The 55,909-nt window shown below is 73.4% G+C and carries 55 protein-coding genes and 1 tRNA gene (1 of these 56 cut by a window edge); 29 read left to right on the top strand and 27 right to left on the bottom strand.

What is annotated here, in order from left to right; translation table 11 throughout:
- Positions 1-583 carry the 3' portion of an SGNH family lipase gene (locus K7854_RS29775; RefSeq protein ID WP_226029655.1) on the top strand. The gene continues 224 nt to the left of window position 1, outside the view, so the window shows 583 of its 807 coding nt (coding positions 225-807); its start codon lies off the left edge, out of view; it ends in the stop codon at positions 581-583.
- On the opposite strand, the gene K7854_RS29770 is transcribed toward K7854_RS29775, so the two are convergent.
- Positions 553-2,244: a serine/threonine-protein kinase gene (locus K7854_RS29770; RefSeq protein ID WP_226029654.1), complete on the bottom strand. Its 1,692-nt coding sequence runs from the start codon at positions 2,242-2,244 to the stop codon at positions 553-555. The genes K7854_RS29775 and K7854_RS29770 overlap by 31 nt on opposite strands.
- A gap of 196 nt (positions 2,245-2,440) precedes the next feature.
- On the opposite strand from K7854_RS29770, the gene K7854_RS29765 reads away from it, so the two are divergent.
- The 3 genes from K7854_RS29765 to K7854_RS29755 all read left to right on the top strand — a co-directional run bounded on the left by K7854_RS29765 (position 2,441) and on the right by K7854_RS29755 (position 4,138).
- The gene (locus K7854_RS29765) at positions 2,441-2,983 is read left to right on the top strand and encodes a sigma-70 family RNA polymerase sigma factor (RefSeq protein WP_226029661.1); all 543 of its coding nucleotides are present in this window, start codon (positions 2,441-2,443) and stop codon (positions 2,981-2,983) included.
- Complete coding sequence (locus tag K7854_RS29760) at positions 2,980-3,753, top strand: anti-sigma factor (RefSeq protein ID WP_226029653.1); 774 nt, start codon at positions 2,980-2,982, stop codon at positions 3,751-3,753. Before K7854_RS29765 ends, K7854_RS29760 begins: the two co-directional genes overlap by 4 nt.
- A gap of 115 nt (positions 3,754-3,868) precedes the next feature.
- On the top strand, positions 3,869-4,138 hold the full coding sequence (locus tag K7854_RS29755; protein WP_003977105.1) for a hypothetical protein: 270 nt from the start codon (positions 3,869-3,871) through the stop codon (positions 4,136-4,138).
- A gap of 212 nt (positions 4,139-4,350) precedes the next feature.
- Here K7854_RS29755 and K7854_RS29750 read toward each other — a convergent pair whose 3' ends face one another.
- Positions 4,351-5,166, bottom strand: a complete 816-nt coding sequence (locus tag K7854_RS29750; protein ID WP_226029652.1) for an ABC transporter permease — start codon at positions 5,164-5,166, stop codon at positions 4,351-4,353.
- The gene (locus tag K7854_RS29745; protein WP_226029651.1) at positions 5,163-6,167 is read right to left on the bottom strand and encodes an ATP-binding cassette domain-containing protein; all 1,005 of its coding nucleotides are present in this window, start codon (positions 6,165-6,167) and stop codon (positions 5,163-5,165) included. The genes K7854_RS29750 and K7854_RS29745 overlap by 4 nt, the downstream gene beginning before the upstream one ends.
- Positions 6,168-6,230: 63 nt before the next feature.
- Here K7854_RS29745 and K7854_RS29740 point away from each other — a divergent pair, with 63 nt between their 5' ends.
- The gene (locus tag K7854_RS29740) at positions 6,231-6,935 is read left to right on the top strand and encodes a TetR/AcrR family transcriptional regulator (protein ID WP_226029650.1); all 705 of its coding nucleotides are present in this window, start codon (positions 6,231-6,233) and stop codon (positions 6,933-6,935) included.
- Positions 6,936-6,960: 25 nt separating this feature from the next.
- Here the strand turns inward: K7854_RS29740 and K7854_RS29735 are convergent, their stop codons facing one another.
- Genes K7854_RS29735 through hmgA form a run of 3 tightly spaced genes read right to left on the bottom strand, consistent with a single transcriptional unit; the run spans position 6,961 to position 10,236 of the window.
- Positions 6,961-8,121, bottom strand: coding sequence for a type ISP restriction/modification enzyme (locus K7854_RS29735; protein ID WP_226029649.1), 1,161 nt, complete (start codon positions 8,119-8,121; stop codon positions 6,961-6,963).
- Positions 8,122-8,143: 22 nt separating this feature from the next.
- Positions 8,144-8,893 (bottom strand): GntR family transcriptional regulator, encoded by a 750-nt coding sequence (locus K7854_RS29730; RefSeq protein WP_226029648.1) that lies wholly within the window; start codon positions 8,891-8,893, stop codon positions 8,144-8,146.
- A gap of 26 nt (positions 8,894-8,919) precedes the next feature.
- On the bottom strand, positions 8,920-10,236 hold the full coding sequence (hmgA, locus tag K7854_RS29725) for a homogentisate 1,2-dioxygenase (RefSeq protein WP_226029647.1): 1,317 nt from the start codon (positions 10,234-10,236) through the stop codon (positions 8,920-8,922).
- Between the two features lie 211 nt (positions 10,237-10,447).
- Between hmgA and K7854_RS29720 the strand changes: the two genes are divergently transcribed.
- The 9 genes from K7854_RS29720 (at position 10,448) to K7854_RS29680 (ending at position 21,545) form a co-directional block, all read left to right on the top strand.
- Positions 10,448-11,017, top strand: coding sequence for a hypothetical protein (locus tag K7854_RS29720; RefSeq protein ID WP_226029646.1), 570 nt, complete (start codon positions 10,448-10,450; stop codon positions 11,015-11,017).
- Positions 11,018-11,153: 136 nt separating this feature from the next.
- Positions 11,154-11,783 (top strand): TetR/AcrR family transcriptional regulator, encoded by a 630-nt coding sequence (locus tag K7854_RS29715; protein ID WP_226029645.1) that lies wholly within the window; start codon positions 11,154-11,156, stop codon positions 11,781-11,783.
- A gap of 163 nt (positions 11,784-11,946) precedes the next feature.
- Complete coding sequence (locus K7854_RS29710) at positions 11,947-14,190, top strand: molybdopterin oxidoreductase family protein (RefSeq protein ID WP_226029644.1); 2,244 nt, start codon at positions 11,947-11,949, stop codon at positions 14,188-14,190.
- 123 nt (positions 14,191-14,313) lie between these two features.
- On the top strand, positions 14,314-15,765 hold the full coding sequence (locus tag K7854_RS29705) for a CitMHS family transporter (protein WP_226029643.1): 1,452 nt from the start codon (positions 14,314-14,316) through the stop codon (positions 15,763-15,765).
- A gap of 21 nt (positions 15,766-15,786) precedes the next feature.
- Positions 15,787-17,052, top strand: coding sequence for an MFS transporter (locus tag K7854_RS29700; protein ID WP_226029642.1), 1,266 nt, complete (start codon positions 15,787-15,789; stop codon positions 17,050-17,052).
- On the top strand, positions 17,031-17,246 hold the full coding sequence (locus K7854_RS29695; RefSeq protein WP_372481088.1) for a hypothetical protein: 216 nt from the start codon (positions 17,031-17,033) through the stop codon (positions 17,244-17,246). Before K7854_RS29700 ends, K7854_RS29695 begins: the two co-directional genes overlap by 22 nt.
- 319 nt (positions 17,247-17,565) lie before the next feature.
- Positions 17,566-18,903 (top strand): ABC transporter ATP-binding protein, encoded by a 1,338-nt coding sequence (locus tag K7854_RS29690; RefSeq protein WP_226029641.1) that lies wholly within the window; start codon positions 17,566-17,568, stop codon positions 18,901-18,903.
- A gap of 121 nt (positions 18,904-19,024) precedes the next feature.
- Positions 19,025-20,413 (top strand): aldehyde dehydrogenase family protein, encoded by a 1,389-nt coding sequence (locus tag K7854_RS29685; protein ID WP_226029640.1) that lies wholly within the window; start codon positions 19,025-19,027, stop codon positions 20,411-20,413.
- A 34-nt stretch (positions 20,414-20,447) separates the two neighbouring features.
- Complete coding sequence (locus tag K7854_RS29680; protein WP_226029639.1) at positions 20,448-21,545, top strand: zinc-binding dehydrogenase; 1,098 nt, start codon at positions 20,448-20,450, stop codon at positions 21,543-21,545.
- A 129-nt stretch (positions 21,546-21,674) separates the two neighbouring features.
- On the opposite strand, the gene K7854_RS29675 is transcribed toward K7854_RS29680, so the two are convergent.
- The 3 genes from K7854_RS29675 to K7854_RS29665 all read right to left on the bottom strand — a co-directional run bounded on the left by K7854_RS29675 (position 21,675) and on the right by K7854_RS29665 (position 24,110).
- Positions 21,675-22,628: a DMT family transporter gene (locus tag K7854_RS29675; RefSeq protein WP_226029659.1), complete on the bottom strand. Its 954-nt coding sequence runs from the start codon at positions 22,626-22,628 to the stop codon at positions 21,675-21,677.
- 70 nt (positions 22,629-22,698) lie between these two features.
- Positions 22,699-23,412: an ArsR/SmtB family transcription factor gene (locus K7854_RS29670; RefSeq protein WP_226029638.1), complete on the bottom strand. Its 714-nt coding sequence runs from the start codon at positions 23,410-23,412 to the stop codon at positions 22,699-22,701.
- Between the two features lie 56 nt (positions 23,413-23,468).
- Positions 23,469-24,110, bottom strand: a complete 642-nt coding sequence (locus K7854_RS29665) for a TetR/AcrR family transcriptional regulator (RefSeq protein ID WP_226029637.1) — start codon at positions 24,108-24,110, stop codon at positions 23,469-23,471.
- A gap of 102 nt (positions 24,111-24,212) precedes the next feature.
- Between K7854_RS29665 and K7854_RS29660 the strand changes: the two genes are divergently transcribed.
- From K7854_RS29660 to K7854_RS29650, 3 genes are all read left to right on the top strand, one after another.
- Complete coding sequence (locus K7854_RS29660; protein WP_226029636.1) at positions 24,213-25,364, top strand: acyl-CoA dehydrogenase family protein; 1,152 nt, start codon at positions 24,213-24,215, stop codon at positions 25,362-25,364.
- Between the two features lie 76 nt (positions 25,365-25,440).
- Positions 25,441-25,755 carry a YiaA/YiaB family inner membrane protein gene (locus tag K7854_RS29655; protein WP_226029635.1) on the top strand — a complete coding sequence of 105 codons (315 nt, stop codon included), beginning with the start codon at positions 25,441-25,443 and terminating at the stop codon, positions 25,753-25,755.
- Positions 25,756-25,815: 60 nt separating this feature from the next.
- Positions 25,816-26,457 (top strand): TetR/AcrR family transcriptional regulator, encoded by a 642-nt coding sequence (locus K7854_RS29650; RefSeq protein WP_127894733.1) that lies wholly within the window; start codon positions 25,816-25,818, stop codon positions 26,455-26,457.
- A gap of 12 nt (positions 26,458-26,469) precedes the next feature.
- Here the strand turns inward: K7854_RS29650 and K7854_RS29645 are convergent, their stop codons facing one another.
- A complete protein-coding gene (locus tag K7854_RS29645) occupies positions 26,470-26,931 on the bottom strand; it encodes a MaoC family dehydratase (protein WP_226029634.1) in 462 nt (153 codons plus the stop codon).
- Positions 26,932-27,061: 130 nt separating this feature from the next.
- Between K7854_RS29645 and soxR the strand changes: the two genes are divergently transcribed.
- Entirely contained in the window at positions 27,062-27,598 is a 537-nt protein-coding gene (soxR, locus tag K7854_RS29640) for a redox-sensitive transcriptional activator SoxR (protein WP_226029633.1), read from the top strand.
- A 29-nt stretch (positions 27,599-27,627) separates the two neighbouring features.
- Here the strand turns inward: soxR and K7854_RS29635 are convergent, their stop codons facing one another.
- On the bottom strand, positions 27,628-28,365 hold the full coding sequence (locus K7854_RS29635) for a 3-keto-5-aminohexanoate cleavage protein (protein ID WP_226029632.1): 738 nt from the start codon (positions 28,363-28,365) through the stop codon (positions 27,628-27,630).
- Between the two features lie 557 nt (positions 28,366-28,922).
- Positions 28,923-29,525, bottom strand: coding sequence for a hypothetical protein (locus K7854_RS29630; protein WP_226029631.1), 603 nt, complete (start codon positions 29,523-29,525; stop codon positions 28,923-28,925).
- Between the two features lie 223 nt (positions 29,526-29,748).
- Between K7854_RS29630 and K7854_RS29625 the strand changes: the two genes are divergently transcribed.
- Entirely contained in the window at positions 29,749-32,559 is a 2,811-nt protein-coding gene (locus K7854_RS29625) for a penicillin acylase family protein (RefSeq protein ID WP_226029630.1), read from the top strand.
- 16 nt (positions 32,560-32,575) lie between these two features.
- On the opposite strand, the gene K7854_RS29620 is transcribed toward K7854_RS29625, so the two are convergent.
- Complete coding sequence (locus K7854_RS29620; protein WP_226029629.1) at positions 32,576-33,838, bottom strand: exo-beta-N-acetylmuramidase NamZ family protein; 1,263 nt, start codon at positions 33,836-33,838, stop codon at positions 32,576-32,578.
- 183 nt (positions 33,839-34,021) lie between these two features.
- Here K7854_RS29620 and K7854_RS29615 point away from each other — a divergent pair, with 183 nt between their 5' ends.
- Genes K7854_RS29615 through K7854_RS29605 form a run of 3 tightly spaced genes read left to right on the top strand, consistent with a single transcriptional unit; the run spans position 34,022 to position 37,086 of the window.
- A complete protein-coding gene (locus tag K7854_RS29615) occupies positions 34,022-34,792 on the top strand; it encodes an SDR family oxidoreductase (RefSeq protein ID WP_226029628.1) in 771 nt (256 codons plus the stop codon).
- Entirely contained in the window at positions 34,789-36,459 is a 1,671-nt protein-coding gene (locus K7854_RS29610; protein ID WP_226029627.1) for a class I adenylate-forming enzyme family protein, read from the top strand. The genes K7854_RS29615 and K7854_RS29610 overlap by 4 nt, the downstream gene beginning before the upstream one ends.
- A 33-nt stretch (positions 36,460-36,492) precedes the next feature.
- On the top strand, positions 36,493-37,086 hold the full coding sequence (locus K7854_RS29605) for a TetR/AcrR family transcriptional regulator (protein ID WP_087810197.1): 594 nt from the start codon (positions 36,493-36,495) through the stop codon (positions 37,084-37,086).
- A 66-nt stretch (positions 37,087-37,152) separates the two neighbouring features.
- Here the strand turns inward: K7854_RS29605 and K7854_RS29600 are convergent, their stop codons facing one another.
- From K7854_RS29600 to K7854_RS29575, 6 genes are all read right to left on the bottom strand, one after another.
- Positions 37,153-38,367 carry an acyl-CoA dehydrogenase gene (locus K7854_RS29600; RefSeq protein WP_226029626.1) on the bottom strand — a complete coding sequence of 405 codons (1,215 nt, stop codon included), beginning with the start codon at positions 38,365-38,367 and terminating at the stop codon, positions 37,153-37,155.
- Positions 38,368-38,372: 5 nt separating this feature from the next.
- The gene (locus K7854_RS29595; protein ID WP_226029625.1) at positions 38,373-39,398 is read right to left on the bottom strand and encodes a phosphotransferase family protein; all 1,026 of its coding nucleotides are present in this window, start codon (positions 39,396-39,398) and stop codon (positions 38,373-38,375) included.
- A gap of 92 nt (positions 39,399-39,490) precedes the next feature.
- The gene (locus tag K7854_RS29590) at positions 39,491-39,820 is read right to left on the bottom strand and encodes a DUF202 domain-containing protein (protein WP_226029624.1); all 330 of its coding nucleotides are present in this window, start codon (positions 39,818-39,820) and stop codon (positions 39,491-39,493) included.
- 2 nt (positions 39,821-39,822) lie between these two features.
- A complete protein-coding gene (locus K7854_RS29585) occupies positions 39,823-40,215 on the bottom strand; it encodes a YidH family protein (protein WP_226029623.1) in 393 nt (130 codons plus the stop codon).
- Positions 40,216-40,682: 467 nt separating this feature from the next.
- Entirely contained in the window at positions 40,683-41,198 is a 516-nt protein-coding gene (locus K7854_RS29580; protein WP_226029622.1) for an NUDIX hydrolase, read from the bottom strand.
- A gap of 25 nt (positions 41,199-41,223) precedes the next feature.
- The gene (locus K7854_RS29575; RefSeq protein ID WP_226029621.1) at positions 41,224-42,117 is read right to left on the bottom strand and encodes a DMT family transporter; all 894 of its coding nucleotides are present in this window, start codon (positions 42,115-42,117) and stop codon (positions 41,224-41,226) included.
- A 293-nt stretch (positions 42,118-42,410) separates the two neighbouring features.
- Between K7854_RS29575 and K7854_RS29570 the strand changes: the two genes are divergently transcribed.
- Both K7854_RS29570 and K7854_RS29565 read left to right on the top strand, forming a co-directional pair.
- On the top strand, positions 42,411-43,361 hold the full coding sequence (locus K7854_RS29570; RefSeq protein ID WP_226029620.1) for a tetratricopeptide repeat protein: 951 nt from the start codon (positions 42,411-42,413) through the stop codon (positions 43,359-43,361).
- A 51-nt stretch (positions 43,362-43,412) separates the two neighbouring features.
- Positions 43,413-44,951 carry an APC family permease gene (locus K7854_RS29565; protein ID WP_226029619.1) on the top strand — a complete coding sequence of 513 codons (1,539 nt, stop codon included), beginning with the start codon at positions 43,413-43,415 and terminating at the stop codon, positions 44,949-44,951.
- A gap of 67 nt (positions 44,952-45,018) precedes the next feature.
- Here K7854_RS29565 and K7854_RS29560 read toward each other — a convergent pair whose 3' ends face one another.
- The 4 genes from K7854_RS29560 to K7854_RS29545 form a co-directional block, all read right to left on the bottom strand.
- Positions 45,019-46,059 carry an L-idonate 5-dehydrogenase gene (locus K7854_RS29560; protein WP_226029658.1) on the bottom strand — a complete coding sequence of 347 codons (1,041 nt, stop codon included), beginning with the start codon at positions 46,057-46,059 and terminating at the stop codon, positions 45,019-45,021.
- 17 nt (positions 46,060-46,076) lie between these two features.
- A complete protein-coding gene (locus K7854_RS29555) occupies positions 46,077-46,838 on the bottom strand; it encodes an SDR family oxidoreductase (protein ID WP_226029618.1) in 762 nt (253 codons plus the stop codon).
- Positions 46,839-46,884: 46 nt separating this feature from the next.
- A complete protein-coding gene (locus K7854_RS29550) occupies positions 46,885-48,282 on the bottom strand; it encodes a GntP family permease (RefSeq protein WP_226029617.1) in 1,398 nt (465 codons plus the stop codon).
- 91 nt (positions 48,283-48,373) lie between these two features.
- Positions 48,374-48,901 carry a gluconokinase gene (locus K7854_RS29545; protein WP_226029616.1) on the bottom strand — a complete coding sequence of 176 codons (528 nt, stop codon included), beginning with the start codon at positions 48,899-48,901 and terminating at the stop codon, positions 48,374-48,376.
- 137 nt (positions 48,902-49,038) lie between these two features.
- On the opposite strand from K7854_RS29545, the gene K7854_RS29540 reads away from it, so the two are divergent.
- Entirely contained in the window at positions 49,039-49,740 is a 702-nt protein-coding gene (locus K7854_RS29540; RefSeq protein ID WP_109033633.1) for a FadR/GntR family transcriptional regulator, read from the top strand.
- A gap of 36 nt (positions 49,741-49,776) precedes the next feature.
- On the opposite strand, the gene K7854_RS29535 is transcribed toward K7854_RS29540, so the two are convergent.
- Together K7854_RS29535 and K7854_RS29530 are read right to left on the bottom strand one after the other, a co-directional pair.
- Positions 49,777-50,151 carry a YchJ family protein gene (locus K7854_RS29535; protein ID WP_226029615.1) on the bottom strand — a complete coding sequence of 125 codons (375 nt, stop codon included), beginning with the start codon at positions 50,149-50,151 and terminating at the stop codon, positions 49,777-49,779.
- Positions 50,152-50,223: 72 nt separating this feature from the next.
- Positions 50,224-50,311, bottom strand: a tRNA-Leu gene (locus tag K7854_RS29530).
- 147 nt (positions 50,312-50,458) lie between these two features.
- Here K7854_RS29530 and K7854_RS29525 point away from each other — a divergent pair.
- The 3 genes from K7854_RS29525 (at position 50,459) to chpC (ending at position 53,089) form a co-directional block, all read left to right on the top strand.
- Positions 50,459-51,784 carry a M20/M25/M40 family metallo-hydrolase gene (locus K7854_RS29525; protein ID WP_226029614.1) on the top strand — a complete coding sequence of 442 codons (1,326 nt, stop codon included), beginning with the start codon at positions 50,459-50,461 and terminating at the stop codon, positions 51,782-51,784.
- Positions 51,785-51,915: 131 nt separating this feature from the next.
- Positions 51,916-52,149 carry a chaplin ChpH gene (gene chpH / locus K7854_RS29520; RefSeq protein WP_003977150.1) on the top strand — a complete coding sequence of 78 codons (234 nt, stop codon included), beginning with the start codon at positions 51,916-51,918 and terminating at the stop codon, positions 52,147-52,149.
- Between the two features lie 178 nt (positions 52,150-52,327).
- A complete protein-coding gene (chpC, locus tag K7854_RS29515; RefSeq protein WP_226029613.1) occupies positions 52,328-53,089 on the top strand; it encodes an LAXTG-anchored chaplin ChpC in 762 nt (253 codons plus the stop codon).
- Positions 53,090-53,153: 64 nt separating this feature from the next.
- Here the strand turns inward: chpC and K7854_RS29510 are convergent, their stop codons facing one another.
- Positions 53,154-53,342: a DUF5703 family protein gene (locus tag K7854_RS29510; RefSeq protein ID WP_007388288.1), complete on the bottom strand. Its 189-nt coding sequence runs from the start codon at positions 53,340-53,342 to the stop codon at positions 53,154-53,156.
- Between the two features lie 47 nt (positions 53,343-53,389).
- Between K7854_RS29510 and K7854_RS29505 the strand changes: the two genes are divergently transcribed.
- On the top strand, positions 53,390-54,151 hold the full coding sequence (locus tag K7854_RS29505) for a hypothetical protein (protein ID WP_226029612.1): 762 nt from the start codon (positions 53,390-53,392) through the stop codon (positions 54,149-54,151).
- A gap of 578 nt (positions 54,152-54,729) precedes the next feature.
- On the opposite strand, the gene K7854_RS29500 is transcribed toward K7854_RS29505, so the two are convergent.
- The coding region (locus K7854_RS29500; RefSeq protein ID WP_226029611.1) for an ATP-dependent DNA helicase at positions 54,730-55,909 on the bottom strand (1,180 nt) is incomplete at its 5' end.

Genomic DNA, 55,909 nt, shown 5'->3' with positions numbered 1-55,909 from the left:
CCACTCGCCCTCCACGTTCGACTTCACCGCCTGTTCCGGCGCCCGTACGGGTGATGTTCTCTCCGGACAGCTCGGCCCGCTCAGCACCGGCACCGGCCTCGTCTCGATCAGCATCGGCGGCAACGACGCCGGGTTCGGCGACACCATGACGACCTGTGTGCTCCAGTCCGACAGCTCCTGCCTGTCGCGGATCGCCACCGCGGAGGCGTACGTCGACTCGACGCTGCCCGGCAAGCTCGACGGCGTCTACTCGGCGATCAGCGACAAGGCGCCGAACGCCCACGTCGTCGTCATCGGCTACCCGCGCTTCTACAAGCTCGGCACCACCTGCATCGGCCTGTCCGAGACCAAGCGGACGGCGATCAACAAGGCCTCCGACCACCTCAACACCGTCATCGCCCAGCGCGCCGCCGCCCACGGCTTCACCTTCGGCGACGTCCGCACCACCTTCACCGGCCACGAGCTGTGCTCCGGCAGCCCCTGGCTGCACAGCGTCAACTGGCTGAACATCGGCGAGTCGTACCACCCCACCGCGGCCGGCCAGTCCGGCGGCTACCTGCCGGTCCTCAACGGCGCCGCCTGACCCGAGGCGGAGGCAGAAGGAGGAGCGGAAGGAGAAGAGGAGGAGGCCCCGCCCGTCGGGGTCTCCGTCCCCGTCCCCGTCCCCGTCCCGGTCCCGGTCCCGGTCCCGGTCCCGCAGGTCACCGAGAACGCCACCGCGTTCGACGTGGCCCGCACCGGTGTCCGCACCTCCACGCGCACGGCGCTCTCGAACGCGCCGTCGTCGTCGTGCGTCGTCACCACCACGGTGTCCTGGCGCGAGCGGTCGCCGCCCGACGGGAAGGACAGCGTCCGCCAGCCCGGGTCGGAGACCGTCCCGTCCGCGGTCACCCAGCGGTAGCCGACCTCCGCGGGCAGCCGCCCCACCGTGAACGTCGCGGTGAAGACGGGCGCCCGGTCGTGCGGCGGCGGACAGACTCCCGCGTAGTGGGTGCGCGAGCCCGTCACGGACACCTTCACCGACTGCGGCGGGGGAGTGCTCCGACCGCTGCCGCTCGCGGACGACGCCGACGGGCTCGGCTCCCTTCCGTCCGTAGCCGTGGACGCGCCCCCCGGGTCCCGGCTCCCGCCCGAACCCTCCGTCCCGCCACCGCCGTCCGAGCGGTCCAGGAGCGAGTACGTCAGTCCGGCCAGCGCCAGGACCAGCACGGCCGCCCCCGCCACCAGCACGGCCCGCGCCCGCCGGTCCCGGCCCCCGGACGCGCCCGGCGCCGACGTGCTCCCGGTCGCGGGCACGGGCATCGGCGGCGTCGGCGCGGTGGGCGTCCCCGGCATCCCTGGCATGCCCGGTGGCCCCGGCGTCCCCGGCGCCACCGGGTGGGCCGCGACCGTCGGCGCGTACGAGCCGGACGGTGTCCCGCCCGCGCCCACCAGCCGCAACGCCCGCTCGGCCGCGTCCGCCGGGAGCCGCTCGGCCGGATCCTTGCGCAGCAGGCCCTCCACCACCGGCCCGAGCGCACCCGCCCGCCGCGGCGGCGGCAACTCCTCGTCCACGATCGCCCGCAGGGTGCTCAGGGGGGTGTCCTGGCGGAACGGCGAAACGCCCTCCACCGCCGCGTACAGCAGCACGCCCAGCGACCACAGGTCGGACGCGGGTCCCGGCGTGCGGCCCAGCGCCCGTTCCGGGGCGAGGAACTCGGGCGAGCCGACGACCTCGCCGGTCATGGTCAGCGCCTCGCTGCCCTCGACCCTGGCGATCCCGAAGTCGGTGAGCACCACCCGGCCGTCGTTCGCCAGCAGCACGTTGGCGGGCTTCACGTCCCGGTGCAGCACCCCAGCGGCGTGCGCGGCCCGCAGCGCGGCCAGCACCTCGGCGCCGGTCAGCGCGGCCCGGCGGGGCTCCAACGGGCCCTCGGCCTCCAGCAGATCGGCCAGGGACAGCCCGCGCACCAGCTCCATCACGATCCACGGCCGACCCCCGTCGGTGGCCACGTCGTACACCGTGACCACGTTGGGGTGGGAGATCCGGGCGGCGGCCCACGCCTCGCGCTCCAGCCGGGCGTACATCCGCCCGACCTCGGCCTGCGGCAGTCCCGCGGGGGCGCGCACCTCCTTGACGGCCACCTCGCGCCGCAGCACCTCGTCGCGGGCGCGCCACACGGTGCCCATGCCGCCCTCGCCGAGCGGGGACAGGAGACGGTAGCGGCCGGCGATCACACGCTCACCGTCGGGTTCTCCGGACACGGTCGCCCCCTATGACGTCGCGCGCGGACCCTTCACAAAGTAGCCCAACCCGGTTCGGATGCCGCCCTCCTGACGCCGATCCGGCTCGCGGACTGGCGTTTTCGGGCGGCCCGTCCGTAACCCATGCGACGGGCGGGCCACCGCGCGCCCGGTGGGGACGTCGACGGGCCGGACGGCCCGCGGAGAGGGGGCCCGGGTGGAGGCGGACGAGCTGCTGGTGCTGGTCGCGGGCGGCGACCAGAAGGCCTTCGAGGAGCTGTACGGACTGGTGTCGGGGCCGGTGTTCGGACTCGTGCGGCGCGTGGTGCGCGACCCCGCCCAGTCGGAGGAGGTGGCGCAGGAGGTACTGCTCGAACTCTGGCGGTCCGCGGCGCGGTTCGACCCCCGCCGGGGCAGCGCCCTGTCGTGGATCCTCACCGTCGCCCACCGCCGCGCCGTCGACCGGGTGCGCAGCGCCCGCGCGGCCGGCGAACGCGAACGGCGCGCGGCCCGCCGCGCCCACCAGCCCGCCTTCGACCAGGTCGCGGAGGAGGTCGAGGCGGGGCTCGAACGCGAATGGGTGCGGCGCTGTCTCGACCGGTTGACCGCGCTGCAGCGCCAGTCGGTCACCCTCGCCTACTACGACGGCTACACCTACCGGGAGGTGGCCGAGCGCCTCCGCCTTCCGCTGGGCACGGTGAAGACCCGGATGCGGGACGGGCTGGGCCGCCTGCGCGACTGCCTGGGAGGCGTCGCATGAGCCCCTTCGGCCGGCTGCCGGGCCGCCGCCCCCGCGCCCTGCACTCACTCGCCGCCCCCTACGCCCTGGACGCCCTGGCGGGCACCGAACGGGTCCGCTTCGAACGGCACCTGGAGGGCTGCGGCCGCTGCGCCGCCGAGGTGCGGGCGCTGTCCGAGGACGCCGTCCGGCTGGCCTGGTCCACGGCCGCCCCGGCGCCGCACGCGCTGCGCGAGCGGGTCCTGGCCGCCGTACGCACCACCGCGCAGGAGCCCGCGCCCTCCGGCGGGCCCGCGCCCGCGCGCTCCCGGCCGCACCGCCCGCTGTTCGTGCCGTTCGCCACCGTGACGGCCGCCGCGGCGCTCGTGGTCGCCGCGCTCTTCGCCGTACGGGCCCACCACGTCCAGGCCGAGCTGGACACCGCACGGGACCGGACACGTGAGATCGCCCACGTTCTCGCCGCTCCGGACGCCCGCGCGGCGCGCGGCGGCGACGCACACGGCCGCGGAGTCGCGGTGGTCGCCTCCGTGTCCAGGGGGCGCGCGGTGGTGACCCTGAGCGGGTACGGCGAGCCGCCGGGCGACCGCGTGCACCAACTGTGGCTGATGCGCCCCGGCGCCGAGCCGCGCTCCCTCGGGCTCTTCGACGGCGACACGCCCCTGGTCGCCGCCGGCCTCGGCCGCTCCGCGACGTCACTCGCGGTGACGGTCGAACCAGACGGGGGGTCGGATCTGCCGACCAGTGAGCCGGTCGTCCAACTCGGCCTGGAATCTGTTGGATTCGGAGAGTAATCGTCAACCCCCTTACGGGGAAGGTGAATCCTGTGACCGCGATACACGCATGCCGTACCGGGGCGATAGGGTTACCCTGCCCGGGCCGGGTGGACTCGTACGGGTGGGGAGTGACATGGAACAGATAACAGTGCGCAGCAGGGCAAGGGTCCCTGCCATCACCTGCGGAAGCAGCGCGACCAGCTCGCGCCTCGACCGTCATCTCGCGGTGCTCGGCGGGCCTGCCCTGCCGCCGCGGGAGACCGTGGAGGCGACGTCGCTGATGCGTGAGCTGACCGCGCGTGAGCCCGCGCACAAGCGCAGCAACCGGGGCGCCAGGGTGCGCCGGGTCTCGCTGTTCGCGCCACTGCGCCGACTGCGCCGCTCGCTGTTCGGCGGCAACTGAGGCCCGCGCTCCGGGGGTCACACCTCCCGGCGCGGCGCCGCGGCACCCGTCCGTCATCCCCACGGCACGCAGCGGCGCCCCGGTGTGCTCCCGGGCACGGGTCGTCCCCGGTGGACCCGGCTCCGTACGTCCGTCCCGTACCCGTCCGCACGTTCCCGCACCGCGGCCCTCTCCCGCCGTCTCCCCACCGGCGGTGACGCGCCCCGGCTCGTTCAGCGGCCCCCGTGCGCGTACCGGCGCACCGCGAGCGGGACGAAGACCGCCAGCAGCACCGCGCACCAGGCCAGCGACCTGGCGACGGGATGCGTCACCGGCCAGGCCGCGTCCTGCGGCACCGGCGCGTTGCCGAAGAGGTCCCGCAGCGCCGTGGTCACCGCGCTGATCGGGTTCCACTCCGCGACCGTGCGCAGCCAGCCCGGCAGTCCGTCGGTCGGGATGTACGCGTTGGACAGCAGCGGCAGGACGAAGGTCGCGCCGCCCAGCTGACCGGCGGCCTCCTCGTTGCGGGTGAGCAGCCCCAGGAAGATCCCGATCCACGTCGTCGCGAACCGGAACAGCAGCAACAGTCCCACCGCGCCCGCCGCGCCGAGCGCACCGCCCTCCACCCGCCAGCCCACCGCGAGCCCGACGAGCAGCACGGGCACCGTCCCGGCGGCCGTCACGAGCACGTCGGCGACGGACTGTCCCAGCGGTACGGCGGCCCGGCTCACCGGCAGCGTGCGCAGGCGGTCCGTCACCCCCCGGTGGGTGTCCTGGGCGGCCTGGAACATGCCGGTCATGATGCCGTTGGCCGCCGTGGCGACCAGCAGTCCGGGCACCAGGAACGCCCGGTACTCCTCGCCGGGCATCGCCAGCGCGCTGCCGAAGACGTAGCCGAAGAACAGCAGCATCGTGATCGGCATCGTCTGGGTGAGGATCAGCAGACCCGGATTGTTCCGGACCCGCCGCAACTGGCGGCCCAGCATGGCCGCCCCGTCGTACGCCAGGCCGTGCGCCGAGCCGTACGGCCCCGTCGTCGCCGTGCTCATGCCGCCAGCTCCCTGCCGTCGTTGCTGCCGTTGCCGTTGCCGTTGCCGTTGCCGTTGCCGTCGTCGCTCCCGTTGCCGTCGGTCAGGCGGAGGAAGACGTCGTCGAGGGTCGGCGGCCGCAGGCTCGCGTCCACCAGAGGGACCCCCGCCGCGTCCAGTTCGCGCACCAGGCGGGGCAGGGTCAGCGTCGGATCGGTGCTGACGGCGCCGACGGTGCGCCGCTCGTGGTCGAGGGCCGGCGCGGCCCCGGTCACCCGGTCCAGGACCGCCGCCGCCCGCGCCAGGGCGTCCCGGTCCGCGACGACGGCCTCCGCGTACGCGCCCACCAGTGCCTTGAGTTCGGCCGGTGACCCGGTGTGCGCCACCCGGCCGCGGTCCACCAGGGCGATGTCGTCGGCCAGGCGGTCGGCCTCCTCCAGGTACTGCGTGGTGAGCAGCACGGTGGTGCCGTCCGCCTTCAGGGCGCGCACGGCGTCCCAGATCCGGTTGCGGCTGGCCGGGTCGAGCCCGGTGGTCGGTTCGTCCAGGAAGAGCACGTCGGGGCGGCGGACCAGGCTCGCGGCCAGGTCGAGACGGCGCCGCATGCCGCCGGACAGGGTGGCGGCGGGCCGGTCGGCGGCGTCGGTCAAGCCGAAGCGGTCCAGCAGCGCGTCGGTCCGCGCCGCCGCGTCCCGCACCCGGTGCAGCCGGGCGAAGAGCCGCAGGTTCTGCCGTCCGGTGAGGTCCCCGTCCACCGACGCGTACTGCCCGGTCACCCCGATCCGGCGCCGGACCGCGGCCGCCTCGCGCACCAGGTCGTGCCCGGCGACCCGCGCGGACCCCGCGTCCGGGCGCAGCAGCGTCGTCAGCAGCCGGACGGCCGTGGTCTTGCCGGCCCCGTTCGGCCCGAGCAGCCCGCAGACCGTGCCCTCGGCCACCGCGAGATCCAGGCCGCGCAGCGCGTGCACGGTGCCGAAGCGCTTCTCCAGACCCTCACTAAGTACAGCGTACGTAGTAGTCATGGGTCGACCATAGCGCACTACGTACGTTGTACGTAACTAGGATGGTGGCCGAGGTGATGCACGATGGCGGGCCGAGCGGCCGTACCCGAAGTGATCTGGTCGCGCCCCGAGCGCACCGGCCGGGGGCCGAGACCGGCCTACACCCGCGCCGACATCGCCGCGGCCGCGGTGCGGATCGCCGACGCCGAGGGGCTGGACGCGGTCACGATGCGCCGTGTCGCCGGTGAGCTGGGCTGCGGCACCATGTCGCTGTACAACTACGTCCCCCGCAAGGAGGACCTGTACGAGCTGATGATGGACGCGGTCAGCGGCGAGCACGAGCTGTGGGAGCCCAGCGGCGACTGGCGGGCGGACATGATCCGGGTGGCCCACCAGACCCGCGCCCTGATGCACCGCCACACCTGGCTGCCCCGCCTGATGTCCCCCGTCTACGGCTTCAGCCCCAACGCGCTGCGCTACCTGGAGCACTGCCTGTCCTGCCTCGACCCCTTCCAGGCGCCCTACGGCACCAAGATGGAGCTGGTCGCGATGGTCAACGGCGTGGTGACGACGTACGTCGGCAACGAGATCGCCACCGCCGAGCGCACCCGCTCGCTGCCCTGGTCCGCCGACGAGGAGAACGCGGCGCGCATCGCCTACCTCGGCCGGCAGGTCGCGAGCGGCGCCTACCCGCGGCTGGCGGCGTCCTTCGCCGAGGACGCGGGCCCGATCGACCTGGAGGGAGTCTTCGAGCGGGCGCTGACGCGGGTGCTGGACGGGTTCGGCTGAGCCGGGGCCGCGGTTCCGCAGGGGGTCACAGCAGCGCCAGCTGCCCCTCCGGCCCCTCCTCCCGCTCGTCCAGGACGGAGGCCGGCCGGCGGGCCGACGCAGGCGCCGGCAGGACGCCCGCCTCGCGCAGCTCGCCCGCGGTGATCCCGTCCGTCACCGCCAACTCCCGGCACGCTCCGAGTACTTCGGCCAGCAGCGCGAGGACCGTGATCAGCTCCAGCAGCTCGGACGTCCAGGCCTGCGGCCAGCCGGCCGGGCGGATCGCCGCCAGGGTGCCCGGCTCGCCCCCGGCCGTGCGGGCCGCGAACCACTGCTCCAGCACCCGCACCCCGCCCACCTCGAAGTCCCAGGCACCGGGCGGTACGGGGGAGACGCGGCCCTCGTCCAGCAAGAGGGCCTCCTCCTCCCGGTCGTAGCGCAGGGTCAGCGGGCGCGGGGGCAGCGGGGCACGGACGTACGGGCGGCGGCCGCCGGGCAGCTTGGGGCGCTCTCCGTCCCGGCGCATCAGCCACAGGGCGCGCCGGCCCAGTTCGACCCCGCGCTCCCACAGCGCGGCGTCCGCGGTGAGCGGGACCAGCGAACCGGGCCGCACCGCCGCCACCGACCAGGCCAGCACGTCCAGCGGGCCGGGGCGCAGGCCGAGGCGGGCGGTCAGGTGGTCCAGGAGGCCCGGCGCGAGGTTGGGCTCCGTGCCGCCGGGGCGGCGGTACAGCGGCCGGATCCGGGCCGGGCCGGACAGCGGCAGCAACGAGGTCGCCAGGAGCAGCGGCGGACCGGCGGCGTCGGGCACCTCCACGGCGAACACCTGCCGCTCGTCCGCCACCCGCCACAGCTCCGGACGGGCCGCGTCGATCAGCCGGTGGTCGGGGATCAGCCACTGCTCGTCGAACGGCGCCCGCAGCACCCGGACCGGCTCGGGACAGGGGCCCGCGGCGCGCGCCAGCCGCTCGGTGCCCCCGGCGCCGCCCGGCAGCCGTCCGACCGCCGAGTGCGGTGTGCGCGAGCGGCTCGGCTCGAACAGGGCCGCCCGGTCGGGGCCCTCGGCCTTCAGCAGGGCGTCCCAGCGGGCCTTGAGGGACGCCGCGTCGGGAGCCGTCGGCCACCCCCGGCCGAGCCGCGGCGGTGCGACGGACCACGGCATGAGGTCCGCCAGCGGCGGGGCGTCGTCGTGCGTCACGCCGGGCATCGTACGACGGGGCGCCGCGGCCTCACGTGGCATCCAGGGTGACCGTGAAGGAGAACCGGTCGCCCCGGTAGTGGATGACGGCCACGTCGAGCACCCGGCCCGCGGTGTCGTAGGTGATGCCCGTGTAGTGCAGGATCGGGCTGAGCAGCGGGACTTCGAGCAGCCGCGCCGTCTCCGGGTCCGCGAGCCGGGCCTCGACGGTGTCCGTGATCCGGCTGATGTCCACGCCCACCACGTCCCGCAGCACCTTCGTCATCGGCCAGCGGGCGAGGTCGTCCGGGTCGATGCACCCGGCCAGTTCGGGCCGGACGTAGTTGCGGGCGTGGTTGGTCGGCTCACCCGTCTTCTCGTCGCAGCGCAGCCGGTGGTACGTCGCCACCTCGGGCAGCCGCGGGAAGAACTCGGCGAGTTCGGAGGGCACGGGAGCGGTGCCGTGGCCCAGCAGCTCGGCCTTCATGCCGGACTGCTGCGCCACGATCGCGTCCACCGAGCCGAGCAGCCGCACCGGGGCGCCCCGCCGGGCGTGCGGCTCGATGAACGTGCCCCGCCGGCGGTGGCGGGTGATCAGGCCCTCGTCCTCCAGCTCCTTCAGCGCCTGCCGCATGGTCAGCACACTCACCCCGTAGTGCAGGGCCAACTGCTCCTCGGTGGGCAGCCGCAGCGGGTCCCGCGGCGAGCGGCCGAGTATCGAGGCGCGCAGCGACTGCGACACCTGGTACCAGAGCGGCAGCTTGCGGTTCAGGACGATGGAGTCCGGGGCGAAGGAGGTCACGGGCCATCCGTACCGGTAGGGAATGCTCAGTGCAAGGGGCGGAAGTGCCGCTCCAGGCCCTGCCAGACGTCGTCGTAGCGGGGCTGCAGGTGCTCGGCGCGGGCGGCGTGGGGGGTGAGGGTCACCGGCCACCGGGTCTCGAACATGAACGCCAGCCCGTCGTCGATCCGCTGCGGCTTCAGCTCGGCCGCGCTCGCCCGGTCGAAGGTCTCCCGGTCCGGGCCATGCGCCGACATCATGTTGTGCAGCGAGCCGCCGCCCGGCACGAAGCCCTCCGCCTTGGCGTCGTAGGCGCCCTCGATCAGGCCCATGTACTCGCTCATCACGTTCCGGTGGAAGTAGGGCGGCCGGAAGGTGTCCTCGCCCACCAGCCAGCGCGGCGCGAACACCACGAAGTCCACGCCCGCCAGACCCGGCGTGTCCGAGGGGGAGGTGAGCACCGTGAAGATCGACGGATCGGGGTGGTCGTACGAGATGGTGCCGATGACGTTGAAACGGCGCAGGTCGTAGACGTACGGCACGTGGTTGCCGTGCCAGGCGACGACGTCGAGCGGGGAGTGGTCGTACTCGGCGGTCCAGAGGTTGCCGCAGAACTTGTTGACCACCTCCACCGGGCCGTCGTGCTCCTCGTACGCCGCGACCGGCGCCCGGAAGTCCCGGGCGTTGGCCAGGCCGTTGGCGCCGATCGGGCCGAGGTCGGGGAGTTGGAACGGGGTGCCGTAGTTCTCGCCTACGTACCCGCGGGCGTCCCCGTCCAGCAGCTCCACGCGGAAGCGGACCCCGCGCGGGATCAGCGCCACGTGGCCCGGCTCGGCGTGCAGCAGCCCGAACTCGGTGCGCAGCAGCAGCCCGCCGCGCTCCGGGACGATCAGCAGCTCCCCGTCCGCGTCGCTGAAGACCCGCTCCATGGACGCCGTCGCGTGGTAGAGGTGCACGGCCATGCCGGTGCGCTGGGTCGCGTCGCCGTTGCCGCCGAGCGTCCACAGGCTCGCGACGAAGTCCGTGGCGGGCCCGGGCGCCGGCAGCGGGTTCCACCGCAGGCGGTTGGGGTCCGGCACGGCCTGGTTGAACGGCGCCGTGCGGATCGTTCCGTTGCCCGAACGGGTGAACGCCGGGTGCGCGGCCGACGGACGGATCCGGTACAGCCACGAGCGCCGGTTGTGCGCCCTCGGCTCGGTGAACGCCGTGCCGCTCAGCTGCTCCGCGTACAGGCCCAGCGGTGCCCGCTGCGGAGAGTTCCGGCCCTCGGGCAGCGCGCCCGCCACGGCCTCCGAGCTGTGCTCGTTCCCGAAACCGGACAGATAGGCCAGTCCCTCCGCGGTCTTCCGCGCGTCCCCGCTCATTGATCGCTCCCTCGCAACCCGACGACTGATTCCGGTCCGATTCCTATGGCACACCGTAGGATTGCGGTTTCCCGTGCGCAAGAGGGCGTGATCGGACGTGGCGCAAGAGGACTTCCCCGCACCGCCCCTTCCTGGTCGTCCGTCGTGAGGATGACCGGAACCAGACCCCCGGGGGATCCGGAGCGTCGGACCCGTGTTCTAGTCTCGCGTCATGTCGTGGACGCGGGGAGTGCTCGCCGTGCTCGCGGTCTGTGTCCTGCTGTTGACCGGATCGGCGGGCTGCGGCTCGGATGACGTGGGTGAACCGGAGGCCGGGGATTCGGTCACACCGGTGGGCAAGCTGCTCGACGCCACCGACGAGGAGGGCCGGCGCTACCGCGAGGTGGACGCCGAACACGCCCCCGACGTCGGGATCGAGGTGCAGCCCGAGGCCGACGACAGCTGGGACGTCCGCCTGACCGTCCGCGACTTCCGGTTCTCGCCGGCCGGCACGCAGGCCAAGGCGGTGGCCGGCCGCGGTGTCGCCCACCTCTTCCTCGACGGCGACCTCCTCACCCGCCTGCGCGGCCCCCGCTACCGCCTCCCCGCCGACCTGGTCCCGCGCGGCACGCACCAGGTCACGGTCCGCCTGTACGCCGACGACGACACCGTCTGGGCCGTCGACGGCGAGCCCGTCGAGAGCACGGCGGACATCACGGCGTCGGACACCGGGCCGACCGGGGCGACGCGGCCGGAGGAGATCGAGGACCGGACGGCCACCGCACCGGCGGCGGACCGGTGAGTGCGGCCGCCGTGCTCTCCGGCTGCCGCCGAGGGACGGGGCCGGGGCCCGCCGGGCGCCGCCGAGGGCCTGGTCCTGGCGGGGCGAGCGGCCGTACCGGAGGTCACGGTTCACCCGGCCGGCCCCGCAGGGCATCATGAGGACCGTGTCCCACGCGACCCCGCTCCGCCGCGCCCCCGTGCAGCGACGCAGCGCCGAACGGCTGACCCGGATCCTCGACGCCTGCGCCGACCTCCTCGACGAGGTGGGCTACGACGCCCTGAGCACCCGGGCCGTGGCGCAGCGCGCGGACGTCCCCATCGGGTCCGTGTACCGCTTCTTCGGCAACAAGCGGCAGATGGCCGACGCCCTGGCCCAGCGCAACCTGGAGCGCTACGCCGAGCGCGTGACCGAGCGGCTGACGGAGACGGACTCGGGGCCGGACGGCGGCGGCTGGCGCGGTGCGCTGGACGCCGTGCTCGACGAGTACCTGGCGATGAAGCGGACCGCGCCCGGCTTCTCCCTGATCGACTTCGGCAACCAGATCCCGGTCGGCGACCGCCACGCCGTCCCCAACCACCGCGTCGCCGAGCGGCTCACCGAACTGCTCTCCGGCTATCTGGGCCGCCGCCCCGACGACGACCTGCGCCGCGTCTTCCTCGTCGCCGTGGAGACCGCCGACACCCTCGTGCAACTCGCCTTCCGGGTCGCACCGGACGGGGACGAGAAGATCATCGAGGAGGCCCGGGAGCTGCTGCGGGCGTATCTGGGGCGGGTGCTGGACTGACGGTCCGGCGGGGCCCTGGACCGACGGACCGGCGTCCACCGCTCCACAGCCGTTCACGCGGCGGTCGGTTCAAGGCCTCCCCAACATGCCTACCGGTCGGTATGCTCGCCGGGCAGAGAGCGCCCCGCCGCCCCGAGCGGACCGCCGCCTTCCGGGAGGACCCGTGTCCCGCACCGCCCTGCGTATCTGCCCCCTGTGCGAGGCCACCTGCGGCCTGGCCCTCACCGTCGACGGCAGCACGGTCACCGCGGCCCGCGGCGACCGCGACGACGTGTTCAGCCGCGGCTTCATCTGCCCCAAGGGCGCCTCCTTCGGGGCCGTCGACGCCGACCCCGACCGGCTGCGCACGCCCCTGGTGCGCAGGGACGGCGTCCTGCGCGAGGCCACCTGGGCGGAGGCCTTCGACGCGGTCGCCGCCGGGGTACGGCCCCTGGTCGAGCGGTACGGACCGCACTGCGTCGGCGTGGTCCTCGGCAACCCCAACGTCCACACCGTCGCCGGGGCCCTCTACCCGAACGTCCTGCTCGGCGCCCTCGGCAGCCGCAGCGTCTTCACCGCATCCACCCTCGACCAGATGCCCAAGCACGTCTCCAGCGGGCTGCTCTTCGGCGACGCGAACGCCATCCCGGTGCCCGACCTCGACCGCACCGACCACCTGCTCCTCATCGGCGCCAACCCGCTGGAGTCCAACGGCAGTCTGTGCACCGCGCCCGACTTCCCCGGCCGGCTCAAGGCGCTCAGGGCCCGCGGCGGCACCCTCACCGTCGTCGACCCGCGCCGCACCCGCACCGCGAAGCTCGCCGACCGGCACGTGGCGATCCGCCCCGGCACCGACGCGCTGCTGCTGGCCGCAATGGCCCACGTGCTCTACGAGGAGGACCTGGCCGACCTCGGCGCACTCGCCCCGCACGTCCAGGGGGTCGACGAAGTGCGGGACGCCGTACGCGACTTCACCCCCGAGTCCGTCGCCGCCGCGTGCGACGTGGACCCCGGCGTGACACGCGCCCTCGCCCGCGAACTCGCCGCCGCACCCACCGCCGCCGTCTACGGCCGCATCGGCAGCTGCACCGTCCCGCACGGCACCCTCGCCAGCTGGCTCGTGGACGTCCTCAACATCCTCACCGGCAACCTCGACCGGCCCGGCGGCGCGCTCTTCCCGCAGGCCGCCACCGACCGGACCCCGCGCCCCGCCGGACCCGGCCGCGGGTTCGCGCTCGGCCGCTGGCGCTCCCGGGTGAGCGGACACCCCGAGGCGAAGGGCGAACTGCCCCTGTCCGCCCTGGCCGAGGAGATCGACACCGCGACCGGCACGGGCGAGCCGGTCCGCGCCCTGCTCACCATCGCCGCCAACCCGGTGCTGTCCGCGCCCGACGGCGCCCGGCTCGACAAGGCGCTGGCCTCCCTGGACTTCATGGTGAGCGTCGACCCCTACCTCAACGAGACCTCGCGCCACGCCCACGTCGTCCTGCCGCCGCCCCCGCCGGCCCAGAGCCCGCACCACGACTTCGCCTTCAACACCCTCGCCGTGCGCAACCAGGTCCGCTACACCCGCCCCGCCGTCCCGCTGGAGCCCGGCAGGATGGCCGAGACGGAGATCGTCGCCCGGCTCACCCTGGCCGTCACCGGCGGACACGGCACCGACCCCGCCGCGGTCGACACGCTGGTGATCGAGCAGACCCTCGCCAAGTCCGTACGGGAGCCGCACTCACCCGTGCACGGCCGCGACCCCGGCGCACTCGCCGCACGACTGACCGGCGAGACGGGCCCCGAGCGGCGCCTCGACCTCATGCTGCGCCTCGGCCCCTACGGCGACGGCTTCGGCGCCCGGCCGGACGGGCTGACCCTCGACCGGCTCCTCGCCCACCCGCACGGCATCGACCTCGGCCCGCTGCGCCCGCGCCTGCCGCAGCCGCTGAAGACCCGCAGCGGCAAGGTGGAGCTGCTGCCCGGGCCGATCGCCGCCGACCTGCCGCGCCTCGCGCGGGCCCGCGCCGAACGGCCCGCCGGGCTCGTCCTGGTCGGCCGCCGCCACCTGCGCTCCAACAACAGCTGGATGCACAACGTCCCCGCCCTGACCGGCGGCTCCAACCGCTGCACCCTCCACCTGCACCCCGAGGACGCCGCACGGCTGGGGGTGGCCGCCGGGCAGCCCGTGCGGGTCAAGGGGGCCGGCGGCGAGGTCACCGCCCCCGCCGAGATCACCGACACCGTCCGGCCCGGCGTGGTCAGCCTCCCGCACGGCTGGGGCCACGACCGGCCCGGCACCCGCCTCACCCACGCCGCCACCGACCCCGGCGTCAACGTCAACCAGCTCCTCGACGGCAGCATGCTCGACCCGCTCTCGGGCAACGCGGTCCTCAACGGCGTGCCCGTAACGCTCACACCGCTGACCGGCGCAAAGCTGTGACCTGGAGTTTTGCGCTTATTGCTCGCATGTCAACGTCTTGTTAACGCTCCTGGGCGCCACCTAACGTCGCTCGCACCGCCTGCCCCGGTGGGATGTTCAAGGGCGAACGTTAGGTACTCACTCATGCTGACCATCCTCGGCTTCGCCATGATCGCGACCTTCCTGGTCCTGATCATGATGAAGAAGATGTCGCCGATCGCGGCGCTCGTGCTGATCCCCGCGCTGTTCTGCGTGTTCGTCGGCAAGGGCGCCCACCTCGGCGACTACGTCATCGACGGCGTGTCCAGCCTCGCCCCCACCGCGGCGATGCTCATGTTCGCGATCGTCTACTTCGGGGTGATGATCGACGTCGGGCTCTTCGACCCGATCGTCCGGGCCATCCTGAAGTTCTGCAAGGCCGACCCGATGCGGATCGTCGTCGGTACCGCCCTGCTCGCGGCGATCGTCTCGCTGGACGGCGACGGCTCCACCACCTTCATGATCACCGTCTCGGCGATGTACCCGCTGTACAAGCGCCTGAAGATGAGCCTGGTCGTGATGACCGGTGTCGCCGCGATGGCCAACGGCGTGATGAACACGCTGCCCTGGGGCGGCCCCACCGCCCGGGCCGCGACCGCGCTGAAGGTCGACGCCACCGACATCTTCGTCCCGATGATCCCCGCGCTGGCCGTCGGTCTGCTGGCCGTCCTCGTCCTGGCGTACGTGCTCGGTCTGCGCGAGCGCCGGCGGGTGGGCACGCTGACGCTGGACGAGGCGCTGGCGCGGGAACCGGAGAGCGAGACGGTGCTGGTCGGTGCGGGTGCGGGTGCCGGTTCGGCGTCGGGTACGGGGCCGGCCTCCGGTGCCGGTGCGGGCAAGGCGTCCGGCGGCGCCGCGGGCACCGGCGGGTCCGGTGACCTCACCGCCGCCCGGGACGGCGAGTCCGACGACGACTTCCAGGGCCTGGACCCGAACCGGCCCACCCTGCGGCCCAAGCTGTATTGGTTCAACGCGCTGCTCACGGTCACGCTGCTCACCGCCATGATCATGGAGTGGCTGCCGATCCCGGTGCTCTTCCTGCTCGGCGCCGCGCTCGCGCTCACCGTCAACTTCCCGCACATCCCCGACCAGAAGGCCCGGATCGCGGCCCACGCCGACAACGTCCTCAACGTCTCCGGGATGGTCTTCGCCGCCGCCGTCTTCACCGGCGTCCTCACCGGCACCGGCATGGTCGACCACATGGCCAACTGGCTCGTGGACACCATCCCGGACGGCATGGGCCCGCACATGGGCCTGGTCACCGGCCTGCTGAGCCTGCCGCTCACCTACTTCATGTCCAACGACGGCTTCTACTTCGGCGTGCTGCCCGTCCTCGCCGAGGCCGGCCAGGCGCACGGCGTGTCCACGCTGGAGATCGCCCGCGCCTCCATCGTCGGCCAGCCGCTGCACATGTCGAGCCCGCTGGTGCCGGCCGTGTACGTCCTGGTCGGCATGGCCAAGGTCGAGTTCGGCGACCACACGCGGTTCGTGGTGAAGTGGGCCGCCCTGACCTGCCTGATCGTCCTCGGGGCGGGCATCCTGTTCGGCATCATCTGATCGACCCAGGAGGACACGATCATGGCGCCCGGTGGGAACCGCGGCTGGCTGCTCCGCCTCGTCATCGCCTTCGGCTTCGCGCAGGCCGCGGTGTCGATGGCCCGGCCCGCCGTCTCCTACCGGGCCCTCGCGCTGGGCGCGGACGAACGGGCCGTCGGTGTCATCGCCGGTGTGTACGCGCTGCTGCCGCTGTTCGCCGCCGTACCGCTGGGCCGCCGCACCGACCACGGCCGCTGCGCGCCGCTGCTGCCCGCCGGGGTCGTGCTCATCGCCGGGGGCTGCGCGCTGAGCGGCGTCGCCGGGTCCCTGTGGACGATGGCGCTGTGGAGCGGCGTCATGGGCCTCGGGCACCTGTGCTTCGTCATCGGCGCCCAGTCCCTGGTCGCCCGCCAGTCCGCGCCGCACGAACAGGACCGCAACTTCGGTCACTTCACCATCGGCGCCTCGCTCGGCCAGCTGATCGGTCCCATCGCCGCGGGTGCGCTGATCGGGGGCCCGGACATGGCGGGCAGCAGCGCGCTGGCCCTGGTGGTGGCGGGCGCGGGCGCGGCGGTCGCCTTCGCCTCCCTGTGGCGCATAGAGCACCCCGGGGCCGCCGAGTCCGGTACGCAGCGGGGCGCGCGCGTCCCCGTGGGGAGCATCCTGCGCTCCCGGGGCGTGCCCGCGGGCATCCTGATCAGCCTCTCGGTGCTCTCCGCGACCGACATCCTCACCGCCTACCTGCCGGTGGTCGGCGAGCACCGTGGGATCTCCCCGGCCGTGATCGGCGTACTGCTCAGCCTGCGGGCCGCCGCCACGATCGCCTGCCGGCTCGTGCTGACGCCGCTGCTGCGGCTGCTCGGCCGCACGGCGCTGCTCACGACGACCTGTCTGCTGGCCGCCCTGCTGTGCGCCGGGGTGGCGCTGCCGGTGCCGGTGTGGGCGCTCGCGCTGATGCTGGTCGTCCTCGGCTTCTGCCTGGGCGTCGGCCAGCCGCTGTCCATGACCACGGTCGTGCAGGCGGCCCCCGACGAGGCCCGCTCCACCGCTCTCGCCCTGCGCCTGACCGGCAACCGCCTCGGCCAGGTCGCCGCACCCGCCGCCGCGGGCCTGATCGCGGGCGTGGCGGGCGTGGCCGCGCCGTTCGTGATGCTCGGCGCGCTGCTCCTGCTCTCCTCCGGCGTCGCCCTGCGGGCCCCGTCCACGGCCCCGGCCACGGGCCCGGCCGACCGGCGGCGTCCGGCCGTGGGGCAGGATGTCCCGGACCGGGCCGGCGGGAGCCGGCCGTGCCGGGAAGCGAAGGGCTGAGCATGATCCTGCTCCTGTTGTCCGTGGTCCTCCTCCTTGTCGTCGGCGGCTGCGCCTGCGTGGTGTGGGCGGGCCGCGGCGGCCCGCCCTGGACGCGCGCGGTGGCGAGGGCGACCCTCGCGGCGGGCGAACTGGTGCGCGCCTCGGGCCGCTCGGGTGACAACCGCCGCCGGGGCGGCGACGCGGACGACTGACCCGACGGCTGACGCGACGGCTGACCCGACGACTGCCCGGGCGGCTGACGCGACGACTGACCCGGCGGCTGACGTGGCGGTTGTCCCTGCGACTGCCCCGAAGGCTGCCCCGACTCGATCACCCCCTGAGACGCCCCGCGCTCTGAATCCGGGCGTCCGCTTTCTCACCAGTTGGACGTTCACGCCGAGTTGTGGTCCGGCGTCTTCCCCCGGCCGGGCACGGTCCGTTAACTTCCGTGACTCACACGCCCCGTACGACCCGCACGAGGGCGTCCGACCGCGGAGCACCAGAGCCCAGTGAGTCCCCGGGGGCACCTCCATGACACGCGCCATCTCCCTGCACGACGTGAGCAAGACCTACGCGCGAGGCGTCCGCGTGGTGGACCGGCTGTCGCTGGACATCGCGCCGGGCGAGTTCCTCGTCCTGCTCGGACCCTCCGGCTGCGGCAAGTCGACCGTGCTGCGCATGATCGCCGGACTGGAGGAGATCACCGAGGGGGAGCTGAGGCTGGACGGCGCGTACGCCAACGACCTGATCCCCGCCGAACGGCGCATGGCGATGGTCTTCCAGAACTTCGCCCTGTACCCCAACATGACCACCCGCGGGAACATCGGCTTCCCGCTGCGCGTCGAGGACCCGCAGACCGACCCCGGCCCCCGGGTGGACGCCACCGCCCGCATGCTGGGCATCGAGGACCTCCTGGACCGCCTCCCCGCCCAGCTCTCCGGCGGCGAACGCCAGCGGGTGGCGATGGGCCGGGCCATCGCCCGCCGCCCCACCGTCTTCCTGATGGACGAGCCGCTCTCCAACCTCGACGCCAAGCTCCGCAACCACCTGCGCGCCGAGATCACCAGACTGACCCGGGAACTGGGCGTCACCACGATCTACGTCACCCACGACCAGTCCGAGGCCATGTCGCTGGGCGACCGCGTCGCCGTGCTGCGCGGCGGGGTCCTCCAGCAGGTGGACACCCCGCGCGCCGTCTACGCCCTGCCCCGCAACGTCTTCGTCGCCGCCTTCATCGGCACCCCGCGCATCAACCTGCTGCGCGGCCTCGTGCGCGCCCCGCTCGGCGGGGCGATGACCATCAGCCTGGGCAAGCAGTTCCTGCGCCTGCCCGAACCGCTCTCCCTGGACCACCAGTTGCTCCGCGTCCAGCAGGGCCGCGAAGTGATCGTGGGCCTGCGCTCGGAGGCGGTCCGGATCGCGCAACCCTCCTCCGCCCGTCCCGGCGAGGTGCTGCTCACCGGGCTGGTGGAGCACGTGGAGTTCCAGGGCCACGAGGTCCTCGTGCACTTCAACACCGGCTCCCGGCCCGCCGTCGTACCCGACCTGGAGGCGCCGCGCCCCGCCGCCCGCCCGGTCGGGCGCCGCCGCCGGGACGGCACGGTCCTGGACCGGCTGCGGGAGCGGGCGGGGGCCCTGCGCGCCGGACCGGTGGTCGTCATGGACGAACCGGAGGAGCCGGAACCCGCGGTCGCCCCGCCCGAGGGCCGCCTCCCCGGCGACCTCATCGTCCGGACCACGCCCGACATCGACCTGCGCCACGGCATGCAGGTGCCCCTCCTCGTCGACCTCGCCCACCTGTTCGTCTTCGACCAGCACGGCGACCGCATCTGCCCCGCACCGGCGCGGCTGCCCGACCTGGAGGAGTGATCCCGCGCCGGTTCCGCACTCCGGGAGGGTGAGCCGCGCCACCATCGGGGGAGCCCCTGGTGCCGTAAAACTAACGGCGCTAGTTTGGGGTGGACGACGAGGCCCGCCCGGAAGGAACGCGATGAAGGCACACGACGGCATGTACATCGACGGAGCCTGGCGCCCCGCCGACGGCAAGGACACGATCGACGTCGTGAACCCGGCCGACGAGCAGGTGATCGGCCAGGTCCCCGCGGGCAACGCCCTGGACGTCGACACCGCCGTACGGGCCGCCCGCGCCGCCCTGCCGGGCTGGGCCGCCACCCCGCCCGCCGAGCGGGCCGCGCGCCTGGCCGCCCTGCGGGACGTGCTGGTGGCCCGCAAGGACGAGATCGCCGAGACGGTCACCGCCGAGCTGGGCTCCCCGCTGAAGTTCTCGCAGGCCGTGCACGCCGGCGCGCCGATCGCGGTCGCCGGTTCCTACGCCGAGCTGGCGGCGACGTACGCCTTCGAGGAGAAGGTCGGCAACTCCGTGGTCCACCACGAGCCGGTCGGCGTGGTCGGTGCCATCACCCCCTGGAACTACCCGCTCCACCAGATCGTCGCCAAGGCCGCCCCGGCGCTCGCGGCCGGCTGCACCATCGTGCTCAAGCCCGCCGAGGACACCCCGCTCACCGCGCAGCTCTTCGCCGAGGCGGTGCACGAGGCGGGCGTCCCGGCGGGCGTCTTCAACCTGGTCACGGGCCTCGGCCCGGTCGCCGGGCAGGCCCTCGCCGAACACCCCGGCGTCGACCTGGTCTCCTTCACCGGCTCCACCGCGGTCGGCCGCCGCATCGGCGCCACCGCGGGCGCCGCCGTCAAGAAGGTCGCCCTCGAACTCGGCGGCAAGTCCGCCAACGTGATCCTGCCGAGCGCCGACCTCGCCAAGGCGGTCAACGTCGGCGTCGCCAACGTCATGTCCAACTCCGGCCAGACATGCAGTGCCTGGACCCGCATGCTGGTCCACCGCGACCAGTACGACGAGGCGGTGTCGCTCGCCGCCGAGGCCGCCGCGAAGTACGGCGACCGGATCGGTCCCGTCGTCAACGCCAAGCAGCGGGAGCGGGTGCGCGGTTACATCGAGAAGGGCGTCGCCGAGGGGGCGCGGCTGGTCGCGGGCGGCCCCGACGCCCCGCGCGAGCAGGGCTACTTCGTCAGCCCGACGGTCTTCGCCGACGTGACCGAGGAGATGACCATCGCCCAGGAGGAGATCTTCGGGCCGGTCCTGTCCGTCCTCCGCTACGAGGACGAGGACGACGCCCTGCGCATCGCCAACGGCACGGTCTACGGCCTCGCCGGTGCCGTCTGGGCCGGGGACGAGGCCGAGGCGGTCGCCTTCGCCCGCCGGATGGACACCGGGCAGGTCGACATCAACGGCGGCCGGTTCAACCCGCTGGCGCCCTTCGGCGGCTACAAGCAGTCCGGGGTGGGCCGCGAGCTGGGCGCGCACGGCCTCGCCGAGTACCTGCAGACCAAGTCCCTCCAGTTCTGATCCGCTTCTAGCCCGTAGGGGAGCCGTCCACGTCATGGCCGTCCGTACCGCAGTCCGCGCCGCCGTCGTACCCGCCGTCGGCGCCCCGCTGGAGGTCACCGGCATCGAGCTGCCCGAACCCGGCCCCGGCCGGGTCCGGGTGAAGCTCGCCGCCGCCGGGGTCTGCCACTCCGACCTGTCCCTGTCCAACGGCACCATGCGGGTGCCGCTGCCCGCCGTCCTCGGCCACGAGGGCTCCGGCACCGTCGTCGCCGTCGGCGAGGGCGTCACCCACGTGGCCCCCGGCGACGACGTGGTCCTCAACTGGGCCCCGTCCTGCGGCGCCTGCCACGCCTGCTCGCTCGGCGAGGTGTGGCTGTGCGCCAACGCCCTGGCCGGCGCCGCCGACGTGCACGCGCGCCGCGCCGACGACGGCACGGACCTGCACCCCGGCCTGAACGTCGCCGCGTTCGCCGAGGAGACGGTGGTGGCCGCCGGCTGCGTCCTGCCCGCCCCCGCGGGCATCCCCCTCACCGAGGCCGCGCTGCTGGGCTGCGCCGTCCTCACCGGCTACGGCGCCGTCCACCACTCGGCGCGGGTCCGCGACGGCGAGACGGTCGCGGTCTTCGGCGTCGGGGGAGTGGGCCTGGCCGCCCTCCAGGCGGCCCGGATCGCGGGCGCGTCGAAGATCGTCGCGGTCGACGTGTCCCCCGGGAAGGAGGAGTTGGCCCGCGCCGCGGGCGCCACCGACTACGTCCTCGCCTCCGACACCACCGCCCGCGAGATCCGCGCCCTCACCGGCAAGCAGGGCGTCGACGTCGCCGTGGAGTGCGTGGGCCGGGCGTCCACCATCCGCACCGCGTGGGAATCCACCCGGCGCGGTGGCCGCACCACGGTCGTCGGCATCGGCGGCAAGGACCAGCAGGTCACCTTCAACGCCCTGGAGATCTTCCACTGGGGCCGCACCCTGTCCGGCTGCGTCTACGGCAACGCCGACCCCGCCCGCGACCTCCCGGCCCTCGCCGGACACGTCCGCGCCGGCCGCCTCGACCTCGGCGCCCTGGTCACGGAACGCATCGCCCTGGACGGCATCCCGGACGCCTTCGAGAACATGCTGGCGGGCAAGGGCGGCCGGGCCCTGGTCGTCTTCTAGCCCGCGCTTCCCGGAGGGCGTGGGGGGTGGCGTGGGCAGCGTCCAGGCCCCGTCGGCTCGCCCGGCATCCGGGGGAGCCCCGGCCGGTGTGCTCGCGCCGCGACGTTGCCGGGGGTGGGCCCGGCGGTGCTAGACCCGCTCCGCGTCCCCGGGGCGCGGCTCCCCAGCGGAGACGGTCCGTTCCGCGGGCGCGGCCGCGCGGCGCCTGCGGGACCGGGACACCGCCACGCCCGCCAGGCACAGCGCCCCGCCCGCCAGGGTGAGGAGCCCCGGCACCTCGCCCAGCGCCAGCCACGACATCAGGACGACCAGCGCGGGTACGGCGTACGTGGTGGCGCCCATGCGGCCGGCGGTCGTACGGGCCAGGGCGTACGCCCAGGTCGTGAAGGCCAGCGCGGTCGGGAACACGCCGAGGTACACCATGTTGAGCGTGGCGGAGACCGGCGCGCCGCCCGCCTCGTGCACGAGCTGCCCCGCGAACGGCAGGCACAGCACCGCCCCGACCAGACAGCCGAACGTCGTCACCTGAAGGGCACTCGCGTGCGCCAGCGCCGGCTTCTGCGCGACCACCCCGCCCGCGTACGCCACTGCGGCCAGCAGGCACAGCACCACCCCGAACAGCGAGGAACCGCCCTCGCCGGACATCGACAGACCCACCGTCACCGCACCGGCGAACGACACCCCCATCCCCGCCAGCAGCCGCGGCGGCAGCGCGTCGCCCAGCAGCCGGGCGCCGAGCAGCGCGATGAGGATCGGGCCGACGTTGACCACGAGCGCGGCCGTACCGGCGTCCACCTGCTGTTCGCCCCAGTTCAGGACGACCATGTAGAAGCCGAACCACAGCAGCCCCGATACCGCGATCCCGCGCCAGGCGGAGCGCGGCGGCAGGCCCTCCCGGCGCAGCAGGCAGAGCACGCCGAGCGCCAGGGCCCCCGACAGCAGCCGCCCGAGCGCCAGCGCGCCCGGTGAGTACGCCTCGCCCGCGCTGCGGATCGAGACGAACGCCGACGCCCACAGCACGACGGTGACGGTGGCGGCGCCGGCCGCGAGCAGTTCCGGACGGCGGGACGGGACGGTACGCATCATGCTCCCGAGGCTAGGAAGGGGACGGCCGGTGGCACCGGCGGATTTCGGACGGGGAGACGGGCACGGCTCAGCGCAGCGCCAGCGGATCGATCCGGAGCAGCTCGGACAGCGCGGCCTCGCCCGCCGGCGTCACCTTCACGGCCCGCTCCGAGCCGATGCGCACGCACCAGCCCGTGTCCAGGGCGTGCCGGCACAGGGCCGCGCCCGCCACGCCGGCGAGATGGGGGCGGCGTTCGGTCCAGTCGAGGCAGGCCCGGGCCAGCGGCCGCCGACCGGTCGGCCGCAGCGGGATCCCGGCGGCGTCGAACCAGCCGAGCCCCGCGTCCGTGAGCGCGAAGCCGGTGTCCTGGCGCAGCAGCCCGAGCCCGGTCAGCGCGTCGGTCACCGCGATGCCGAGCCGCCCGGCGAGATGGTCGTAGCAGGTGCGGCCGCGGGCCATCGCCGACCCGGCGCTGGACGCCCGCAGCGTGCGCGGACGCCGGGCCGCCGCCTCGGGCGCGACCTGCGCGGCCAGGTCCTCCACGAGCTGCGCCACCCGGTCGTCGGCCAGCCGCACGTACCGGTGCCGCCCCTGCCGCTCCTCGGCGAGCAGCCCGCCCGTGACGAGCTTGCCCAGGTGCTCGCTGAGCGTCGACGCCGCGACCCCGGCGTGCCGGGCCAGCTCACCGGCGGTCCACGCCCGCCCGTCGAGCAAGGCCAGCAGACAGGCGGCGCGCGTCTCGTCGGCGAGCAGCGCGGCCAGTCGTGCCAGGCCGGGTGCCTCGGCTTCCTTGTCGGTCATGCGTCCCAGGATGCGTCACGCACGGTTCGGCGGGCGCCGAAGTGTCCCCGGAGCCCTCAGCCGCCCTGCGCGACCTGCGCGTACTGCTGTGCCAGCCCGTCCAGCAGCGCCGTCAGGCCGGTCTCGAAGGCGCGTTCGTCGATCTTCTCCTGCTGCTCGGCCAGGAGGTGGGCCTGCTGGAGGTGCGGATAGTCGGCGGGGTCGTAGGCACCGGCGTCGGTCACGAAGCCGCCGGCGAAGGAACCGAGCGCCGAGCCCATGATGAAGTACCGCATCAGCGCGCCGATGGAGGTGGCCTGGGCCGGGGGCCAGCCCGCCCGGACCATCGCGCCGTAGACCGCGTCCGCCAGGTGCAGCGCGGCCGGGCGGCGGCCGGGGCCGTGGGCCAGCACCGGGACGATGTTGGGGTGGTCGCGCAGCGCCGTCCGGTAGGAGACGGCCCAGTCGTGCAGCGCGGTGCGCCACTCCCGGCCGTCCTCGAACATCGACAGGTCGACCTGCGCGCTCACCGAGTCGGCGACGGCCTCCAGGATCTCGTCCTTGGTGCGGAAGTGGTTGTAGAGCGAGGGGCCGCTGACCCCCAGTTCCGCGGCCAGCCGGCGGGTGGAGACGGCCGCCAGGCCCTCCGCGTCCACCAGCGCGCGCGCCGTCTCGACGATCCGGTCGGTGCTGAGCAGGGGCTTGCGCGGTCGGGCCATGGCGCACATAGTAGGGCTGCGGCTTTAAACTAGCAGTGCTAATTTATGACGCGGGCCCGGCGGCCCGCCGTTCAAGGTCCGTCTTCTGTGGGGTGACTCGGCATGAATCTGGAGCTCAGCGAGGAGCAGAGCGCCGTACGGCGGCTCGCCCGGGACTTCGTGGCGCGTGAGATCGCCCCGCACGTGATCGCCTGGGACCGCGCCGAGGAGGTGGACCGGGGGATCGTGAAGAAGCTCGGCGAGGTCGGCTTCCTCGGGCTCACGATCGACGAGGAGTACGGCGGGTCCGGGGGCGACCACCTCGCGTACTGCCTGGTCACGGAGGAGCTGGGGCGCGGCGACAGCTCCGTGCGCGGAATCGTCTCCGTCTCGCTCGGCCTGGTCGCCAAGACGATCGCCGCCTGGGGGAGCGAGGAGCAGAAGCGGCGCTGGCTGCCGGGGCTCACCTCGGGCGAGTACGTCGGCTGCTTCGGCCTCACCGAGCCCGGCACCGGCTCGGACGCCGGCAACCTCTCCACCCGCGCGGTGCGCGACGGCGACGACTACGTCCTCAACGGCACCAAGATGTTCATCACCAACGGCACCTGGGCCGACGTGGTGCTGCTCTTCGCCCGCTCCACGGACGCCCCCGGTCACAAGGGCGTCTCCGCCTTCCTGGTGCCCACCGACACGCCCGGCCTCACCCGCCGCACCGTCCACGGCAAGCTCGGGCTGCGCGGCCAGGCCACCGCCGAGCTGGTCCTGGAGGACGTCCGGGTCCCCGCCTCCGCGATGCTCGCACCCGAAGGCAAGGGCTTCTCGGTGGCCATGTCGGCGCTCGCCAAGGGGCGGATGTCGGTCGCGGCCGGCTGCGTCGGCATAGCGCAGGCCGCACTGGACGCGGCCGTGAAGTACGCGGGCGAGCGCGAGCAGTTCGGGAAGACCATCGCCCACCACCAGCTGGTGCAGGAGCTGATCAGCGACATCGCCCTGGACGTGGACGCGGCCCGGCTGCTGACCTGGCGGGTCGCCGACCTGATCGACCGCGGGCAGCCCTTCGCCGTCGAGTCCTCCAAGGCCAAGCTGTTCGCCTCCGAGGCCGCCGTCCGCGCCGCCAACAACGCCCTCCAGGTCTTCGGCGGCTACGGCTACATCGACGAGTACCCGGCCGGCAAGCTGCTGCGCGACGCCCGTGTGATGACCCTCTACGAGGGCACCAGCCAGATCCAGAAGCTGGTCATCGGGCGGGCGCTGACCGGGGTCTCGGCCTTCTGAGCGCCGGGTGCCTGAGTACCCGGACTGAGTACGCCGGCGGATGTGGTCCCGGCCACATCCGCCGATCCTTGTGCCCATGAGTGACACACCGGTCAAGCAGCAGAACACGGCGGCCTTCTACGGGCAGGCCGTCGCCTCGTTCGCGGTGGCCATGGCCGCCACCGCCATCGGCATCTACCAGCTCGAAGCCGACGCCTGGGTGCGGGCCTTCCTCGCGATAGCCGTCCTGTACCTGGTCACCTCCGCCTTCACACTGGCCAAGATCATCCGGGACCGTCAGGAGATCGGCCAGATAGTCAGCCGGGTGGACCAGGCGCGGCTCGACAAGATCCTCGTCGAGCACGACCCCTTCCAGAAGCCGGGCGGCACCCCGGCCGGGCAGCGCCCCTAAGCGGTCGCTCAGCTTCGGCGGTATGGTGGTGCTCCTGTCACCGAGAGGGGCGAACAAGCGATGAGTACGGCGGCCGAGACGACGGGCGGCGACATCGAGCCGTGGGAAGAGGTCACGCCCGACGCGGCCCGGCGGCTCCTGGTCGCGGCCGTGGAGGCGTTCGCCGAGCGCGGGTACCACGCGACCACGACCCGCGACATCGCCGGGCGGGCCGGCATGAGTCCGGCCGCGCTCTACATCCACTACAAGACCAAGGAAGAACTGCTCCACCGCATCAGCCGCATCGGCCACACCCGGGCGGTGGCCATCCTGCGCTCCGCGGCGCAGGGCGAGGGCGGTGCGACCGAGCGGCTCGCCGACGCCGTCAGCTCCTTCGTCCGCTGGCACGCCGGCCGGCGCACGACCGCGCGCGTCGTGCAGTACGAACTGGACGCGCTCGGTCCCGAGGCCCGGGAGGAGATCCTCACGCTCCGCCGCCAGTGCGACGCCGCGGTGCGCGGCATCATCGACGACGGCGTGGCGACCGGCGAGTTCGACGTGCCGGACGTCAAGGGCACCACGCTCGCCGTGCTGTCGCTCTGCATCGACGTGGCCCGCTGGTTCAACGTCAAGGGCCCCCGCACACCCGACGAGGTCGGCGCGCTCTACGCCGACCTCGTGCTGCGGATGGTGGGAGCCCGGGACCGCTCCGGCGCCCAGTAGCCGGACGGCCGGTCAGAGGTAGTAGCGCGAGACGGACTCGGCGACGCACACCGGCTTGTCGCCGCCCTCGCGCTCCACGGTGAAGGCGACGCTCACCTGGATGCCGCCCTGGACGTCCTCGACCCCCGTGATCGTCGCCGTGGCGCGCAGGCGCGAGCCGACCGGGACGGGGGAGGGGAAACGGACCTTGTTGGTGCCGTAGTTGACGCCCATCCTCACGCCCTCGACCCTGATCAGCTGCGGTCCGAAGAGGGGGAGCAGCGACAGGGTCAGGTACCCGTGCGCGATGGTGGTGCCGAACGGGCCGGCGGCGGCCTTCTCCGGGTCGACATGGATCCACTGGTGGTCCCCGGTCGCCTCCGCGAACAGGTCGATCCGCTTCTGGTCGACCTCCAGCCAGTCGGTGTGGCCCAACTGCTCGCCCACCGCCGCCTTCACCTCGTCGGCGGACGCGAAGATCCTCGGCTCTGCCATGTTCCGGCCCCTCTGCTCGCTCGATCTGTGCGCTCGACTCTAAGCGACTGCTTAGCATGCTCGCCCGCGGGGCCGCTGTCAACGGAGCCGGCCCGGCCGCACGGGTGACGGGGTCGGTAGGGTCTGAGGAGTGCCTCAGATTCCCGAGAAGATCCAAGAGCTCACGGTCGGCCAGCTCGCCGCACGCAGCGGCGCCGCCGTCTCCGCCCTGCACTTCTACGAGTCCAAGGGCCTGATCAGCAGCCGCCGGACCTCGGGCAACCAGCGCCGCTTCAGCCGTGACGCACTGCGCCGGGTCGCCTTCGTCCGCGCCGCGCAGCGGGTCGGCATCCCGCTGGCCACGATCCGCGAGGCGCTCGCCGAACTGCCGGAGGGACGCACGCCCACCGAGGAGGACTGGGCCCGGCTCTCCCGTTCCTGGCGCTCCGAACTGGACGAGCGAATCAAGCAGCTCAACCGGCTGCGCGACCACCTCACCGACTGCATCGGCTGCGGCTGCCTGTCCCTGGAGACCTGCGTCCTGTCCAACCCCGACGACGCCTTCGGCGAACGCCGTGCCGGCTCGCGCCTGCTCGTGGAGCGTCGCGGCTCGGCCGCCCCGGCCGCGGCGGGCGGCGGGCGGCCGAGTCCCACCCGGGGGCGGGACGCGGGGTGTTGCGACGACTGACGGTCCGGTGACCGGGACCCGGTCGCGCGTCAGTGCTCGCCCCGGCGCGCCGAGGCCCACTCCCGCAGACCCGCCCTGACCAGGTCGGCGTTGGAGGCGGCCCGGCTGCCGTCCGGCAGGAACAGGGTGTCCTCCAGTCCGATCCGGGTCGCCAGGCCCAGCCGGCCGGCCAGGCGCAGCACCGGCCAGGCGCCACCGTCCTCGCCGTGCAGCAGCACCGGACGGCCGTGGGCCGCGCCGAGGCCGGTCAGCAGGGCGCGCGCCGAGTCCCGCGCCGTCGCCGGATCGGTGTCCGTGACCTCCGCCAGCACCCGGAGCACCTTCGGCCCGAGCGGTGAGCGCAGGAACAGGGCCGCACCGTCCGTGCCGGACCAGATGCCCGCCTCCACGCCCACCCCGCGTTCGATCAGCGCGGCCGCCGTCTCCTCGGCGCCCGGCTCGTGCCAGTTGACCGAGGCGTGGTCGGGCAGCGCCGTCCAGCTCCGGATCCGCGCCGGCCGGGCCGCCGGGTCCGGTTCGGCCCAGGCGCCCGTCGTGACCCCGACCGGCACCGACGCCGGGACGCGCGCCCTGATCGCCGCCAGCGTCGCCGCGAGCACGCGCGCGGACAGCGTGTCCCGCCCGCACGGTGTCTTCGGGTGGACGTGGACGTCCGTCGCCCCGGCGGCGACCGCCTCGGCCACCGAGTCGCCGACCGCCTCCGGCGACAGCGGCACCACCGCGCCGTCGACGCTCTCCCGCGCCCCGTTCACACACAACTGCACCATTCCCCCATGGTGCCGTGCGCCACCGACGGCACCTGTCGCGTCTGGCGCCGTGCGTCACCGGCGGTGCTCGTCGGGTCCGGTGCCGTGCGTCACCGGCGGCGCTCGTCGGGTCTGGCGCCGTGCGCCACGTCACCGGCGGCGCTCGTCGGGTCTGGCGCCGTGCGCCATCGACAGCGCCCGTCGGGTCCGGTGCCGTGCGCCACCGGCGGCACCCGTCGCGTCTGGTGCCGTGCGTCACCGGCGGTGTCCCTCGCGTCCGGTGCCGTGCGCCATCGACAGCGCCCGTCGGGTCCCGTGCCGTGCGTCACCGGCGGCACCCGTCGCGTCTGGCGTCGTGCGCCATCGACGGTGTCCCTCGCGTCCGGTGCCGTGCGTCACCGACAGCGCCCGTCGGGTCTGGTGCCGTGCGCCATCGACAGCGCCCGTCGAGTCCGGTGCCGTGCGTCACCGGCGGCACCCGTCGCACCCGGCGCCGTGCGTCATCGACGGTGCTCGTCGCACCCGGTGCCGTGCCGGCCACCGGGGGTGCGGCATCCCCGGCACACCCCCGCGGCGCGCTACGCCGACATCAGCAACCGGCCCCGCCGGGCGTCCGCGAGGGCGTCGGGAGTGAGGACGGGGCGCGGCACGAGGATGCCGCAGTCCGTGCAGACCGGTCCCGTCGAGGGCTCGTGGTCCAGGTCGTACTTCCAGACGAGGCGGTCCCCGTCGCACACCGGGCACACGGAGCCCGGCTCACGCTCCAGCGCCGAGATCAGCCGGCGCAGCACCTCCGCCAGCGGTCCGTCGGGGTGGACCCGGGGGTCGTCGCACCAGGCCACCCCGAACCCGCCCCAGGTCAGCCGGTGCCAGTCGTCCACGCTGCCCGGCCTGCGCAGCCCGTCGTGCTTCTCCTTCCTGCGCCGCTCGGCGAACTCGACCTCGTACGCCAGCCACACCGAACGCGCCTCCTCCAGCTCCTCCAGTGCGGCCACGAGCCGCGCCGGGTCGGGGGAGCGGTCCTCGGGACCGAATCCGGCCCGGGAGCAGAGATGGTCCCAGGTCGCCCTGTGTCCATAAGGGGCAAAACGCTCAAGGCACTTGCGCAGCGAATAGCGCCGCAACGCCAGGTCGCACCGTGGATCGCGGACCTGTCTCGCCAGACTTCGGAAACCGGCCATCGCCCTGCACCTCCGTCACACCTGCACCTGTACTTGGGTCACTTCGGCGTCGTCCTGCGGACGTCGCCGAATAGACGTATCGACAACCGATTCGGCTCCATCCGATTTCCGATGCCCCCCATAAGCCGATCCACCCGCTCCCAGAAAGTGACGCATGTTCACCTTCCAACTCGGGGATACCGGCGGTAACGTCCCGCCACACCCCACGTCGGGAGGAGCTGCCATGCCACGGCGCACCCCACGCAACGCCCTCGACAGAATGAGAACTCCCCGCGGCTTCCACGGGTTCCTGAAGGCCGCATCCGTATGCGCGCTCATTGCCGGAGTTTTGTCACCCCTTTCCCCGGCGATGGCCGCCGGGGACACGACCACCGAGGTCACGGCCGCACAAGCCGCCGCCAACGACCACTGCGGCGGGCAGTGTTCCGACATCCTGCCGCCCGGCCAGAACGGCAACGCCACCCTCGCCCAGATCCTCCTCAACCAGGCCTTCGGCACCCAGCCCGCGCACGCCGAGGACCAGCTCGGCCCCTACGCGAAGCTCGCCACCGGCTACACCGGCCTCACCAACGACAAGATCAACGACTTCTTCAACGACGCCTCCTTCGGCGTCCCGGACGGCCAGGCCGCCTCCACCGTCCGCCCCGCCGGACGCGACGACGTCACCATCGTCCGCGACAAGAAGACCGGTGTGCCGCACATCACCGGCACCACCCGCTACGGCACCGAGTTCGGCGCGGGCTACGCGGCCGCCCAGGACCGGCTGTGGCTGATGGACCTCTTCCGGCACGTCGGACGCGGCCAGTTGACCCCCTTCGCGGGCGGCGCCCCCGCCAACCAGGGCCTGGAGCAGCAGTTCTGGCGCAGCGCCCCCTACACCGAGGCCGACCTGGAGGCGCAGATCGAGAGCGCCGCCGCCAAGGCCGGTGAGCGCGGCGAGCTGGCCCTGGCCGACGTGGACGCCTACGTCGCCGGGGTCAACGCCTACATCGACGCCTCCGACAAGGGCCGCTACTTCCCCGGTGAGTACGTCCTGACCGGCCACAAGGACGCCATCACCAACGCCGGCACCATCGAGCACTTCAAGCGCACCGACCTGATCGCGCTGGCCTCCGTGATCGGCTCCCTCTTCGGCGCCGGGGGCGGCGGCGAGGTGAACAACGCGCTCTCCCTCCTGGCCGCCCAGGAGAAGTACGGCGTCGCCGAGGGCACGAAGGTCTGGGAGTCCTTCCGCCAGCGCAACGACCCCGAGGCCGTCCTCACCCAGCAGGACGGCAGCTTCCCCTACCTGCCCACCCCGGACGACCCGCAGGGCCGCGCCCTGCCCGACGCCGGGTCGGTCCAGGCGGAGCCCCTGGTGTACGACCGTACCGGCAGCGCCGGCGCGGCGGGCGCGACCGGCGCCTCCGCCAAGGCCGCGGACACCGCCGTGACCTCGGCGCGGCGCGGCATGTCCAACGCCCTCGTCGTCAGCGGCGAGCACACCGCGAGCGGCCACCCCGTCGCCGTCTTCGGACCCCAGACCGGCTACTTCGCCCCGCAGCTCCTCATGCTCCAGGAGATCCAGGGCCCCGGCATCAGCGCCCGCGGCGCCTCCTTCGCGGGCCTGAGCATGTACGTCGAACTCGGCCGCGGCCAGGACTACGCCTGGAGCGCGACCACCTCGGGCCAGGACATCATCGACACCTACGCGGTCGAGCTGTGCCAGGACGACTACCACTACCTCTACCGCGGCACCTGCACGCCGATGGAGAAGGTCGAGCGGCACAACGCCTGGAAGCCGACCGTCGCCGACTCCACCGCGGCCGGCTCCTACACGATGCGCGTCTGGCGCACCAAGTACGGACCGGTCGAGTCCCGTGCCACGGTCGGCGGCAAGAAGGTCGCCTACACCACCCTGCGCTCCTCATACATGCACGAGGCCGACTCGATCATCGGCTTCCAGATGCTGAACGACCCGGACTACCTCAACGGCCCGGAGCGCTTCCAGGGCGCCGTCCAGCACATCAACTACACCTTCAACTGGTTCTACGCCGACTCCGAGCACACCGCGTACTACAACAGCGGCGACAACCCCGTGCGCGCGGACGGCGTCGACGCCGAGTTCCCGGTCTGGGCGCGGCAGGCGTACGAGTGGCGGGACTGGGACCCGGCCGACAACACCGCCCGGTACACCGGCCCGTCGGCCCACCCGCAGTCGGTCGACCAGGACTACTACATCTCCTGGAACAACAAGCAGGCCGCGGACTACCCGGCCGCCTCCTGGGGCAACGGCTCCGTGCACCGCGGCAACCTCCTCGACGACCGGGTGAAGAAGCTGGTCGCCGAGGGCGGCGTCACCCGCACCGCGCTGGTGAAGGCCATGGCCGAGGCGGGCCTCGCCGACCTGCGCGCCGAGGACGTCCTGCCCGGCCTGCTGAAGGTGGTCGAGTCCGCGCCCGTGACCGACCCGGCGGCCAAGGCGGCCGTGGACGGCCTGAAGGCGTGGCTGTCGGAGGGCGGCGGCCTGCGCACGGAGACCTCGGCCGGGTCCAAGAAGTACGCCCACGCCGACGCGATCCGCACCCTGGACGCCTGGTGGCCGCTGCTGGTGAAGGCCGAGTTCGAACCCGGCCTCGGCGCCGGCCTCTACACCGCCTTCACCCGCAACCTGCCCGTCGACGAGTCCCCGTCCGCCGCCCACGGCCCGACCGGCGCCCACGCCGGCAGCGCCTTCCAGTACGGCTGGTGGAGCTATGTCGACAAGGACATCCGGTCCGTGCTCGGCGAGTCCGTCAAGGGCCCGCTGGCGCACACCTACTGCGGCGACGGCGACCTCGCCGCCTGCCGGGACACCCTGGTGACCACCCTGAAGGAGGCGGCGGGCCGCACGGCCGCCCAGGTCTATCCCGGCGACGACAACTGCTCGGCGGGGGACCAGTGGTGCGCCGACTCGGTGATCCACCGCACCCTCGGCGGCATCAAGCACGGCGGCATCAGCTGGCAGAACCGGCCCACCTACCAGCAGGTCGTGGAGTTCACGTCCCACCGGTGACCGGCCTGCCCGGCGCCTACTTGTAGAGCAGGTACTGGCGGCGTGTCCTCCTGAACGCCGCCAGTTCCCCCTCCCAGCCGGCCACCACCTCGTCGGTGTCCGCGCCCGCGTCGATCATCGTGCGCACCTGCGTGGAGCCGGTGAGCTTGTCGATCCAGTTGTCCGGCCGCCAGGCGAAGCCCTCCCAGGTCCGCCTGGCGGTCACCAGGAGGGCGATGCCGGTGCGCACCGGGTCGAACGCGGCCCGGTCGTGCACATGGAGCTGCACACCGCCGACGGTCTTGCCCGCGAACTTGGAGAAGGTCGGCGCGAAGTACGCCTCCCTGAACCGCACACCCGGCAGACCGACCTCGTTCGCCGCGGCGGCCCAGCCCCCGTCGACGCCCTCGGCGCCCAGCAGCTCGAACGGACGGGTGGTGCCGCGGCCCTCGGAGAGGTTCGTGCCCTCGAACAGACAGGTCCCCGAGTACACCAGCGCGCACTCCGGCGTCGGCATGTTCGGGCTCGGCGGCACCCAGGGCAGCCCGTAGGCGTCGTAGAACTCCGAGCGCTTCCAGCCCGTCATCGTCACCGTCTCCAGCGGCACCGGTGACGCCAGGAACTCGCCGTTGAAGAGCAGCGCCAGCTCGGCGACGGTCATGCCGTGCGCCTGCGCGATCGGCTGCCGGCCGACGAAGGTCGCGAACTCCTTGTGCAGGACGGGACCGAGGGCCGCCCGCCCGGTCACCGGGTTGGGCCGGTCCAGCACCACGAACCGCTTCCCCGCGAGCGAGGCCGCCTCCATGCAGTCGAACAGCGTCCAGATGTACGTGTAGAAGCGCGCGCCCACGTCCTGGATGTCGAAGACGACGGTGTCCACGCCGGACGCGGTGAAGACGTCCGCGAGCGGCTGCCCGCTCTTCAGGTAGGTGTCGTAGACCGGCAGCCCGGTCGCGGGGTCGTCGTAGCGCCCCTCGGAGCCGCCCGCCTGCGCCGTGCCGCGGAAGCCGTGCTCGGGGCCGAAGACGGCCGTCAGGTTCACCCGGTCGTCGGCGTGCATGACGTCGACGATGTGGCGCACGTCCCGGGTGATGCCGGTCGGGTTGGTGACGACGCCGACCTTCTGTCCGCTGAGCGGGGCGTATCCGCCGTCGGCGAGGCGCTCGAAGCCGGTGCGCAGCCGGCGGCCGCCGTGCCCCGCGGGAGCGGCCTGCGCCGGGCCCGCCGACGCGGCGGCGGCCGTGGTGCCGGCCGCCACCGCGGCCGTCGTGGCGAGCAGGTTCCGTCTGGACAGCGTCATGCGGTGACCTCCGTGATCGCGGCGGGTGTCATGCGCACGCACGCTAACCCGCACCCCGGGGCCCGGGGAATGGAGTAGACCGCGGTTCGCCTCTTCCGTACGACATACCGACTGGTTAGTCTGGCGCTGCAACGGGGAGCGAGCAGTGTCCGAGCCGTGCCCGAGCCGTGTCGAAGGAGACCGATGGTGGAAGCCGTGCAGGATGCCGGAGTCGTCGTCACCGGGGCGGGAGGCGGCATCGGGGCCGCGCTGGCCCGCCGCTTCGCCGCCGAGGGGGCCCGGGTCGTCGTCAACGACCTGGACGCCGGCCGGGCGAAGGCCGTCGCCGACGAGATCGGCGGCATCGCCGTCCCCGGCGACGCCTCCGCGATCGTCACCGAGGCCCGCGACGCGCTGGGCGGCAGGGTCGACGTGTACTGCGCCAACGCGGGCGTCGGCTGCGGAGGTTCGGAGTCCGCGGCGGAGGCCGTCTGGGCGCTCGCCTGGGACGTCAACGTCATGGCCCATGTCCGCGCGGCCCACGAACTGCTCCCCGACTGGCTGGAGCGCGGCAGCGGCCGTTTCGTCTCCACCGTCTCGGCCGCCGGGCTGCTCACCATGATCGGCGCCGCCCCCTACAGCGTCACCAAGCACGGCGCGTACGCCTTCGCCGAGTGGCTGTCCCTGACGTACCGCCACCGCGGGGTCAAGGTCCACGCCATCTGTCCGCAAGGCGTGCGCACCGACATGCTGGCCGCCACCGGCAGCGCGGGCGACCTGGTGCTCCAGCCCACCGCGATCGAACCGCAGGACGTCGCGGACGCCCTGTTCAAGGGCATCGAGGAGGACCGCTTCCTGATCCTGCCGCACCCCGAGGTGGCGGAGTACTACCAGGCCCGGGCCACCGAACCCGACCGCTGGCTGCACGGCATGAACCGGCTCCAGCGGCAGTGGGAGGAGGCCACGGCCCGGTGACCGGCTCCCCGTACGCGGCCAAGCCGTGGCTCGGCCTGCTGACCGACGCGCAGAAGGCCCCGCTCGACCCCGACCCCTCCCTCGTGCACGCCCTGCGCCGGGCGGCCGCCGAGGCCCCCGACCGCGTCTTCCTCGCCTACTTCGACGGCCGCCTCACCTACCGCGAGGTGGACGAGCTGAGCGACTCCGTCGCCGGGCACCTCGCCGCGCGCGGCCTGGAGCGGGGCGACCGGGTCGCGGTCCTGCTGCAGAACTCCCCGCACTTCGTGCTCGCCGTGCTGGGCGCCTGGAAGGCGGGCGCGGTCGTCGTGCCGGTCAACCCGATGTACAAGTCCCGGGAGGTCGGCCACGTCCTGCGGGACGGCGAGGTGGCCGCGCTGGTCTGCTCCGACCGGGCCTGGGAGTCGTACCTGCGCGAGACGGCCGCCGACTCGCCGGTGCGGATCGTGCTCACGGGGTGCGAGCTGGACTTCCAGACCCGCCAGGACACGCGCGTGCTGACGTTCGAGCGGCTGCCGGACGCCCCCGACGCCGACGACCTCGCCCGGGTGGCCCGCGCCGGACACCGGGCACCCGCGGGCCGCGATCCGGAGCCGGGCGACACCGCGCTCATCAGCTACACCTCGGGCACCAGCGGCACACCCAAGGGCGCCACCAACACCCACCGCAACATCATGTACAACGCCGAACGGCAGCGCACCGGGCTCCCGCTGCCCGAGGCGCCCGTCTACTTCGCGCTGGCCCCGCTGTTCCACATCACCGGCATGGTCTGCGAGTTCGGCGCCTGCCTGAACAGTGTGGGCACGCTCGTCCTGGCGTACCGCTTCGAGGCGGGGGTCGTCCTGGACGCGTTCGCCGAGCACCGGCCGCACTACACGGTCGGCCCGTCCACGGCCTTCATGGCGCTCGCCGCCCACCCCTCCGTCACCCCCGGACACTTCGCGTCGTTCGCGAACATCTCCTCGGGCGGCGCCCCGCTGCCGCCCGCCCTGGTGGAGAAGTTCCGCGCGGGCTTCGGCCCGTACATCCGCAACGGCTACGGGCTCACCGAGTGCACCGCGCCCTGCGCCTCCGTGCCGCCGCACCTGGAGGCCCCGGTGGATCCCGTCTCGGGGGCCCTGGCGGTCGGCGTGCCCGGCCCGGAGACCGTCGTGCGGATCGTCGACGACCAGGGCGCGGAGGTGCCCTTCGGGGAGCAGGGCGAGATCGTCGTCAGCGGCCCGCAGGTCGTCCCCGGCTACTGGCGCCGCCCGGACGCCACCGCCGAGACCTTCCCCGGCGGCGAGCTGCGCACCGGCGACATCGGGTTCATGGACGCCCAGGGGTGGCTCTACGTCGTCGACCGCAAGAAGGACATGATCAACGCCTCCGGCTTCAAGGTCTGGCCGCGCGAGGTCGAGGACGTGCTGTACACCCACCCCGCGGTGCGCGAGGCCGCCGTCGTCGGCGTGCCCGACGGGTACCGTGGCGAGACCGTCAAGGCGTACATCAGCCTCCGGCCGGGCGCCGCCACGGACCCGGACGCACTCGTCGCGTACTGCGAGGAGAGACTGGCCGCCTACAAGTACCCGCGCCAGGTGGAGATCCTGCCCGACTTGCCGAAGACGGCGAGTGGGAAGATCCTCCGTCGGGAACTGCGTTCCGGTAACCACGGGACGCAGCAGTGAACGGACAGTGAAAAGGAAAGGCAGGTGACGGCAGTGCCCAGGACCACGGACGGGGACGGCACTCCGGTGCCGCAGCGGCTCCTGGCCGCCGCCACCCGGCTCTTCGCCGAGCAGGGCTACGACCGCACCTCGGTTCAGGAGATCGTCGAGGCGGCAGGCGTCACCAAGGGGGCGCTCTACCACTACTTCGGCTCCAAGGACGACCTGCTGCACGAGGTGTACGCGCGCGTGCTCCGCCTCCAGCAGGAACGCCTGGACGCCTTCGCGGACGCCGACGAACCGGTCGAGAAGCGGGTGCGGGACGCGGCGGCCGACGTGGTCGTCACGACCATCGACAACCTCGACGACGCGTCGATCTTCTTCCGCTCCATGCACCAGCTCAGCCCGGAGAAGAACAAGCAGGTGCGCGCCGAGCGCCGGCGCTACCACGAGCGCTTCCGCGCGCTCATCGAGGAGGGTCAGCGGACCGGCGTCTTCACCAAGGAGACCCCGGCCGACCTGGTGGTGGACTACCACTTCGGGTCCATCCACCACCTGTCCACCTGGTACCGGCCCAACGGACCGCTCAGCCCGCAGGAGGTCGCCGACCACCTCGCCGACCTGCTGCTGCGGGCGTTGCGGCCGTGACATCGCCGTGAGGCGCGCCCCGGAGGTTCCCGGGGGCGCGCCTTCGTTCGGGGGTACTGCTGTGATCTAGAGGTACTTCTTGATCTCCCGCCGGGCCAGCGAGCGCTGGTGGACCTCGTCCGGGCCGTCGGCGATCATCAGCGTCCGCGCGCCCGCGTACAGCTCGGCCAGCGGGAAGTCCTGGCTCACGCCGCCCGCGCCGTGCAGCTGGATCGCCCGGTCGATGATGTCGACCACCGCGCGGGGCGTGGCGATCTTGATGGCCTGGATCTCGGTGTGGGCGCCCTTGTTGCCCACGGTGTCCATCAGCCAGGCGGTCTTCAGCACGAGGAGCCGCAGCTGCTCGACGGTGACCCGGGCGTCCGCGATCCAGTTGTGCACCACGCCCTGCTGGGCCAGCGCCTTGCCGAAGGCGTTGCGGGACACCGCGCGGCGGCACATCAGCTCGATCGCGCGCTCGGCCATGCCGATCAGCCGCATGCAGTGGTGGATGCGGCCCGGACCGAGGCGGGCCTGGGCGATCGCGAAGCCGCCGCCCTCCTCGCCGATCAGGTTCGTCACCGGCACGCGCGCGTGGTCGAAGGTCACCTCGGCGTGGCCGCCGTGGTAGTGGTCCTCGTAACCGAAGACCTGCATCGCGCGGTTGACGGTCACACCGGGCGTGTCGCGCGGGACCAGCACCATGGACTGCTGGCGGCGGATGTCCTCGCCGTCGGGGTCGGTCTTGCCCATCACGATGAAGATCTTGCAGTCCGGGTTCATCGCCCCGGAGATGTACCACTTGCGGCCGGTGATGACGTACTCGTCGCCGTCGCGCTCGATGTGCGTGGTGATGTTCGTGGCGTCCGAGGAGGCGACGTCCGGCTCCGTCATCGCGAACGCCGAGCGGATCTCGCCGGCGAGCAGCGGCTCCAGCCACTGCTTCTGCTGCGCCTCGTCGGCGAACTGGGCCAGCACCTCCATGTTCCCGGTGTCCGGCGCAGCGCAGTTCGTCGCCGTCGGCGCCAGCTGCGGGCTGCGGCCGGTGATCTCGGCGAGCGGGGCGTACTGGAGGTTGGTGAGGCCGGCGCCGTGTGCGGCGTCGGGCAGGAACAGGTTCCACAGGCCCTGGCGGCGGGCCTCCGCCTTCAGGTCCTCCACGACCTGCGGCGTGTCCCACGGGGAGGCGAGCCGGGCGCGCTGCTCGTGGGCCACCTGCTCGGCCGGGTAGACGTACTCGTCCATGAAGGCGAGCAGCTTGGCGCGGAGTTCCTCGGTGCGTGCGTCGTACGCGAAGTCCATGGCGGTCAGCCCTCCTGAAGGGTGGTCAGGCCGTGCTCGATGAAGACGGGGACGAGGTCGCCGATGCGGTCGAAGCCGCGGCCGACCGTCTGGCCCAGGGTGTAGCGGTAGTGGATGCCCTCCAGGATCACGGCGAGCTTGAACCAGGCGAACGCCGTGTACCAGGCGACGGCGGACACGTCGCGTCCCGAGCGGGCGGCGTACCGCTCGATCAGCTCGGCCGGGGCCGGGTGGCCGGGGGCCTGGGCGGTGGTGGAGACGGGGGAGTCGGGCAGGCCGAGCGGGCTGCTGTACATCACCAGCAGGCCGAGGTCGGTGAGCGGGTCGCCGAGCGTGGACATCTCCCAGTCGAGGATCGCCCGGATCTCGTCGTCCTCCCCGCCGATCAGGACGTTGTCGAGGCGGTAGTCGCCGTGCACGACGGTGGGGGAGGGCGAGCGGGGCAGTTCCCGGCCGAGGGTGGCGTGCAGTTCGTCGATGCCGGCCAGGTCGCGGTTGCGCGAGGCGTCGAGCTGCTTGGCCCAGCGGCGCAGCTGGCGGTCCAGGAAACCCTCGGGGCGGCCGAAGTCTCCGAGACCCACCCCGGCGGGGTCCACCGCGTGCAGCCCGACCAGCGTGTCGACCAGGTTCAGCACGGCGGCGCGGGTGCGCTCGGGCCCGAGGGGGGCGAGCTGTTCGGCGGTGCGGTACGGGGTGCCGTCGACGAACTTCATCACGTAGAAGGGCGCTCCCAGCACCTCCTCGTCCTCGCACAGCAGCACCGGGCGCGGCACGGGTACGTCGGTCGGGTGCAGGGCACTGATGACGCGGTGCTCGCGCCGCATGTCGTGCGCGGTGGCCAGGACGTGGCCGAGCGGCGGCCGTCGGACGACCCAGCGGGCGGTGCCGTCCGAGACGGCGTAGGTGAGGTTCGACCGTCCGCCCTCGATCAGCCGGCCGGACAGCGGGCCGGTCACCAGACCGGGCCGCTCGCGGTCGAGCAGGACGCGCAACCGGTCGAGATCGAGTCCGGGCGGGTGGTCGGGGCTCATCGTCTCTCCCTGGGACGGGTGAACAGTACCCGACACATGATGCCGACCGGTCGGTATGCCGTCCAGTAGGGAGGCGGAACGTGATCGGCGCCTCAGCGGACCAGGAACGCCCCGCAGACGGCGAGGGCCAGCGTGCACAGGGCCGCGGCGGCGGCGTGCCGCGGGGTGAGGTCGCGGGGCCGGTGCGCCGCGGCGAGGGTGGTGATACGGCCGTGGGCGATCCGGAGGAAGGCCAGCCACAGCGCGCAGCACAGGGCGGCGGCGAGCACCGAGACGGTCGTCGCACCGTCGTGCAGCGCGGTCTTCCCGGCGAGTACGGCGACGACGGTGCCGGACAGGGTGGTGCGGCGCCAGGCGAGCCGGGTGCGCTCGGGCTGGAGCCCGGGGTCGCGGTCCGCGGGTGCCGCGTCGGCGCCGGTCACGCTCAGCCCTCCCAGCCGACGAGGACCACGACGACCATCACGACGGCGACCACGGCGACGACCAGGCTGAGCAGCGCCGGGAAGCGCGAGACGGGGAGGTCCTCGCCGCGGCGCATGGCGCGTTCGCAGCGCGCCCAGTGGTTCACGGCCCGCAGCGCGCACAGCACACCGGCGGCGAGCAGCGCGAGCGCGAGCCCTACCCGCCAGCCCCGGCTCAGGTCGGGCAGGAACTGGTCCACCGCGAACCCGCCGCCGATCAGCGCGAGGGCGGTACGCAGCCAGGCGAGGAACGTCCGTTCATTGGCCAGCGAGAACCGGTAGTCGGGGGTGGTCCCCTCGCGCCGCACCTCCCCGGGCACGAACCACAACCGAACACTCCGCACGAAACCGATCACCCGGGGACCCTATCCGGCCGCCGCCGCGGATGCCTGCGGGTGCCTGCGGCGCTTGTGCGGTTCGGTGGGGGGTGCGCTATGCCTGCGGCGCCTGTGCGGGTTCGGTGGGGGTTCGCGGTGCGCGGTGCGTGGTTTGTGGGTCGGGGCCGCGCCGGGGGGTGTTCGTCCTCGGAACGGCGCGGAATCGGTTGGCCTAGAGGTTCCCGGCGTTGACGCGCCAACCGCTGCGGGCGAACACCCCCCGACACGTCCCCTTCCCGCCGTACGCGGCTTTCCCGCCGCGTCGCCCCCGCGTAGCTGCGGGCAGTCGCCAGCCGCCGCCGCTGCGGGCAGTCGTCGGCCGCCGCCGCTGCGGGCAGTCGTGCCGCTTGGGCGGCACGGGTGGGCGCAGCGGCACCCCGGTAGCGCCGGGCCGCGCGACCCACCCCCGCGCCCACACCAACGCCGGGTGCCGAGGCAACGCCCGTTCAGCGCACGCCCCGCCAGGCCCGCAGCCGCGCATACGCCGCAGCCCCGTCCGGCACGAACTCCCACTCCCCGAGCCGCCCCTCCAGCTCGGCCTCCGGCAGGAACCCGTACCAGGCCACCTCCTCCACCTGAGGAGACACCGCCCCCGCCACCCGCACCTCGTACACCGCCGACCACCAGGCCCGCCCCGCCCCGTCGTCGTAGAGGAACTTGAACAGGAACTCCGGCCGCGGCAGCCCGCTCACCCCCAGCTCCTCCTCCGCCTCCCGCAGCGCCGCGTCGTCGTAGGACTCGCCCGCGCCCACCACCCCGCCGACGAACATGTCGTACAACGCGGGAAACACCAGCTTCGTCGCCGTGCGGCGGTGGACGAAGACCCGCCCCTCGGGGTCCCGGGCCCACACGAACACGCACCGGTGCCGCAGTCCCCGGGCGTACGCGTCGCCCCGCCGGGCCCGGCCGACGACACGGTCGTTCTCGTCGACGACGTCGAGGATCTCGTCAGCAGAACTCATGCGCCCCATCCAAGCAGCCGCCGCCTCAGCTCCGCTCCAGCGCCCGTTCGCGGCCGCTCTCGCCCGTGCCCTGCGGCATCGCCGGGTGCAGGCCCAGCAGGACGATGCCCGCCACGACCGCCGCGAGGCCGCCCGCCTGCCACGCGAGCGCCCCGGCGTCGGTGTGCAGCCGGTCGCCGAGGAAGCCGACCCCGCAGGCGATGCCCGCGAGCGGCTGGGCCGCGGTCAGCGCGGGCAGCGACCTGCGCAGGGGCGCCGTCTCGAAGGCGCTCTGGACCAGGACCAGGCCCGTGACGCCGAGCACCACCACGGCGTACGGCTGCCAGCCCGTCAGCAGCTCCGCGAAGCCGCCCGCCGAGAAGCGCCGGCCGCTCACCCGGGTCAACGCGTCCTGCACCCCGTACAGCAGACCCGCGGCCACGGCCAGCAGCGTCGGGCCCCAGGTCAGCCGCAGCCGGGCGGCGCACAGCGTGAGCAGGAGGGCCAGGCCCAGCATCACGCCGACGATCAGCCAGTGCCGCAGCGGATCGGTCACCGCGCTGCCCCCGCGTGGCTCACCCGCCAGGATGAACGCGGTCACCCCGCCCGCGAGCAGCGCGAGGCCGGCCCAGCCCTGGCGGCCCAGCGGCTGCCGGGTCTGGATGCGGGAGAGGGCGAGGGCGAACAGGAGGTTGGTCGCCAGGAGGGGCTCGACGAGGGTCAGTTCGCCGCCGCCCAGCGCGAGCGCGCCCAGCACCAGGCCGGCCACCATCAACCCCATGCCGGCCAGCCAGCGCGGCACCCGCACGAGGTCGAGCAGGAGGCGGGGCGAGAGGAAGTCGCCCAGCGGGGCGCGCTGGGCCGCGTTCTGCTGGAGGACGAAACCGAAACCCAGACAGCACGCGGCGCACACGGCGAGAACCAGAACGAGAACCGACACGCTGCGTACCTCGATCGTCAGTCGGGTCACGGGGGCGTCGGGGACGACTCTAGTGCGGGCGGGCTTCGGCTGCCGGGCGAGTGGCGCATTCGGGGCCGCGCCGGCCCCCCGTGTCCGAGGCGGCGACAGCGGTCCGAGGTGACGACAACTTCCCCTGGCGTCACGTGAGTTGACGCGTGTAACGGTTTGATTCCTCTTGACGTCAAGCCTTGGCTGCCGGTTTGCTGTGCGTGATCAGTTCATGGCAATCCGGCTACGACGACCTTCCGCGTCGCGTGAGGAAGTTTCCCGCGGTGTCCCCACCCCCGCCTCCGCTCGGCCGCGGCCGCAGACGCGCGGCCCAGGCCTTCGACGAGGCCCTCGACGACGTCGAACTCGTCGCCGCGCGTGCCGCGTTGGCCCAGGGGCGCTGGCACTCCGTCCGCTCGCTGCTGGTCCACACGGGTGACGACTGGGACCGCCGCGGGCACCGGGTGGCCGTACTGGCCCAGGAGTCCCACTGCGCTCCCTGGGCCCGTGAGTGGCTGCTCGCCGAACCCGACTCCGCCGACGCCTCCGTGCTGCTCGCCCACGCCCTGGTCCACCGGGCCCTGCGCGGCAAGGAGAAGCCCGCCCGGGTCCGCGAGGCCTGCCGGGACGCCGCCGCCCTGGTGCCGGACGATCCCACGCCCTGGCTCGGGCTCCTCGTGCTGGAGCGCTCCCTGGGCGCGGACGAGGACGTCGTCCGCGCCTTCGACGAGGTGCGCGGACGGTACGCCGACCACCACCACGCCCATCACCTGATGGTGGCCCGGCTCGCCGAGCGCGGCGGTGACGGCGGCCCCGACCCGCTGCACGAGGTGTACGACTTCGCCAACTGGGCCGCCGAGCAGGCGCCCGCCGACTCCCCGCTGGCCATCCTCCCGGTCGTCGCGCACGCCGAGCGCTACCGCGTGCTGGCCGCCGCCGGACACGAGTCCTCCGACCCGGCCGCCTCCGGCCACTGGGTCGGCCGGCGCGCCCGGCTGGTGATGAAGGCGGCCTTCGACTGGTGGCTGGAGTGGGAGCAGGACGGCCACCCGCGCCGGCTGATCGACCTCAACTTCCTCGCCCACGCCAAGACCTGCGAGGGTCGCGGCGCCGAGGCCGCCGCCCTGTTCCACCGCATCGGCGAGCACGCCACGCCGGCCCCCTGGTCGTACCCGGACCGCGACCCGTTCGCCGCCTTCCGCACCGCCCGCGCGGGCGCGCTCGGCACCGGCTGACCGCCGAAAGACCCGACGCACACCACCCACACGAGAGAAGGACGTCCTGCGATGACCACGGGCAGTTCGAGCACGAGCAGATCCGCGAGCAGTGGCGCCATCAGCACCTTCAAGGGCGAGGAGCGCGCGCTGCGGGCCGACCGGCTGGGCACGGGCGGGCTGCTCCTGTCCGTGCTCGCCGCCACCGCACCGCTGATGGTGGTCGCCGGCGTCATGCCCACCACCTTCGCGGTCATGGGCATCGTCGGACAGCCATTGCTCTTCGTGGTGCTGGGCGTGGTGCTGATCCTGTTCAGCCTCGGGTACGCCGAGATGAGCCGGCACGTCCACAACGCCGGCGCCTTCTACGCCTACATCTCCCGCGGACTCGGCGGCACCGCCGGCGCGGGCGCCGCCCTGGTCGCGCTGGTCGCCTACAACGCCCTCCAGGTCGGCATCTACGGCATCTTCGGCTTCGAGGTCTCCGGGCTGCTGTCCACCTACGCCGACCTCGACGTGGCCTGGTGGATCCCGGCGCTCCTCGCCGTGCTCGCGGTCGGCACGCTGGGCTGGCTGAAGATCGACGTCAACGCGCGCGTGCTGGGCGTCCTGCTGCTCATCGAGGTGGTGCTGGTGGTGGTGTTCGACATCGCCGCCGTCTCCGACCCGGGGGCGCAGGGGCTGTCGCTGCACGCCTTCAACCCGGACACCCTGAGCGGCGCCGGGGTCGGTACCGCGCTCTGCTTCTGCATCGCCGCCTTCCTCGGCTTCGAGCAGGCGCCGGTGTACGCCGAGGAGACCAGCCGGCCGCACGTGCTCGTTCCGCGTGTCATGTTCCTGGCGGTCGCGGGGGTCGCCGTCTTCTTCGCGCTCAGCAGCTGGGCCCTGACCGTGGCCACCGGCCCCGACCGGATCGTCGGCACCGCGCAGGAACAGAGCGCCGGACTGCTCTTCTTCCTGACCGAGTCACGGCTCGGCGACACCTTCACCGACGTACTGCACGTCCTGTTCGTCACCGGCATGTTCGCCGCGCTGCTGAGCTTCCACAACGTCGTCGCCCGGTACGCCTTCGCCATGGGGCGCGAGGGGCTGCTGCCCGCCGCCTTCGGGCGCACCAGCGGCACCAGCGGCGCGCCCGGCACCGGCTCGCTGCTCCAGACCGCCGTGTCCGCGGTCGTCGTCATCGGCTTCGCGATCGCCGACGACAAGCCGAACGGCGACCCGACCCAGCCCGTACTGCACCTATTCACCTGGGGCGGCAACATCGGTGCCCTCGGCGTGATCCTGCTGATGGCCGCCGCCTCGTTCTCCGTCGTGGCCTTCTTCGTCCGGCGCGGCGCCGCCGGGGCCCAGGGCGTGCGCCTGGTCACCTCCACCGTCGCGGGCCTGGCCCTGCTGGTGATCGCCGGCTACACGGTCAAGGACTTCGACGTCCTCGTCGGCGCGGGACCCGACTCCGCCCTCAGCTGGGTGCTGCCCGGCATCATCGGCCTCGCCGCGGTGGCCGGCGTGGTGCAGGGACTGGTCCTGCGCTCCCGCGCCCCCGAGCGGCACGCCCGCATCGGCCAGGGCAACGAGGCGTTCCAGCTGGACAAGGCCGCGTCCTCCTGACACCGGGCCGGGAACGGCGACGGGGTCGCAGCCCAGACGCGCCGGGCTGCGACCCCTGGAACGCGCCTCAGGCGGCCGGAGCCGCCCCGAAGTCCAGCAGCACCTTGCAGGACCGGCTCCGGTCCGCGGCCAGTTCGAACGCCGACGCCGCGTCCCGCACCGGCACCGCCGCGCTGACCAGCGCGTCGAACGCGGGCTCGGCCGCCAGCAGGCGCAGTGCCCCGTCGAACTCGCCGTCGAAGCGGAACGCCCCGCGCAGCTCGATCTCCCGGCTCACCAGCAGGTTCCCCGCGAAGGGGCTCGGCCCCGGGGGCAGCATGCCGAGCTGGACGACCACGCCGCCGCGCCGCACCAGCCGCAGACAGGTGTCGAGGCCCGCGGCCACCCCGGAGGCCTCGACGGCGGTGTCCACCTCCGCCGGCCAGTTCGCGTCCTGCGGATCGTCGGCCCGCACGAGCGTGTCGGCGCCGGCGGCCCGCGCGTACTCCAGGGCTGCGGGGAGCAGGTCCGTCACCGTCACGTGTGCGGCGCCCGCCGCCTTCGCCGCCGCGACCACCAGGCAGCCGATGGGCCCGGCCCCGGTCACCAGCACGTGCCGGCCGGACAGGTCCCCGGCCCGGCGTACGGCGTGCAGCGCGACGGACAGCGGCTCGGCGAGGGCGGCGCGGCGCATACCGAGCCCGGCGGGGAGGGCGCGCAGCTGTCCGGCGGGGACGACGATCCGCGCCGCGAAGCCGCCCTGGACGTGCGGGAAACGGGCCGCGCTGCCCAGGTACCGGGTGTCCCGGCAGACGTTGCGCCGCCCGTCCGCGCACTCCGGACACACCCCGCACGGGGTCGCCGGGTGCACGGCGACGGACGTACCGGCCGCCGGACCCGGTGTGTCCGGGGAGCCGTACGCCACGACCGTGCCGACCACCTCGTGCCCGAGCAGCATGGGCTCCCTGAGACGGAAGTCGCCGACGCCGCCGTGCCGCCAGTAGTGCAGGTCGGAGCCGCAGACGCCGCCGTAGCGGACGGCGACGAGCGCCTCGCCCGGACCGGGGCGCGGGACGGGTACGTCCTCGACCCGCAGGTCGCCCGCGGCGTGGATCACACAGCCCGGCACGACTGCCACCGCGGCGCTCACAGGACGCTCGTCATTCCGCCGTCGACGTACAGGATCTGGCCGCCGACGAAGTCCGCGGCGGGCGAGGCGAGGAACAGCAGCCCGCCCACCAGGTCCTCGGTACGGCCCCAGCGGCCCGCCGGAGTCCGTCCGCGCACCCAGGCGCTGAACTCCTCGTCCTCGACCAGCGGGCGGGTCAGCTCGGTCTCGATGTAGCCGGGGCCGAGGCCGTTGACCTGGACGCCGAGCGGGCCCCAGTCGGCGCACATGCCCTTGGTGAGCATCTTCAGCGCGCCCTTGGTGGCCGCGTAGGGCGCGATGCCCGGGCGGACCACCTCGCTCTGCAGCGAGCAGATGTTCACGATCCTGCCGTGGCCGCGCTCCGTCATCCGGCGTGCGGCCTCCCGGCCCACCAGGAAGGCGCTGGTGAGATTGGTGTCCAGGACGCGGTGCCAGTCCGCGTCCGCGAACTCCAGCAGGGGCGCCCGCAGCTGCATCCCGGCGTTGTTGACCAGGATGTCGAGCGGGCCCACCCGCTCCTCGACCGCCGCGATCCCGGCGGTGACGGACGGACCGTCGGTCACGTCGAACACCGCCGTGTGGACCTCGCCGGGCAGTCCGGCGGCGGCCTTCGCGAGGCGGTCGCCGTCGCGTCCGTTGAGGACCACCCGGCAGCCGGCCTCCGCGAGGCCCCGGGCCAGGGCCAGCCCGATGCCCCGGCTGGAGCCGGTCACCAGGGCGGTGCGCCCGGCGATGTCGAAGAGGGGATGGGCCGTCATCGTCGTACTCCCGTTCCTGCTCGCTGGTGCCTGGTGCCTGGCGCGGCTATATGACCAGGGACAACAGCAGGACCAGGGCACCGGCGACCACCGAGATGATCGTCTCCATCACGGACCAGGTCTTGATGGTCTGGCCGACGTTCAGCCCGAAGTACTCCTTCACCAGCCAGAAGCCGGCGTCGTTGACATGGCTGAAGAAGAGCGAGCCGGCGCCGATGGCCAGCACCAGCAGGGCGGCGTGCGTGGTCGACATGTCGGCCGCGAGCGGCGCGACCAGACCGGCCGCCGAGACGGTCGCCACCGTCGCCGAACCGGTCGCCAGCCGGATCGCCACCGCGATCAGCCAGGCCAGCAGCAGCGCCGGGATCGACCAGTCCTTGGAGATCTCCAGGATCATCTGGCCCACGCCGGAGTCGATCAGCGTCTGCTTGAAGCCGCCGCCCGCGCCGACGATCAGGAGGATGCCCGCGATGGGGGCGAGCCCCTTCTCGACCAGGCCGGAGAGGCGGTCCTTGCCGAAGCCGGCGGGCCGCAGCAGCGTGAAGATGCCGACGATCACGGCGACCAGCAGGGCGATCAGCGGGTTGCCGATGACGTCGAAGGTGCGCTGCAGCACGTTCTCCGGGTCGTCGACGATGATGTCGACGAGCGCCTTCAGCAGCATCAGCACGACCGGCAGCAGGATCGTGGCCAGCGTGGCGCCGAAGCCGGGGCGCTTGTCCAGCGTCTCGGAGGCGCGCTGCGGGATCATGCGGTCCGGGGCCGGGACGTCCACCCAGCGGGCCGCGTACTTCGAGAACACGGGGCCCGCGATGATCACCGTCGGGATCGCGATCAGCACGCCCAGCGCCAGGGTCACGCCGAGGTTGGCGTCCACCGCGTCGATGGCGACCAGCGGGCCGGGGTGCGGCGGGACCAGACCGTGCATCACGGACAGACCGGCCAGGGCCGGGATGCCGATCCGCATCAGCGAGTAGTTGCCGCGCTTGGCGACCATGAGGACGACCGGGATCAGCAGCACGATGCCGACCTCGAAGAACAGCGGCAGTCCGATGACCGAGGCGATCAGCACCATCGTCCACGGCATCGAACGGGGCGTGGCCTTGGCGAGGATGGTGTCCACGATCTGGTCGGCGCCGCCGGAGTCGGCGAGCATCTTGCCGAGGATCGCGCCGAGGGCGATCAGAACGCCGACACCCGCGACGGTGGAGCCGAGCCCGGCGGTGAAGCTGGTGATGACCTTGTCCAGCGGCGCACCGGCGAACGCGCCGAGCGCCAGTGACCCGATGGTCAGCGACAGGAAGGCATGCAGCTTGAACTTGGTGATGAGCAGGACGATGACGGCGATGCCCAGGAGCACGGCGATGCCCAGCTGGGCGTGGCCCGCCGAGGTGATCGGCTCGACGGGGTCCGCTGCCAGCATCTCGACGCTGAGTCTGGTCACGGTGGTTCCCTTGCGGTGATGGGGACTGGGGGGAGTCCGGGGCCGTACGCGCGGAGGGCGGCACGACCCCGGGGGGAGGGGGTGTGGGGGGTTACTGGACCGGCTCGGGAAGTCCCCGCAGGGCGTCGACCGCCCGTTCGGTGATCTCCTCGGGCGTGCCGGCGACGTCCACGGCGACTCCCGCCTCGTCCGGCTCCAGGGGCTGGAGCGTGGCGAACTGGGAGTCGAGCAGTGCCGTCGGCATGAAGTGGCCCTGCCGGTGCGACATCCGGTCCTCGATCAGCTCACGGCTGCCCGTGAGATGCACGAAGACGACACCGGGAGCGGCGGCCCGCAGCCGGTCGCGGTACGACCGCTTCAGCGCCGAACTGCTCACCACCCCACCGAGCCCGGCACGCCCGTGCGCCCAGCCGCCGATGGCGTCCAGCCAGGGCCAGCGGTCCTCGTCGGTGAGCGGGGTGCCGGCCGTCATCTTGGCGATGTTGGCCGGGGGGTGGAAGTCGTCGCCCTCGGCGTAGGGAACGCCGAGCCGGGCCGCGAGCAGGGGACCGATGGTGGTCTTCCCGGTGCCCGCGACGCCCATGACCACGACCACGTGGGGGGTGTGCAGTTGCTGCATCGCACTCTCGCTGTCTGCTGTCTTCGTCGACACCTGATGTCGACGTAACTGAAACTCATTAGGTACGACGACTTCAAGAGTCTGTGACATATAAGTCTGACTTTTTATTCCGGTGACGTGCCCCGTACGCTGAGTGCATGAGCACACCGGGCCGGGGGCTGCACGGCCGCGTACTGGACACCCTCGGCCCCGCGATCACAGCGGGCGAATACCCCGCGGGCAGCGTGCTGCGCACGGACGAGCTGGCCCAGCGTTTCGAGGTGTCGCGCTCGGTGATGCGGGAGGCGGTCCGGGTGCTGGAGTCCATGCACCTCGTCGAGTCGCGCCGCCGCGTCGGCGTCACCGTCCTGCCCGAGTGCGAGTGGAACGTCTACGACCCCCAGGTCATCCGCTGGCGCCTGGCCGGCTCCGAACGCCCCCGGCAACTGCGCTCCCTGACCGTGCTGAGGTCGGCCGTCGAACCGGTCGCGGCGGGCCTGGCCGCCCGGCACGCCACGGCGGAGCAGTGCGCCGAGCTGACCGAGTGCGCGCTCGGCATGGTCGCCAACTCACGCGGTCACCGCCTGGAGGAGTACCTCTTCCACGACGTGGCCTTCCACCGCGTCATCCTCACCGCCTCCGGCAACGAGATGTTCGCCCGCCTAGGCGGCGTCGTCGCCGAGGTCCTGGCCGGCCGCACCCACCACGACGTGATGTTCGAGGACCCCGACCCGGCCGCCGTCACCCTGCACGTCCAGGTCGCCGAGGCGGTCCGGGCCCGCGACGCCGAGCGCGCGGAGCGGCTCACCCGGGAGATCACGGAGGGCGCGCTCCAGGAGCTGGACATCCTGGCGCCGTAGCCCACGGACCCGCCGGGCGTCCTGCGTGCCGGGGTGCTACGCGAGGAACTCCCCGTCCACGTACACCCACGCCCCGTCCACCCGCTCGAACCGGCTCCGCTCGTGCAGCGAGCCACCCCGGTAGGACGCCCGGAACGTCACGGTCCCGGTGGCGTGGAAGGCGGAGCCGTCGGCCGTGTCCAGGATCTCCAGGCCGGTCCACCGCATGCCCGGGTCGAGATCGAGCCGCGCCGGCCGTGTCCGCGGGTGCCAGGTGCGCAGCAGATAGCCCGCGTCCCCCTTCACGAAGGCGCTGTAGCGCGAACGCATCAGGGCCTCGGCGGTCGGGGCGGCGGCAGTCCCGGCATGGAAACGGCCGCAGCACCGCTCGTACGGCTCGGGCCGCCCGCAGGGGCAGGGAGGGGTGGTCATGGCGACCACTGTAGGTGGTCGAGGACACTGTCCCGGAAAAGCAGAAAACCCCTGCTCGGCAGGGGTCTCAGCTGGTGTCCGAGGGGGGACTTGAACCCCCACGCCCGATAAAGGGCACTAGCACCTCAAGCTAGCGCGTCTGCCATTCCGCCACCCGGACTAGGTGTCTGTCGCGTGGGTTTCTCCCGCGGCGACGACGTAAACATTACCAGGCTTTCCGGGGTGGCCGATCACCCCTCCTTGGGCCCGGACGGGGTGAGGGGGAGGATGAGGGGGACCCACCAGCAGTGACAGCGGGAGGAACCACGTGAGCGACTCGGGCACGGCCAGGAGCGTCACCGGCGAGGACGAGGTCGTCGACCTCTGCCGCGAGCTGATCCAAATCGACACCAGCAACTACGGCGACCACTCGGGGCCGGGCGAGCGCAAGGCCGCCGAGTACGTCGCCGAGAAGCTCGCCGAGGTGGGACTCGAACCGAAGATCTTCGAGTCCCACCCCGGACGCGCCTCCACGGTGGCCCGGATCGAGGGCGAGGACCCGTCCCGGCCGGCGCTGCTCATCCACGGCCACACCGACGTGGTCCCGGCCAACGCGGACGACTGGACCCACCACCCCTTCTCCGGGGAGGTCGCCGACGGCTGCGTGTGGGGGCGCGGTGCCGTCGACATGAAGGACATGGACGCGATGACCCTCGCGGTCGTCCGTGACCGGCTGCGCAGCGGGCGCAAGCCCCCGCGGGACATCGTGCTGGCGTTCCTCGCCGACGAGGAGGCGGGCGGCACGTACGGCGCCCGGCACCTCGTGGACCACCACCCCGACCTCTTCGAGGGCGTCACCGAGGCGATCAGCGAGGTGGGCGGCTTCTCCTTCACCGTGAACGAGCAGCGCCGCCTGTACCTGATCCAGACGGCCGAGAAGGGCATCCACTGGATGAAGCTGACGGTGGCCGGCACCGCGGGGCACGGGTCGATGATCCACCGCGACAACGCCATCACCGAGCTGTCCGAGGCCGTCGCGCGCCTGGGCCGGCACAAGTTCCCGGTCCGCGTCACCAAGACGACCCGGGCCTTCCTCGACGAACTGGGCGACGCGCTCGGCACCGAGCTGGACCCGGAGGACATGGAGGGCACCCTCGCCAAGCTCGGCGGCATCGCCAAGCTCATCGGCGCGACCCTGAGCAACACCGCCAACCCCACCCAGCTGGGCGCGGGTTACAAGGTCAACGTCATCCCCGGCGAGGCCACCGCGCACGTCGACGGGCGTTTCCTGCCCGGGTACGAGGAGGAGTTCCTCGCCGACGTCGACCGGATCCTCGGACCGCTCGTGCGGCGCGAGGACGTGCACGCCAACAAGGCCGTCGAGACCACCTTCGACGGGGCGCTGGTCGACGCGATGCAGTCCGCCCTGGTGGCCGAGGACCCGGCCGCGAAGGCGATCCCCTACATGCTCTCCGGCGGCACGGACGCCAAGTCCTTCGACGAACTCGGCATCCGGGGCTTCGGCTTCGCGCCGCTCAAGCTGCCGCCCGAGCTGGACTTCGCGGGCATGTTCCACGGTGTCGACGAGCGGGTGCCGGTGGAGGGACTCCGGTTCGGCGTGCGGGTGCTCGACCGCTTCATCGACGCGTCCTGATTCGCCCGTGCGTACGGGAGGCGACCGGGACGAGTGAATGCGCTCATAAGCTCGTAGCCTCATTACTCCCTCCTCGTTACAGGTGATGCGATCGGCAATTTTGGGATCGCGTTTGCCAACTAGGAGGAACAATGCTCAAGAAGGTCGTCGCCGCAGCGGCAGCCACCGGTGGTCTGGTTCTCGCGGGCGCGGGCATGGCCGTCGCCGACTCCGGTGCCCAGGGTGCCGCCGTGCACTCGCCCGGCGTCCTTTCCGGCAACGTCGTTCAGGTCCCCGTGCACGTGCCGGTGAACGTCTGCGGCAACACGATCTCCGTGATCGGTCTGCTGAACCCCGCCTTCGGCAACGTCTGCATCAACAAGTGACGTTGTGCCCCGCCCCGTGAGGGTCTGATTCCGCCGGCCCCGGAGTGCACGCCATGCGCTCCGGGGCCGACGGCCTTTCGGGGGACATTCGAGGCGGGAGGACGACGGCAAGGCCGGAATTCCGGCACTCTCGGCAATCTCGGTACCACGGGACCAGGACAAGGCAGGGATTCAGGAAATGCGACAGGTCACCCGCAAGGGCCTGATGACGATGGCGGCGGCCACCGGCGTGCTCGCCGCCGCGGGCGGTGCCGCCCACGCGGACTCGGGCGCGCACGGCTCCAGTTCGGGTTCGCCCGGCGTGGCGTCCGGCAACACGGTGCAGGCCCCGGTGCACGTGCCGGTGAACGTCTGCGGCAACACGGTGGACGTGGTCGGCATCCTCAACCCGGCGATGGGCAACGCGTGCGCCAACAAGGGCGGCGGTGCCTCCGGGGGACACGGCGGACACGGCGGCTCCGGGAGCGAGGGCGGCTCGCACGGCGGCTCCCACGCGGGCGGCCACGCCACGGACTCGCCGGGGGTCGCCTCCGGCAACCACGTCGAGGTGCCGATCGAGGTGCCGGTGAACGTGTGCGGCAACAGCATCGACGTCGTCGGTGCCCTCAACCCCACCACCGGAAACGACTGCGGCAACGGGGGTGACGGGGGCCACTCGACGCCTCCCGGCGACCACGAGACGCCTCCCGGCGAGCCGAACAACCCCGGCAATCCCGGCAACCCCGACACACCGGACAAGCCGTCCGCTCCGGACGACGAGACGCCGGACGACTCCACGGACCGCAGCCGGCCCGGCACCCAGACCGTCGACCAGCCCCGCGGCGACGTGGCGCTCGCCGAGACCGGCAGCGACCTGCCGCTGGGACTGGCCCTGCCGGTCGGCGCCGGCGCGCTGCTCGCGGGCACGGTGCTCTACCGCAAGGCGCGCGCCTCGGCCTGAGACGGGCGCGGCGGCACATGCAGCGGGCTCCGCACCGGCGGGGCCCGCTCCGTTTCCACCTCCGTCACCAGGTGGCGCGCACCTGGCGGATGATCCGCCGCCGCAACCGCACCTTGCGGCTGCCGTCGCGCAGCAGGGTCAGGCGGTACAACTCCCAGTGTCCGTACTCGGCATGGTCCGTCAGCTGACGTGTCGCCTCCTTGCGGGTGACCCCGCGCGGTAGGTACACATCGACAAATTCGTATTCCGGCATCGAATCTATTGTGCGGGCTGGGGCCCGGTACGGATAGCGTCTGCACTATGTCTGATGCTGCGCAGCCCACCGCTGCCGAGGTACGCGCCGCCGCCGAGGCGGTCAAGACCGCGCTCGACCGCCACCTGTCCGCGGTCGAACGCCGGTCGGGAGAGGAAGACCCGGCCGTCTACGACGCGTTCAACGAGCTGGCCGCGGCCGCGGAGGCGTACGACGAACTGCTCTACGACCGGTACGACGAGGTCACACCCTTCGAGATCCCCGGCGAGGACACGCTGCCGCCGTACACGGGCCCCGAGGAACCCAGCGCGCTGAGCGTCCTGATCCGCCGCGACTACGCCGTGGCGGAGCCGCAGCGGCTGATGGCCCAGGCCCGGCGGGTGGAGGCGGCGGACGAGGAGGCGCCGGGCACGGAGGCCTCGGGCACGGTGCACGGCGCCCTCGGCCTCCTCTTCGGCGAGTTCGAGCCGGACGAGATCGCCTCCCGGCACAAGGAGTTCGGCCTGGAGGAGGGCGACTCCACGCTCTGGGTGACGGCGGCCGACGAGAGCGCCGAGCCCGGCGAGTGGCTGGAGGCCCCCTTCGAACAGGTCGACCCGCAGCGGGTGGTCTGCCGGTTCGACGTCAGCGCGGTCTTCGACGAGGAGTTCGACGACGACATCGACGGCGACGACGAGGACATCGACGACGGCGACGCCGCGAACGGCGACGCCGAGAACGGCGACGCCGACCTCGCGGAGCTGGACGAGGACCTGGACACGGACCTCGACGAGGACGGTGAACCCGCGCGGCTGGAGGCGGACCGCTGACGGGTCGGGCGGGCGTGCCCCGGCCGTTCCCCCGGGGGCCGGGGCCCCACGACGGCGCGGGGCGCTGTGTGGCCCACCGCGTGGCGTGTGCCGGCGCTGCGGGCACCTTCGACTGCGCGGGCTGCTGGGCCGCTGAGACGGCGGGGGTCGTTGTGTCCCGGGAGCGGTGCGGGATGCTGCGGCCTTTGAGGTGCCGGGGGTCGCTGGGGCCCTGAGACGGCAGGGGTCGTTGCGTCCCGGGAGCGGTGCGGGATGCTGCGGCCTTTGAGGCGCCGCGGGGCGCTGGGCCCCTGAGACGGCGGGGTCGTTGCGTCCCCGGGGCGGCGCGGGATGCTGCGGCCTTCGAGATGCCGGGGGTCCTTGCGGCCCTGGGACGGCGAGGGGCCCTGCGACCCCTGTGACGGTGCCCGGGTGCCGCGGCCCCCGTGGCGTGCGCCGGGCCACCGCCCCTGCGGGCCCCCGTGGGGTGCGCAGGAGCGGTGGTCTCGGGTCCCCGTGGGGTGCGCCGGGGCGGTGGCCTCTGCGGTCGCTCCGGCCGGTCGTGCGGGGTGACTGCGGTCGGGGTCTGGCGGTCCCGGTCAGTCGGTGACCGGGACCTGGGGGGTCAGCAGCGCCGGCAGGCGGGTCGTGCGGGGCTTGGCCGGGATGTCGGCCACGGCGCGGGGGAGTGCCTGCTCGACACCGTGCACCACGGACAGGTGCCGGGCGGCCCGGCCGAAGGCCGTGTAGATCCAGGGGCGGCTGAGGGCCTGCACGGCGTCGCCGGGCAGCACCACGACCACCGCGGGCCAGCGGCCGCCCAGCGCCTGGTGGGCGGTGAGCGCCCAGCCGTGCCGCACGGAGCCCTCAACGCGGTCCCTGGGCACGACCACGGTCTCGCCCGCGCACGACAGGTGCAGACCGTCGGCGTCGGCCGTGACCACCCGGCCGGGCAGCACCCGGCCCGGCGCGGGCGTGTGCACCACCCGGTCGCCGGGGTCGAAGCCGCCGAAGCGGCCGGGGCCGGGGTTGAGGCGTTCCTTGAGCGCGGCGTTGAGCACGCGCGTGCCCGCGGCACCGCCGTGCCCCGGTGTGATCACCTGCGTCTCCTCGGCCGGGACGCCGATCGCGCGCGGCACCGAGTCGGCCACGAGCTGGACGGTGCGGTGCACGGCCTCGCCCGCGTCCCGCACCGGCACGATCACGACCTCCTTGCCGGGTGCCTCCACCTGCCCCAGCTCACCGATGCCGATGCCGGAGACCAGCTCGCCGAGCGGACCGGGGTCCGGGCACCGCGAGGCGATCTGCGGGCAGACCCGTGCCGCCAGCAGGTCCGCGAAGACCCGCCCGGGGCCCACCGACCAGAGCACCGCCGGGTCCCCGGCCAGCACCAGCCGGGCCCCGTCCGGCAGTGACTCGGCGAGCAGGGCCCCCGCCTCGACGTCGAGCTGGGGCGCGTCGAGCACGACGAGCAGATCGAGGTCCAGGGCGCCGTCGGCGTCCCGCCCGGGACCCTCGGCGCCGGTCAGCAGCCCGGTCACGGTGACCGCGGCGGGGGCCTCCGGCCCCGGGGAGGGCTGCTCGGCCGACGCGGTGCCCAGCAGGGCGGCGAAGCGGTCGCGGCCCAGCGGGCCGGGCGCGGCGGCCCAGGCCCGCAGGCCCAGGGCGTGCGCCGCGTGCAGCAGGGCGGCGGGCTCGGCCAGGGACGCCTCGCCACCGGTGTGCAGGACCAGCCCGTGGCCCGCGACGGCACGGATCAGCTCGGCCGCCGAGCCCTGG

Source organism: Streptomyces hyderabadensis (genome assembly GCF_020404845.1).
Lineage (GTDB): Bacteria > Actinomycetota > Actinomycetes > Streptomycetales > Streptomycetaceae > Streptomyces > Streptomyces hyderabadensis.
This window is presented reverse-complemented; position numbering and strand designations above follow the sequence as displayed.

Coding starts and splice junctions, on each gene's coding strand:
- K7854_RS29510 (WP_007388288.1), bottom strand. CDS start 53,342: ATGCCGGAATACGAATTTGTCGATGTGTACCTACCGCGCGGGGTCACC.
- K7854_RS29760 (WP_226029653.1), top strand. CDS start 2,980: ATGAGCCCCTTCGGCCGGCTGCCGGGCCGCCGCCCCCGCGCCCTGCAC.
- K7854_RS29565 (WP_226029619.1), top strand. CDS start 43,413: ATGACCACGGGCAGTTCGAGCACGAGCAGATCCGCGAGCAGTGGCGCC.
- K7854_RS29720 (WP_226029646.1), top strand. CDS start 10,448: ATGTCGTGGACGCGGGGAGTGCTCGCCGTGCTCGCGGTCTGTGTCCTG.
- K7854_RS29580 (WP_226029622.1), bottom strand. CDS start 41,198: ATGAGTTCTGCTGACGAGATCCTCGACGTCGTCGACGAGAACGACCGT.
- K7854_RS29615 (WP_226029628.1), top strand. CDS start 34,022: ATGGTGGAAGCCGTGCAGGATGCCGGAGTCGTCGTCACCGGGGCGGGA.
- K7854_RS29650 (WP_127894733.1), top strand. CDS start 25,816: ATGAGTACGGCGGCCGAGACGACGGGCGGCGACATCGAGCCGTGGGAA.
- K7854_RS29600 (WP_226029626.1), bottom strand. CDS start 38,367: ATGGACTTCGCGTACGACGCACGCACCGAGGAACTCCGCGCCAAGCTG.
- K7854_RS29750 (WP_226029652.1), bottom strand. CDS start 5,166: ATGAGCACGGCGACGACGGGGCCGTACGGCTCGGCGCACGGCCTGGCG.
- K7854_RS29620 (WP_226029629.1), bottom strand. CDS start 33,838: ATGACGCTGTCCAGACGGAACCTGCTCGCCACGACGGCCGCGGTGGCG.
- K7854_RS29545 (WP_226029616.1), bottom strand. CDS start 48,901: ATGCAGCAACTGCACACCCCCCACGTGGTCGTGGTCATGGGCGTCGCG.
- chpH (WP_003977150.1), top strand. CDS start 51,916: ATGCTCAAGAAGGTCGTCGCCGCAGCGGCAGCCACCGGTGGTCTGGTT.
- K7854_RS29705 (WP_226029643.1), top strand. CDS start 14,314: ATGCTGACCATCCTCGGCTTCGCCATGATCGCGACCTTCCTGGTCCTG.
- K7854_RS29505 (WP_226029612.1), top strand. CDS start 53,390: ATGTCTGATGCTGCGCAGCCCACCGCTGCCGAGGTACGCGCCGCCGCC.
- K7854_RS29635 (WP_226029632.1), bottom strand. CDS start 28,365: ATGGTGCAGTTGTGTGTGAACGGGGCGCGGGAGAGCGTCGACGGCGCG.
- chpC (WP_226029613.1), top strand. CDS start 52,328: ATGCGACAGGTCACCCGCAAGGGCCTGATGACGATGGCGGCGGCCACC.
- K7854_RS29690 (WP_226029641.1), top strand. CDS start 17,566: ATGACACGCGCCATCTCCCTGCACGACGTGAGCAAGACCTACGCGCGA.
- K7854_RS29540 (WP_109033633.1), top strand. CDS start 49,039: ATGAGCACACCGGGCCGGGGGCTGCACGGCCGCGTACTGGACACCCTC.
- K7854_RS29665 (WP_226029637.1), bottom strand. CDS start 24,110: ATGGCCCGACCGCGCAAGCCCCTGCTCAGCACCGACCGGATCGTCGAG.
- K7854_RS29645 (WP_226029634.1), bottom strand. CDS start 26,931: ATGGCAGAGCCGAGGATCTTCGCGTCCGCCGACGAGGTGAAGGCGGCG.
- K7854_RS29675 (WP_226029659.1), bottom strand. CDS start 22,628: ATGCGTACCGTCCCGTCCCGCCGTCCGGAACTGCTCGCGGCCGGCGCC.
- K7854_RS29655 (WP_226029635.1), top strand. CDS start 25,441: ATGAGTGACACACCGGTCAAGCAGCAGAACACGGCGGCCTTCTACGGG.
- K7854_RS29625 (WP_226029630.1), top strand. CDS start 29,749: ATGCCACGGCGCACCCCACGCAACGCCCTCGACAGAATGAGAACTCCC.
- K7854_RS29755 (WP_003977105.1), top strand. CDS start 3,869: ATGGAACAGATAACAGTGCGCAGCAGGGCAAGGGTCCCTGCCATCACC.
- K7854_RS29555 (WP_226029618.1), bottom strand. CDS start 46,838: ATGACGGCCCATCCCCTCTTCGACATCGCCGGGCGCACCGCCCTGGTG.
- K7854_RS29685 (WP_226029640.1), top strand. CDS start 19,025: ATGAAGGCACACGACGGCATGTACATCGACGGAGCCTGGCGCCCCGCC.
- hmgA (WP_226029647.1), bottom strand. CDS start 10,236: ATGAGCGGGGACGCGCGGAAGACCGCGGAGGGACTGGCCTATCTGTCC.
- K7854_RS29660 (WP_226029636.1), top strand. CDS start 24,213: ATGAATCTGGAGCTCAGCGAGGAGCAGAGCGCCGTACGGCGGCTCGCC.
- K7854_RS29630 (WP_226029631.1), bottom strand. CDS start 29,525: ATGGCCGGTTTCCGAAGTCTGGCGAGACAGGTCCGCGATCCACGGTGC.
- K7854_RS29670 (WP_226029638.1), bottom strand. CDS start 23,412: ATGACCGACAAGGAAGCCGAGGCACCCGGCCTGGCACGACTGGCCGCG.
- K7854_RS29700 (WP_226029642.1), top strand. CDS start 15,787: ATGGCGCCCGGTGGGAACCGCGGCTGGCTGCTCCGCCTCGTCATCGCC.
- K7854_RS29740 (WP_226029650.1), top strand. CDS start 6,231: ATGGCGGGCCGAGCGGCCGTACCCGAAGTGATCTGGTCGCGCCCCGAG.
- K7854_RS29535 (WP_226029615.1), bottom strand. CDS start 50,151: ATGACCACCCCTCCCTGCCCCTGCGGGCGGCCCGAGCCGTACGAGCGG.
- K7854_RS29745 (WP_226029651.1), bottom strand. CDS start 6,167: ATGACTACTACGTACGCTGTACTTAGTGAGGGTCTGGAGAAGCGCTTC.
- K7854_RS29735 (WP_226029649.1), bottom strand. CDS start 8,121: ATGCCCGGCGTGACGCACGACGACGCCCCGCCGCTGGCGGACCTCATG.
- K7854_RS29680 (WP_226029639.1), top strand. CDS start 20,448: ATGGCCGTCCGTACCGCAGTCCGCGCCGCCGTCGTACCCGCCGTCGGC.
- K7854_RS29715 (WP_226029645.1), top strand. CDS start 11,154: ATGAGGACCGTGTCCCACGCGACCCCGCTCCGCCGCGCCCCCGTGCAG.
- K7854_RS29595 (WP_226029625.1), bottom strand. CDS start 39,398: ATGAGCCCCGACCACCCGCCCGGACTCGATCTCGACCGGTTGCGCGTC.